Source organism: Leucobacter celer subsp. astrifaciens (genome assembly GCF_001273835.1).
GTDB lineage: Bacteria > Actinomycetota > Actinomycetes > Actinomycetales > Microbacteriaceae > Leucobacter > Leucobacter celer.
The window spans coordinates 1-55962 of record NZ_JHEI01000132.1; the positions used below are offsets into that span (position 1 = coordinate 1).

Below are 55962 nucleotides of genomic sequence, written 5' to 3' on the forward strand. Positions count from 1 at the left end.
GGGGGGGGGGGGGGGGGGGGGGGGGGGGGGGGGGGGGGGGGGGGGGGGGGGGGGGGGGGGGCAGCTCTGGCGCTGCCGCACCGGCGCCCGACTACTCCGCGAGGGCCGCGGCGATCGCCTGCTCCGCCGTGCGGTGCTCGAACTCGAAGCCCGATCGCTCCAGCACCGCTGGCCTCACGTGCGCGTCGGCGAGCAGCAGGGAATCGGCTGCGTCGCGGCCGAGGCCGAGGCGCAGCGCCGGGGTGGGAGCGGGCAGCAGGTACGGCCGGCGCATCATCCGCGCGAGCTCGCGGCCGATCTCGGTGGCCGAGGCGAGGGTCGGACCCGCGAGATTGACGGGCCCCTCGACGTCCGAATCGATGAGGTGCCGGATCGCGCGGACCTCGTCGTCGAGCGAGATCCACGGCCAGATCTGCGTGCCGCGTCCCAGCGGCCCGCTCAGGCCGAGCCGGGTGAGCGCGAGCAGCGGCTTCAGCACGCCGCGGCGGTGCAGCAGGGGAGCGGTGCGGAGGTGCACGATCCGCGATCCCGACCCCGCTGCGGCGGCCTCCCGCTCCCACTCCTCGCAGAGGCCGGCGAGGAAGGTGCGACCGGGGCTGCTCGACTCGTCGAGGTCCTCGCCCGGGCGGTCTCCGTAGTAGCCGACGGCCGAGGCGCAGAGGAAAGCGGGTGCCCCCGTGCCGAGCTCGCGCAGGGCGGCGGCGATGGTGCGCGTCGGGTTCAGCCGCGATTCGCGAAGCTCCTCGCGGTACGCCCGGGTCCAGGGAAGCCGGCCGATGCTCGCGCCGTTGAGGCAGACGACGGCGTCGGCTCCCGCCAGCGCTCCGGGATCGAGCGGTCGGCCATCGGCGAGCCACTCCACCTCGTTCGCAGTGCGGGCCGGGCGCCGCACCAGGTGGGTGACCTCGATGCCGTCGGACTGCAGGGACCAGGTGAGGGCCCCGCCGATCAGCCCGGACCCGCCCGCGATCACCACTCGCCTGTCGCTCATCATGCCTCCTTCGTCGATCCGCCGCTCTGCGACGCCCGTTCCCACGGTTCGATGTCCCCCGGCACCACCCGGAAGAGCGGGTGCGGGATCGGCGCGGCCTGCTCCCAGCGGGCGGCGTGCTCCGCGCTCCGCTCGTGGAGCTTGCGCCCGAGATGCTGCCACTCGAAGTCGAGCTGCCCCTGCGTCACCGGGATCTGCGCGATCGAGTCGCCGGATGCGGGTGCCGGGCGCAGGATCCGCGAGGCGTCGAAGCGGTAGCCGCGATCCCGAGCCTCGCCGGCGACCCCGCTCAGGTACGTACCCACCGCCGCGAGGGGATCGGCCTGCGCGCGGAAGCGCTCGAGCTGCGGGTGGTTGCGGTACCCCTTGGTGCGGCCCGCGAGCACGGCCTGGGCGAGCAGCGTCTCGCGCCAGCAGGCGAGCAGGCCCATGCGGTCCAGGTGCGACGGGTGCAGCGACCAGATCCTCATCGGCTCGTCTCCGTCTGCGGCTCGGTCTGCGTTCCAGGCTCGGCCGCCGCGTGACGGCCGTGCGTGACGGGAGCCGGAACGTCGGCCGGCGCGGGGCTCGTGCCGGCGTCTCCGGCGCCGGAGCCCGCGTCCTCGCGCCACAGCCGCGACGGCCACCAGATCGCCCGGCCGATGTCGGTCGCGAGCGCCGGCACGAGCAGCGAGCGCACGACGAAGGTGTCGAGCAGCACGCCGAACGCCACGATGAAGGCGATCTGCACGAGGAAGAGGATCGGGATGACCGAGAGCGCGGCGAAGGTCGCGGCGAGCACCAGCCCGGCCGAGGTGATCACGCCGCCCGTGATGGCGAGCCCGCGCTGGATCCCCTCCCGCGTGCCGTGCAGTTTCGTCTCCTCGCGCACGCGGGTCATGAGGAAGATGTTGTAGTCGATGCCGAGCGCGACGAGGAACACGAAGCCGTACAGCGGCACCGCGGGGTCGGCGCCCGGGAACTGGAAGACGCCGTTGAACACGAGTGCCGCGACGCCGAGTGCTGTGCCGAAGGAGAGCACGGTGGTGGCCACGAGCAGAATCGGCGCGAGGATCGAGCGCAGGAGCAGCATCAGGATCACGAGGATCACGGCGAGCACGAGCGGGATGATGAGCGTGCGGTCGTGGATCGACGCCTGATTCGTGTCGACGGCGGTGGCCGTGACACCGCCGATGAGCGCTCCCGTGCCCGCATCCCCCGTGCCCGTATCCCCCGTGCCGCCCAGCTCGGCTCGGAGACTCACGATCGTCTCGGCCGCGGCATCGGAGTCGGCGGCGTCCGAGAGGGTGGCCTGCAGCAGCACCCTGCCGTCGCTGACGGTCGGCTCGGGCGCGGGGGTGCCCGGCGGCCCGAACGCCTGGATCCCGTCCTCGGTCACGGGGGCGGTGCCGCTCGGCGATTCGGCGCTCGTCACCGAGACGCTCTCCACGCCCGCGTGGTCGAGCAGCGCGTCGACGGTTGACTGGAGCCGATCCTCGGCGACGAGCACGTAGGCGGGGCTGCCGGACCCGCCGGGGAAGTGCTCGCCGAGGACGGCCTGGCCCTCGCGCGCCTCCGACGCGCCGAGCACCAGGTCCGACTGCGGTACGCCCTGCGCCTGCAACTGGGGCACCGCTGCCGCGCCGAGCGCGAGCGCCAGAGCGGTGACGATCCAGACCGGGCGTGCGCGGCGGCGCACGAAGCGGGCGATCCGCGGCCAGATCCCGCGACTCGGCATGCCCTGCTCTGCGCGAACCGCCTCCGGCTCATAGGCCGGCCGTCTCGGCCAGTAGGCGGCGCGGCCGAACAGGAACAGCAGCGCTGGGAGCAGCGTCAGGGCCGACAGCATCGCGAAGACGATGCCGATCGACGCGACCGGGCCGAGCGTGCTGTTCGACTTGAGATCGCTGAGCAGCAGGCAGAGCAGGCCGGCGATCACCGTGCCGCCCGATGCGAGGATCGGCTCGAAGGAGCCCTTGACCGCCGCGAGGACGGCGGCGCCCCGGTCGCGGGACACCCGCAGCTCCTCCCTGAAGCGGGCGACGAGCAGCAGCGAGTAGTCGGTGGCCGCGCCGATCACGAGGATGAAGAGGATGCCCTGGGTCTGCCCGCTGAGCAGCAGCACACCGGAGTTCGCGAGGTGCCAGACCACGAGCAGTGCGGTGCAGAGCGCGAAGAGGCTGGTGCTGAGGACCACCAGCGGCAGCAGGAAGGAACGGTAGACGATCACCAGGATCACGAGCACCGCGAGCAGCGCCACGAGCAGCAGGATGCCGTCGATCCCGGCGAAGCCCGCCACGAGATCGGCCGTGAAACCGGCGGGCCCGGTCACGTGCACCGAGACGCCATCGGGCGACTCCGCGCGGAGCGTGTCGCCGAGGACCTCGACCGTGTCGGAGAGATCGGCATCCGCGTCGATGGGCACGAACACCTGGGCCGCGAGCCCGTCCTCGGAGGGGATGACGGGGGAGACCGCCTCGCCCACGCCCTCGAGCGCCGCGGCCTGCTCGACGGCCTGATCGAGCGCGGCCAGCCGATCGTCGCCGAGGGCCTCCGGCGCCGAGAAGACGACGACGGCGGGAATGCTGTCATCGCTGAGGAACCCGCCGAGCTCCTCGCGCACCTCGGTCGCCTCGGCCGACTCCGGCAGATACGACGTCTGGTCGTTGGAGGAGACCTCGTCCACCTTGCCGAAGAGCGGCCCGCCCATGCCGGCCGCGACGAGCCAGATGAGGATGAGCGCCGCAGGCAGCAGCGCGCGCAGCCAGCGGCGGCCCGCGGTGCGCGTCGGAGAGAGCTCGTCCGAACGGTTCCCGACATCGCCGCCCATCGGCACCTCCTGTCTGTCGCGCTCAGCCTATCCTGGCGGTGCCCGCCGGTTGAGCGGAGCGACGAAGGAGCGGAGTCGAAACCCCGCCGGCTCTCCGGGAACCCTGCGCAGGAGCGCCGACCTCCCGGCGCCGGGCCCGCCAAGCTGAACGCCCGCTGAGGAGCACCGCGTAGCCTCGGGGCATGGCTTCCCACGCAACCGATACCGGCCTCCAGCTCGGCGACGCGTTCGCTCGTGCGCTGCCCGAACTCGCGGTGCCGTGGCGGGCGATGCGCCCCGCGGATCCGGCGATCCTCATGCTGAACGAACCGTTGGCGCGCGAGCTCGGCTTCGACCCCTCGCAGCTGCGCAGCGAATCAGGCGTGCGATTCCTGTTGGGCAACGAGCTGCCGGAGGGCGCCGCGCCGGTGGCGCAGGCCTACGCGGGGCACCAGTTCGGCGCGTACGTGCCGCGGCTGGGCGACGGGCGGGCGCTGCTGCTCGGCGAGGTCGTCGACGCCCGCGGGCGTCAGCGCGACCTCCACCTGAAGGGTTCGGGCCGCACTCCCTTCGCCCGCGGAGCCGACGGCTTCGCGGCCGTCGGGCCGATGCTGCGCGAGTATCTGATGGGCGAAGCCATGCACGCGCTCGGCATCCCGACCACCCGCGCGCTCGCCGTCGTGGCGACCGGGCAGCGCGTGGTGCGCGACGACGTGCTCGACGCACTGCCGGGCGCCGTGCTCGTGCGCGCGGCGAGCAGCCACCTGCGCGTCGGCAGCTTCCAGTACGCCCGATCCCTCGGAGATGTCGACGCGCTGCGCCGCCTCGCCGACTTCGCCATCGCCCGCCACTACCCCGAACTGGCGCAGAGCGAGTCGCCGTACCTGGGGCTGCTCGAGGCGGTGATCGAGGCGCAGGCCCGCCTCAGCGCCTCGTGGATGTGCGTGGGCTTCGTGCACGGCGTCATGAACACCGACAACACGACGATCTCGGGCGAGACCATCGACTACGGACCGTGCGCGTTCATCGACGCCTACGATCCCGCGACCGTGTTCAACTCGATCGACCATCGCGGGCGCTACGCCTACGGCAACCAGCCCGGCATCGCCCTGTGGAACCTGACCCGCTTCGCGGAGGCGCTGCTGCCGCTGCTGGGTCGGGACGGGCTCGGAGACGACGCCTCCGGGCCTGCCGGGGCCGGCGACCCCGAGACGGCGAAGCAGCTCGCGCTCGGGGCGCTCGACGGATTCGCCGCGCACTACAGCGGGGCCTGGGCGAGCGGGATGCGGGCGAAGCTCGGGGTCGCGGCGGCTTCGGGATCGGACCGCCCCGTCGGCGACGAGATCCTCGCCCGGCTGAGCTCCGGTCTGCTGCAGGAGCTGCAGGATCAGGGGGTCGACTACACGACCGCGTTCCGGGCGCTGGGCGCGGCCGCCAGGGGGGATGACGCGCCCTACCGGGCCCTGACGGGCGGCGATCCCGGGGCGTGGTTCGCGGAGTGGCTGGCTCTCGCGCCGGACGCCGAGGCGATGGACGCCGCGAATCCCGTGTACATCCCGCGCAACCACCTCGTGGACGAGGCGCTCGACGCCGCGACCGCAGGCGACCTCGCGCCGTTCGCACGCATCCTCGACGCGGTGTCGCGGCCGTTCGAGGCGCGTGCGGGCCTCGAACGCTACGAGCGGCCCGCGCCGCCCGGATCCAGTCGCCACGTCACCTACTGCGGCACCTGACCGCTCACCCGCACCCGTGCAGACGGATGCGGGCCCGGCCCGGGACTTCGGCGCGCCGCGCGCGTAGGGTGGGAGCATGGCACGGATCATCATCTTCGGAGGACACGGCAAGATCGCACTGCTCGCGGAGCCGCTGCTGGCGGAACGGGGCGACGAGGTTACGGCGGTGATCCGCAATCCGGATCACGCCGAGGACGTGCGCGCAGCGGGCGCCCGTCCGCTGGTGGCGGATATCGAGCGGCTCGACGCGGAGGGGATCGCCGATCTCATCCGCGGCCACGACGCGGTGGTGTGGTCGGCGGGCGCCGGAGGGGGCGATCCCGAGCGCACGATGGCCGTCGACCGCGATGCGGCCATCCGCTCCATGGAGGCCTCGGCACTCGCCGGGGTGCGCCGGTACGTGATGGTGTCCTACTTCGGCTCGTCGCCCGAGCACGGGGTGGATCCGCAGCAGCCGTTCTTCCACTACGCCGAGGCGAAGGCCGCTGCCGACGAGTATCTGCGGGCGACGGATCTCGACTGGACCGTGCTCGGTCCGAGCACACTCACGCTCGACCCGCCGAGCGGCCGGATCGACACGAAGACCGCGGAAGCCGGCCGGGTGTCCCGCGCCGACGTCGCCGGCGTCATCGCGGCGGCGCTCGCCGACGACGGCACGATCCGGCGCACGATCCGATTCAACGACGGCGATCAGCCGATCGCAGAGGCGCTGGCCTCATGAGCCGGTCCGCGATCGTCACGGGGGCCGCGCGAGGGCTCGGCCGCGCCATCGCCCTCGAACTCGCGAACCGCGGCGAGCGGGTCGCGCTCTTCGACCTGGACGAGCTGGGCGCTGCGGAGACCGCGCGCAAGGCGCGCGAGCGCGGGGGCGCGGCGGAGTCCTTCGCCGTCGACGTGAGCGACGAGTCGAGCGTGCGCGCGGGTATCGCCGGTGCCGCCGAGCGACTCGGTCCGCCGCTGATCCTCGTCAACAATGCGGGAGTGCTGCGCGACGACCTGCTGTTCAAGATGACCGTGCAGAGCTGGGACACCATCATGGACGTGCACCTCAAGGGTGCGTTCCTGATGAGCCGCGAGACCCAGGCGCACATGGTCGAGCACGGCTGGGGCAGGATCGTGAACATCTCGAGCACGTCGGCGCTCGGCAACGCCGGCCAGGCCAACTACGCGACTGCGAAGGCGGGGATCCAGGGCTTCACGAAGACGCTCGCGCTCGAACTCGGCAGGTTCGGGATCACCGCCAACGCCGTCGCCCCGGGGTTCACCGTGACCGATATGACGCGATCGGTGGCCGAGCGGCTGGGGATCGGATTCGACGAGCTGGTGGAGTGCGAGGCCGCAGCCACCGCCGTGCGCCGGGTCGGAACCCCCGAGGACATCGCGAACGCCGTGGCGTTCTTCGCCTCCGAGGCGAGTGGGTTCGTGTCGGGGCAGGTGCTCTACGTGGCGGGAGGCCCGCGCGGCTGACGGGGTCTCTGATCTGCGTCTGAGGCGACTGCCGCCGCAGGCGCCCCCGCCTCAGGCTCCCGCTTCAGGCGACCGGCACTGCGAGACGCGCCTCCCAGCCTCCGTCGCCGGCGGGCCCGGCGCTGAACGTGCCGCCGAGCAGGTGCGCCCGCTCCTCGAGCCCCAGCAGCCCGAGTCCTGACCCCGGCAGGGGCTGGCGGGGTTCTGTCGCGCTCCCGGTGCGCACCGCGAGGTGCACCGCCTCGTCCGACTGATGCGCGTCGATGCGCACGGCGGCGCCGGGGGCGTGCTTGCGCGCGTTGGTGAGGCACTCCTGGACCGTGCGGTAGACGGCGCGCTGCACCCCTGACGGCAGCCCGTCGTGCAGGTCGATCGAGACCTCGGCGTCGATTCCGCTCGCTGCGACGAGGCCTGGAATGTCCGAGACCGTGGGCTGCGGGTGCACCTCGCGGGTCGTCCCGCCGGACGCCCGCAGCAGCGCGACCATCGTGCGCAGCTCTTCGAGGGTCAGCACGCTGAGGCCGCGGATCGTGCGGGCCGACCCCCGCACTCCGGCGTCCGCGGCGCTCACCTGCAGGGCTCCGGCCTGCACCGCGATGAGGCTCACGTTGTGGGAGACCACATCGTGCATCTCACGGGCCAGCACCGTGCGCTCGCGCGCCAGCGTCTCGCGCGCGGCCATCTCGCGCTGCGCCTCCTGGGCACTGCGCAGCTCCTCGTAGCGTTCGCGCAGCTCCGCGCCGGTTCGCGCCAGCAGCCCGAGCGCGACCGGGCCGCCGGCGAAGAGCGCTGCCGAGACGCCCGCGGTGAACAGGTCCCGAGGCGACTCGAACGGGGCTGCTACCACGAGCTGCATCGCGAAGACGAGCCCGGCGCAGACGCCGATGAGCCAGGAGCGGCGTACGCGCTCGGCGACGCTGAAGAGGGCGATCACCATCGCGATGACCGCGCACCCGACGTGCAGCGCGGGCAGCACGAGCAGCAGGCTCACGACCGGAAGGCGGCGGCGCACCAGCAGGCCGGCTGCGGCGACGAGGGCCAACCCGGTGGTGAGCGGGGAGGCCGAGATCAGCGTGAGCAGCGCGTCCGCCAGCGCCACCGCGACGATCGTCGCCTCGACGGCCCAGGCCGGGGCGATCCGCAGCAGGGCGGCCGGGTGGGGGCGCGGAGCCGCCCTCCGCATCGGGGCGGGAGGCACCGCGACCGCCGCGCTCATCCCGTCCCCTCCAGCAGCCCGCCGCGCTCCGCGACGAGCGCGGCTTGCACTCGGCCCGGCACTCCGAGTTTCGCGAGCAGCGCCGACACGTGGTCCTTCACGGTCCCCGTCCCCAGATGGATCTCGGCGCCGATCTCCGCATTGGAACGACCGCGCGCCAAGCGCAGCAGCACGTCCCGCTCGCGGTCCGAGAGCGTGTCGATCAGCGCCGCGGCCTCGGGGTCGTATCTGGGGGCCAGGCTCGCGCCCACGACCGCTCGCGCCGCAGCCGGAGCGAGCACCACCCCTCCCGAGGCCAGCGTGCGCACGTACTGCGGCAGGGCCTCGGGATCGGTGTCCTTCAGCAGGAAACCAGCGGCCCCGATCGACATCGCCTCGGCGATGAGGTCGTCGCTTCCGAAGGTCGTGAGCATCGCCACCCGGGGCGCCTGCGCCCCGCGAGGCAGGGAGCGGAGCACGGTCAGCCCGTCGACCTCGGGCATGCGGATGTCGAGCAGCACCACATCGGGCGAGGTGCGGTCGATCAGGGCGAGCGCGTCGCGTCCGTCTGCGGCGCCGACCACGCGGATGTCGGCGGCGGCTTCGAGGATCAGCGTGAACCCCTGGCGGATGAGCGCCTCGTCGTCGATGATCGCGACGCGGACGGGTCGCTCGGCAGTCGGCGGGTGCATGCGACCAGCGTAGATCCGTCGGCTGGGCGTCGGCGGCGCGAGACCCGGTCTCCCGCCATCGGACGGGGTGACTCCAGCCGGTCGGCGGGTGCCGCGCAGCCGAGGTCCGCGGCCAGGATGGAGAGCGTCGTCGGGGCAGGGAGGCGTTCGTGCCGCCGCTGCCCCGACGATGCCGGTCCGGATCAGGTCCGGTCCCTTCTCGATCTCCCGGAGTTCAGATGACCCCTCCCAGCACTCCCGCCACCACCGCGACCACCCGCGCCATCCGCACCGACGCCGGGCTTGCGGTCCTGCGCATCGGACTCGCGGTCCTGCTGCTCGCCCACGGTGCGCAGAAGCTCTTCGAGTACGGCATTCCCGGAGTGTCCGGAGCCTTCACCGAAGCGGGGGTGCCGCTCGCGGGGGCCGCTGCCACCGCGGCGGCGCTGATCGAGACGGTGGGCGGACTCGCGATCCTGCTCGGGATCGGGTCGCGCATCGCCGCAGTGCTGGTGGCCGTCGAGATGCTGGTCGCGATCTTCACGATGCACCTCGGCGCGGGCTACTTCGCGGATGGCGGCGGTGCCGAGCTGCCGTTGCTCGTGGCCTCCACGGCGCTCGGCATCGCGCTCGCCGGCCCGGGGCGCTACTCCCTGGCCGGGCTGCTGCTCACCCGCCGTTCCCAGCTGCTCGCCTGAGCGGGAGGGGCCGTCGTCAGGTCGTCTGGCCCGGGTGCTTCCCCTCGGCGATCTCCTCGATGAGCTTGGCGTTGAACGCCGGCAGATCATCCGGGGTTCGGCTCGTCACGAGGCCCTGATCCACGACGACCTCTTCGTCGACCCACGTCGCGCCCGCGTTGCGCAGGTCCGTGCGCAGACTGGGGTAGGAGGTCACCGTGCGGCCGCGCAGCACGTCCGCATCGGCGAGGATCCAGCCGCCATGGCAGATCGCGGCCACCGGCTTGTGCTGCTCGAAGAAGCCACGGGTGAACGCCACCGCGTGCTGGTCGAGGCGGATGTGGTCGCCGTTGACGACGCCGCCCGGCAGCAGCAGCGCGTCGTAGTCATCGGCCCGCGCCGCGGAGCTGGCGCGGGAGACGTGCGCCTCGTGCCCGTTCTTGCCCCGGATGGTGCCGGTGTTCGTGGAGACGATCTCGATCTCGGCGCCGTGCTCCCGCAGGGCCGTGAGCGGCTCGGTCAGCTCCGAATCCTCGAAGCCGTTCGTCGCGAGGATCGCCACGCGCTTGCCTGTCAGATGGGTCATCTTGATCTCCTGACTGTCTCTTGTCTGGTCGGTCGTTCCGAACGCTTCCAGACAATCGGTTCGGAGCGCACCGCATCACCCCGTTGCGCGAAACGGATCGAGCCGGTACGGAGTGGCGCGCGACCCGAGCCCCGACGCGCTTTTCTCATAGGGTGGAGGCATGGGGGGAATTCCGAACACGGGTACCGGACGAGGGTTCCGCAGGGCGGTGCTGGCGGAGGCGCCCGGGGCGAGGCGCCGGGAACGGCAGATGCTCATCGCCTCGCTGCTGCTCCTGCTGCTGGTCGTGCCGCTCCTGGGAGCGATCACCGCGTTCGCCTTCTGGGTCTGGCTCACGGGGTACACCCCGGCGGGCAGGGATCCGGAGCCTCCGATCGTGGCCTTTCTCATGGCGGCTGGCGCGAGCACGGTCACCCTGCTGGTCATCGCGGCCCCGGTGTCCGGGTGGATCGCGGTGGCCCGCGAGTGGCGCGCGCGTCGCCGGATCGCGGCGTTCGCCGAGCGCAGCGGATGGCACTACATCGCGGAACCCCCGCTGAGCAACTTCGGCGCGCTGCTCTTCAGCGTGGGCAACCGCGCGCGCGTCGAGAACAGCCTGCACCGGCACGGCGAGCGGTACCTCGAGGTCGCGAACTACAGCTACTCGACGTCTCAGCTCGAGAATCCGCGCACGGAGGTCGGCTTCGTGCGCATCGAACTGCCGCGTCGCCTGCCGCACATGTACCTGCAGTCGCGCACCTGGACGGGGAAGCCGAACGCGATCCGCATCCCGTTCGGCACCCATCAGCGCCTCTCGCTCGAGGGCGACTTCGACCGCTGGTTCCACCTCTACTGCCCTCGCGAGTACGAGCGCGACGCCCTCTACGTCTTCACGCCCGACCTCATGGCCGTGCTCATCGACCACGCAGCCGGGTTCGACGTCGAGGTGATCGACGACTGGCTCTACGTCTACGGACGCACGGGTTTCGATCTGAGCGACGCCGCGGTCACCGAGTTCGCGCTGCGTCTCGACGACGCGCTCGGCCGCGGCACCGCGCGGCAGACCCGGCGATATCGCGATGACCGCTCGGCCGACCCCGCATACGTGGGGGAGGGCGGATCGCGACTGCGCTGGAGCCGGGCGCGCATCATCGGCGCCACGGCGGTCGCGAGCCTCGTCGGCTGGGGGGCCGTGGCGGCGGTGCTCCTCCTCACCGGAGGCCTCTCGCTCACGGCGTAGCCGGCGCGTGCGCCTCGATGTCGGCGGCAGCCGATACGGTGGAGCGCGGTGAATCGAGGGAGGCGAGAGGGCTGAAGAAGAGATCGTGGCTCGTGACGGGTGCACTGCTGCTCGCGGTGCTCGTGTGGGTGCTGGGCGCAGCCGAGCAGGACGCGCTCGCGGGCGGCACCGACCGGGCAGCGGACGGCGGCTCGTCCCTCGAGGAGGCCGCGGGCGGCGATCCCGGCACCGGCACCGGCACCGATGCCGGTGCCGGTGCTGAGCCCGGAGCCGCTGATGTTCCCGGATCCGCCGTCGAGCCCGGACCCGCCGACGAGCGGGCGCCCGATCCCGACCCCGACCTTGCGCCGGGGAGCGAGCGGCAGACGGTCGTCGAGCTGCTCGACACCATTCCCGTGAAGGGCCGTGCGCCGAAGACCGGCTACGACCGCAAGACGCAGTTCGGCAACGGCTGGAAGGACCCGGATCGCAACGGCTGCGACGCCAGGAACGACGTCCTGCTGCGGGACCTCGACGACGCGGTGCTCGAGGGCCCCTGCAAGGTGCTCTCGGGGGTGCTGCTGGATCCGTACACCGGCACCCGCATCGACTTCGTGCGCGGGCAGGCCACCTCGCAGGCCGTGCAGATCGACCACGTCGTGGCGCTTTCGGACGCCTGGCAGAAGGGCGCGCAGGCGCTCACCGGAGACCGGCGCCTGGAGTTCGCCAACGATCCGCTCAACCTGCTCGCGGTCGACGGCCCCACGAACAACCGCAAGGGCGATTCGGACGCGGCGAGCTGGCTACCGCCCCAGCGGGGCTTCCGCTGCGAGTACGTGGCGCGCCAGGTGTCGGTGAAGGCGGCCTACGAGCTGTGGGTGACGGCGGCGGAGCGGGACGCGATGCGGCGCGTGCTCGCGAGCTGCCCGGCGCAGCCCGCCTACTCGCCCGGGGAGCCGCCGACCGGTCCTTCGCCGCCCGGCCACTCCACGGCGGCGACGAACTCGGGGTGACGTCGCAGCCAGGCCGCGACGAAGGGGCAGTGCGGCACGATGGTGTGCCCGAGCTCCCGCGTATGCTCCAGCGCCCGTGACACGAGGGTATTGCCGAGGCCGCGGCCGCTGAAGGCCGGATCGATCTCGGTGTGCGTGAAGTCGTAGGTCGATCCGCCGTCGCGCTCCCGGTACTTCGCAAAGCCCGCGAGCACACCGTCCACCTCGATGACGAAGCGGTGGGCCTCGGCGTCCTCCCGAACGGTCACTGTCTCCTGGTCGTTCATCGGTGCCTCCTCCGAGTCGGATGCGGTGCTCGCTGCGAGGCCGGGGCGCCGCAGCGGCGATGGGAGCCCTACTCTCTCACTGCTTCCGGGGAAGCAGCCGTGCGACGGGCAGAGCGGGGGCCGAGAGCGGCGGCTCCGGCTCGTCCTGCGGCAGGCCGAAGCGATCGGGATCCGGCGCCGGCCGCCCCGTTCCCGAGTCGACTGCGGCGGATCGGGCTTCGGCGGATCGCGCCTCGGTCGATCGTGCCGCGGCAGTCGTGGACCCCGTCGGGCCGCCGGGCACGCCGAGTTCCGCCGGCTCCGCCACGCCGGCGGCCGCGAGCTGGGCCTGCCAGTCGACTCGGGCCTGCACGATCTCGTCGTGGTCGCGCCCGATGAAGTTCCACCACATCACGATGCGCTCGCCCAGGGGCTCGCCGCCGAGCAGCAGCAGGCGCGCGCCGTCCGCCCCCGCGGTGAGGCGGAGGCTCGCGACGCCGGCGGGGAGGAACGCCAGCTGATCCTTCTCAACGGCGGGGGATCCGCGATCCTCCCCGCCCGGCACCTCGAGCGCGACGGAGCCGCTGTCGACGAGCACGCCGTGCTCGAAGACCGCGTCGACCGCGAGCTCGATCGACGCGCCCGGATCGAGCCCGATCTCCGCGCCGAGCAGGGGCGTGTGCGTGCGCACCGGCGAGGCGTCGCCCAGCAGCCTGCCCAGGAACACCTGGGCGCGCCAGCCGGCGCCGGCCAGCACCGGGGGCGCGTAGTGCTCGAAGCCCTTGGCGACGCCGCGACGCCGCTCGGGCAGCGCGACCCAGAGCTGCGCGCCGTGCAGGGTCGTGGTGCCGGGCGTCGAGCGCTCCGAGTGGCTGATGCCGCGGCCCGCCGTCATGAGGTTCAGCTCGCCCGGGCGCACGATCGCGTGGAAGTCCGCGCTGTCGCGATGCTCGATCTCACCCGAGAACAGCCAGCTCACGGTCTGCAGGCCGATGTGCGGGTGCGCCGCGACGTCCATGCCGCCGGTGGCGGCCACGTCGTCGGGACCGTAGTGGTCGAGGAAGCACCAGGCGCCGATGAGCGAGCGGGAGCGCTGCGGCAGGGTGCGGCGCACGTTCATGGCGCGCAGCCCGCCGAGCGGCACATCGCGCGGCTCGAGGATCTCGAACGCGCGGTCGGGCTCGGACTCCGGGGAGACGCAGACGGTCTCCTCCGGGCTGCGTTCCGGGTTGCTCATCGTTCCCCTCCTCGCGCGCGGGCGCCCGGTCCGTTCCGACCCGGGCGTGCCCTCCAGTCTTGCACGTCTCGAGCTGCAACGGCGGGGCGGGATCGGCCGGGCTGTTCCGGCCGGGCGGTGCTGAGCGGGCGGTGCGGGCCGAGCGCAACCGGAAACGCGGAGTCCCGGATGGCTGCTTCGCGTGCGAGGAAGCAGCCATCCGGGACTCCGCGTGCTCTCGGGTACGCGACGAGCGGGTCCCGGGTACGGAAGGGCCGCCGGCTACGCCGGACGGTTGACCGGCGAGTCGGGTGCGCCCGTCTCGAGCAGCGTGATGGCGTTCTGCGCCTGGATGCGCACGTACTCGATCTCCGTGCGTGCGGAGAAGTAGGCGATGTGGGGCGTGAGCACCACATCGTCGCGGCCCAGGAGCGGGTGGCCGGGACTCGGGGGCTCCTGGTCGAGCACGTCGAGCGCCGCGCCGGAGAGCTGCCCCGCGTCGAGCGCCGCGACGAGGGCGTCGTTGTCGATGAGCCCGCCGCGCGAGACGTTCACCAGCACCGATCCGCGGGGCATCCCCGAGAGGAACTCGGCGTCGACCATGTGCGCGGTCTCCGGGGTGAGGGGCAGATGCAGCGAGAGCACGTTCGCCGTGCGGCGCACCTCCTCGAGGCCCGTGCGGGTGACGCCGAGCGCTTCGAGGTCGGCGCGCACCTCCGGGGTGTCGGGCAGCAGCGGATCGTAGCCCACGACCGAGCCGAAGAGGGGACCGGCGAGCCGCGCCAGCTCGCGCCCGATCTTGCCGAGGCCGACGATGCCGAGCGTCGTCTCGCTCAGGCGGGGCGGCGCGGACGGCGACCGGTCGTTCCAGTCGGCGGGGGTGGCGGACGCCGTGTAGAAGGGCAGCTGGCGCACGCTGCTGAGCAGGATCGCGAGCGCGTGCGTCGCCACCTCCTCGGTGGCCGCACCGGGCACGTTGCTCACCCAGACGCCCCGCTCGCTCGCGGCGTCGACGTCGACGTAGTCGAAGCCCATCGACATGAGCGACACGATCCGCAGCTGCGGCAGCGCCTCGATGACCTCGCGGGTCACGGACGCGTAGCCGGGCAGCAGCGCGACGGCGCCCCGGGCGCCGGCGATGATCTCGTCGGCGTCGCGCGTGCCGAGCACCCGCACCTCGAAGCCGTTCTCCTCCAGCAGGCTGATGCCGATCGCCGGATCGGTGTCGTCGATATCGGTGTAGACCGCGATCGGCCGTGCACTGTCGATTGCCATGCCGTTAGTTTCCTTCCGAGAGGTCGAAGTCCGCCTGATCGATGTGGATCAGCTGCAGGCCGCCCTCGCCGACGGCCGCGTCGACCGCGGCGGCGAGCTCGCGGGGAGTGCCTGCCCGACGGCCGGTGCCGCCGAACGCCGCAGTGACGGCCGCCCAGTCGGGCTGAGTGAGATCGACGCCGACCGGGGCGATCCCGGCGTCGACCTCGTTCTGCTTGATCTCGCCGTATCCGCCGTTGTCGACCACGATGACGGTGACGTCCTCGCGCTGCTCGACCACCGTGATGAACTCGTTCATCGAGAACATGAGTGCGCCGTCGCCGATCACCACGAACGACGGGCGATCCGGGCGGGCGATGCGCGACCCGAGCGCCGCGGGCAGACCGTAGCCGAGCGTCGCGTAGGTGGTCATGTACGGGGTCGAGTTCGGCTCGGACACGCGCAGCACGTTCAGCAGACCCCAGTAGGCGATCTGCGAGGAGTCGGTCGAGACGATCGCGTTCTCGGGCAGCACCGCCGCGATGGCCTCCGCGAGCGCGGTGTTCTCGGGGGAGAGCTCCGCGCACTCGGCGCGCGCGGCGGCGAGCGTCGCGATGACCCCCGGAGCGGCGTCGAGGGGCGAGCCCTCGCCGAGCTCGTCGAGGATCGCGCTCAGAGCTGTCCTCGCGTCGCTCACGAGTCCGATCCGCGCCGGCTGGTTCTTGTCGATCTGGGATTCCAGCAGGTCGACGCGGATCACCGCACCCCGCGCCTCCAGCCGCTCCGCCCAGAGCTCGGCCTCGCCGAGCTTCGAACCCACGACGAGCAGCACGTCGGCGTCGCGGGCGCGGTTCCGGGCGGCGGCGAGGCGCAGGTTCGCGCCGAGCGCGAGCGGGTGGTGCTCGTCGAGCACGCCCTTCGCATTGCCGGTCGTCACGACCGGGGCACCGAGCCGCTCGGCGAGGGCGCGCAGCTCCGCGGCCGCGCCGCGGGATCCGCCGCCCGCGAGGATCACGGGATCCTGTGCGGCGGCGAGCAGCGCGGCCGCCTCGGCGACGGCGGCGGGATCGGGATCCGCGACCGGAGCGAAGGCACGCGCCGCGAGGGCCTCGCCCGCGATCTCGGTGGTCTCCTCGAGCAGGTCGAGGGGCACCTCGATGTAGACGGGGCGGGGCCGCGTCGTCGCGAAGAGCTCGAACGCGTCGTGCACCGCCGCGACGGCCTCCTCGGCCGTCTGCACGCGGCGCCCCCACTCGACGATGGCTGAGGCGGCGCCCAGCTGATCCTTCGTCTCGTGCAGCGTGCCGATGTCGGCGAACTCCGCGCCTCGGGCGGGTCCGGGGGAGAGGATGATCATCGGCCGCGACTCGCAGTACGCGGTGCCCGCCGCCGAGAGCGCGTTCAGCAGGCCGGGGCCGCTCGTCGTGATGACCACGCCGGGCTTGCCGGTCTGCAGGGACCAGCCGTCGGCCGCGTATCCGGCACCCTGCTCGTGGCGCGAGGTGACGGGGCGGATGTTCAGCGCGGCCAGCGGACGGTAGAACTCGAGGTTGTGGGTGCCGGGGATCCCGAACACCGTGTCGATGCCGTAGTTGTGCAGGGCCTCGATGATCACCCAGCCGGTCGTGCGCTTGTAGACGGTTTCCATGATTCCTCGCGTCTCGGTTCTGCGGTGCGGCACCGCGTGGTCGGGTCCGGTCCTCCGCGAGCCGCGAGCGTTGCGGCTCGCGGAGGACCGGGGTGCTACTTGTCCGGGTTGTCGATCGTGGTGGTGTCGAGTCGAGGCGTGAACGAACCGGTCACCGGGGCGGCGTCCGAGTGCTGCGGCGCGAAGCGCACGCCGATCCACGCCACGAGGGACAGCAGGCCGAAGAACCCGACGACCGACCAGAAGTTGCCGCCCGTGACGAGCAGGAGCGACGCGGCGATCGCGGGTGACAGGCCGCCCCAGACGGCCGCGCCGATGCCGTAGGAGAGCGACATCGAGGTGTAGCGCGACTGCGGGCGGAACATCTGCGCCATGAGCGTCGACAGCGGTGCCCAGGCCCCGCTCAGCGTCACGCGGATCAGGATCACGAACAGCCAGATCATCGCCACGTTCTTCGCCTGGATCGAGAGCACCAGCGGGATGATCGCGAGGAAGGACGGGATGATGCCGAGGTACATGACCTTCTTCGGGCCGATCTTGTCGCCGAGGGCCGCGATCGGCAGCGTCACGATCATCTCGACGAGCGAGGCGATCGTCATGGCGCCCAGGATGATGGTGGGATCGAGACCGATCTCGGGGCTGTCCGCGTAGTTCGTGACGAACGTCGTCGCGATGACGTAGCCGCCGGAGGACATCGCGATGATGCAGAAGCCCAGCAGGATCGGCAGCCAGTTGTTCCTGAGCGCGAACAGCAGCGGAGAGGACTGCTCGTGGCCCTCCACCTTCTGCTCGAAGACCGGGGTCTCCTCGACGCGGTAGCGCACCCAGAATCCGACGCCGATCAGCACGATGCTGAAGAGGAACGGCACGCGCCAGCCCCAGCTCAGCAGCGCCTCTTCGCCCATCGCGGAGAGTGCCCAGAACGCGCCGGTGGCCATCATAGCGCCGAGCGGGTTGCCGACCTGGGTGAAGCCGCCGTAGAAGGTCTTCCACTTCTGCGGCGCGCTCTCGACGGCCATGAGGCTCGCCCCGCCCCACTCGCCGCCGACGGCGAGGCCCTGCGCCATGCGGCACAGGATCAGCAGGATCGGGCCCCAGATGCCGATGGTCGCGTAGCCCGGCAGCACGCCGACGAGGGTCGTCGCGACGCCCATCAGCACCAGTGTGATGGTGAGCGCGGGCTTGCGGCCGAGCTTGTCGCCGACGTGCCCGAAGATGATGCCGCCGATCGGCCGCATGAAGAAGGCCACGGCGTAGGTGCCGAAGGAGGCGAGCGTGGCCAGTGCGGGCTCGGCCTCGGGGAAGAAGACGTGCGGGAAGATGATCGCCGCGGCGGTGGCGTAGACGTAGAAGTCGTACCACTCGATCGAGGTGCCGACGAGGGCGGCCATGCCGCCCTTCAGCGCCCTTCTGTGCGTGTTCGGCGCTGCGGCCGTTGATGAGGACATGTGAGCTCCTTTGCTGGGTGCCTGTTGGGTTCGTTGGGTCTTGCGGGGGTTCTGCTCGACGGGCTCGGGGAGCGGTGGTCCGACGCGCGAACGGGCGGGTCGGTTCCCCGGGCCCCGTCGAGGGGCGGGTGCGGGGTCAGCGCGCGTAGACGCGCTCGCCCCCCACCCAGGTCGACGTGACGCGGATCGCGGAGATGCTCGCCGTCTCGGTCTCGTACGGGTCCCGATCGAGCACCGCGAAGTCGGCGCGCTTGCCGGTCTCGATGCTGCCGAGCTCGTCCTCGCGCCCGAGCGCGCGGGCCGCCGAGATGGTGTGAGCGCGCAGGGCGGTGTCGAGCGATACCGCGAGGTCATCGGACCCGAGCTGCGTACCGCGCCGGGTGATGCGCGAGACGGCGGCTTGCACGGCCTCCATCGGACGCGGGTCGGCGACGGGCGCGTCGGAGGAGATCGTCACCGGGACGCCGGCGCGCTCGAACTCGCCCAGCGGGTTGAAGCGCTCGCCCGGGGTGCCGACGGCCTGCTCCACGCCCTCGCCCCAGTTGTAGTGGTGCTGGGGCTGGTTGACCGGGTAGATCCCGGCCTTCGCCATGCGAGCGATCTGCTCGGGGGTGGGCAGGCCGCAGTGCTCGATGCGGTGCCGGGCGTCGGCGTCGGGACGATCGGCGAGCGCGGCCTCGATCGCGCCGATCACCATCTCCAGCGCGGTGGGCGACTGCGAGTGCGTGGCGGTCTGCAGGCCGACGCGGTGGGCCTTGCGGATGAGCTCGGCGTAGTCGCCCGGCTCGTGGTAGAGCTGGCCGGTGCGGCACGGGTCGCCGACGTAGCCGTCGGGGAAGTAGGCGGTCCATCCGCCGAGGGTGCCGTCGGAGTAGAACTTGATGCCCGCGAAGCTCAGGTGCTCGTTGCCGAACTGGCCGTGCAGGCCCATCTCGATGGCCTCGTCGAGCAGGTGCGAGAGCAGGTACATGCTCACGCGCACCTTCAGGTCGCCCGATTCCGCCAGGCGGAGGTACATGTCGAACTCGCGACGGCTCACCTGAGCATCGCCGATCGTGGTCACCCCGCCCGCGAGGAAGTTCTCCTGCGCCGCGGCGAGCTGCTTCTTGTGCTCCTCCGGCTCGTCGGCGAGGTGGAAGTTGGGGCCGTGGTGGCCGATCTTCACGCCCTCGAGCCCCGTGAGCACATTGCAGGCCGCGTCCGAGAGCTCGCCGGTCAGTTCGCCGTGCTCGTCGCGGAAGAACTCGCCGCCCTGGGGGTTCGGGGTGTCCCTCGTGACCCCGTGCAGCTCGAAGGTGTGGGAGTTGACCACACCGCCGTGGCCGGAGGCGTTCATGAGGTAGACCTCGCGATCGGTCGCGACCTGGTCGAGCTCGAATCGGGTGGGGTGCCGGCGCTCTGCGAGGTTGCGCTGCTCGTAGCCGTAGCCGCGGACGGGGCGCCCCGCGGGGAGGGTCTTCGCGGCCTCGCGCAGCAGTTCCACGATCTCGGGGATCGAGCCGGCCTTGTCGGGCCCGCAGTCGACCCAGCTCATCATCTGTCCGAGCATGAGCGGGTGCGCGTGGGCGTCGATGAAACCGGGCACCACGGTGGTGTCGCCGAGGTCGACGAGTTCGGGGGCGAGCGCGCTCACCTCGACCGCCGCGGCGCGGCACGCGTCGATCGTTCCCACGTGCCGGATCCGGTCCCCGATCACGAGGAATGCCTCGGGGGCGCTCCCCGAGTTGTCGAGGGTGTGGATCCGCGCGGCGGTGACGATCTTCGGCGCGGTGAGGGCGGGGGCCTGGGTGAACGCGAGCTTGCGCACGGTGAACTCCTTCGTCTCGAATCGATACGAGAGTACGCTCCCTTCGCGCTTCGCGAGAAGCAGAAAAAGTGTGGAATCGGGTGCTGCAGATGTTATGTCGACGCAGCGTGGCATTTCTTCGTGCAAAAGCGTGAGAATCTGAGTAATCGCAGAGTTTTTGTCGATATGACGGCCGGTCGATCTGGCATGATTCTGAGCATGGACGAATTCGATGAGGACCTCATCCGCGCTCTGCAGCTCGACGGCCGGGCGCAGTTCTCGGCGCTCGCCGCCGATCTCGGGGTGCACCGCACGCTCGTCGCCCAACGTGTTCATGACCTGCTCGCGTCCGGCGAGATCAGGATCCTCGCCGCGGTGCATCCCCGAGCGGTGGGGCTTCCGATCCAGGCGAATCTGCAGCTGCGCATCAGCGGTCCGACGTCACCGGTGTTCGAGCGGCTGAGCGAGTTCACCAACGTGGTCTTCCTGTCGGAGATCAGCGGCCAGTCCCAGGCCGTGGTCGAGGTGTGGGCGGCTGATCGAGAGGACGTCGGCCGCTCCGTGCGGGCGATCCAGGCGATCGAGGGGGTGGTCGATATGCAGTTCTCGCTCTACGATCGGGTGCTGCGCCGACTGCGGCTCGGCGAGGATCCGGAGCTCAGCGATCTGCTCTTCGACGACTTCGACATCGCGCTCATGGCCGAGCTGCAGCTCGACGGTCGCCTCACCTTCGGCGAACTCGCGCGGCGCACCGGTCGGTCCGCATCCGCCTGCCGCGCGCGTGTCATGAGACTGCTCGACTCGGGTGTGATGCGCATCGGAGCGGTGCGCAGCCGCCGCAGCACGACGAGCTCCGTGCTCTCGGGTGTCGGGATCATCCTCAGGGGAGACGCGGAGGGCGCTGCCGCGGCCGAGGAGCTGCTGCTCGGCATCCCCACCATCGAGTTCGCGGCGCGCACGCTCGGGCGCTACGGGCTGATCGCGACGATCGCGGCGCGCTCGCTGGCCGACTACACGGAGATCGTCAGGATGATCCGCGCGCACCCGGGCGTGCACCTCGTCGAGACCTGGATGCACGCCTTCGTCTGGCTGGAGCGCTACGAGTGGAGCCTCGACCGCCTGGAGCGCAGCCGGAACGCGTGATCGCGGGGCTTCGCGTTGTCAGGGGTGCAGAGTAGCGTCGCAGGCATGGGACGCATCATCTTCGACACCGCCACCACCATCAACGGCTTCCTGGCCGACGAGCACCACTCCCTCGACTGGCTGTTCGCGGTCGAGAACGGCGACGCCCCCGCAGACGGACTGTACCCGGCCGACGCCGCGGTGCTGGTCGAGGGCTCCTCGACCTACGAGTGGGTGCTGCGCTACGAGAAGCTCCTCGAGCGGCCCGAGCGATGGCGCGAGCTGTACGGCGAGAAGCCCACGTTCGTCTTCACCTCGCGTCGCCTGCCGGTGCCCGAGGGCGCCGATGTGCGATTCGTCTCGGGCGACGTCGCGCAGGCGCTGCCCGGCATTCGCGCGGCGGCCGACGGCGGCGATATCTGGGTGGTCGGCGGCGGTGACCTCGCCGGGCAGTTCTACGATGCGGGTGCGCTCGACCGGATCGAGCTCTCCGTCGCGCCGGCGGCGCTGACCGCCGGTGCCCCGCTGTTCCCGCGCCGGGTCGGGCCGGAGCGGCTGCGACTGGTCTCCGCCGGAGCGGTCGGTCAGTTCGCGCGTCTCGTCTACGACGTGCTTCCGGAGGGAGGCGTGCCCCGCGGGCAGTGAACGCCCGAGATCCCGATTCCTGTCAGGGCCGGGCCCGGCCCGCGACGGACATCGGGATCTCACGCCCGGCGGACGGAGCTGGGAGCGCACGTGCGGGCTATCCGCCGATGTCCTCGGCGACGGCGCGGCCCGCGGCCCGGCCCGAGAACAGGCAGCCGCCCAGGAAGGTTCCCTCGAGCGCGTTGTAGCCGTGCACCCCGCCACCGCCGAAGCCCGCGGCCTCACCCGCGGCGTACAGGCCCGGGATCGGCTCGCCGCCCGCGTCGAGCGCCCGCGAGCCGAGATCCGTCTGGATGCCGCCGAGGGTCTTGCGGGTGAGCAGGTGCAGCTGCACCGCGATGAGCGGTCCCGCGGCGGGGTCGAGCAGCCGGTGCGGCGCGGTGGTGCGGGTGAGTCGGTCGCCGAGATAGCGCCGCGAGTTGCGGATGCTCATCACCTGGGCGTCCTTCGAGAACGGATTGCGGATCTCGGCGTCGCGATCCCGGATCACCCGTTCGACGGCGTCCGCGGTCAGCAGCGGTTCGGGGGTCAGCGCGTTCATCTTCGCCACGAGCTCCCGCACCCCGTCGGCGACGACGAAGTCGGCGCCGCGATCGACGAAGGCCTGCACGGGCCCCGGCGCCCCGCGCCCCAGCCGGGTCCTGAGCAGCAGCTTGCGGTCGCGGCCGGTGACGTCGGGGTTCTGCTCGGAACCGGAGAGCGCGAACTCCTTCGCGGCGATGCGGCTCGTCACGATGAACCACGAGTGGTCGTGCTCCGCGAGCCCCTCGCCCGTGCGCAGCATCCGCAGCGTCGAGAGCGTGTCGTGCCCGGGCAGGCCGGGCGGCGGCAGCCGGCGGCCGAGCGCGTCGAGCCACAGCGGTGAGGGGCCCGGCAGGATCCGGATCGCGTGCCCCGGCCACACCGGGTTCCAGTTGCGCACGCCCTCCGTGTAGTGCCACATGCGATCGCGGTTGACGAGCCGCGCGCCCGCGGCCTCCGCGATCCCGAGCATGCGACCGTCGACGTAGGCGGGCACCCCGGTCACCATCCGCCGCGGCGGCGTGCCGAGGCGTTCGGGCCAGAACCGGCGCACCAGATCATGGTCGCCGCCGATGCCGCCGCTCGCCACGATCACCGCTCCCGCGCGCAGCTCGAAGTCGCCGACGGTCTCCCGTGAGGAGACGGCGCCCCGCGCGTTCGTGTCATCTCCGAGGATGCTGCCGCGCACCCCCACGACACGCCCGTCCTCCACCACGATCCCGTCGCAGCGGTGCCGGTGCAGGATCCGCGTGCGTCCGTCGGCGGCGGCGTCCTGCGCGGCGGCGATGAAGGGGTCGACGACTCCGGTGCCCGTGCCCCACGGCACGTGGAATCTCGGCACCGAGTTGCCGTGCCCGCCGGCGGTCAGGTCGCCGCGCTCGGCCCAGCCGACCACCGGGGTGAGCTCGATGCCGGCCTCGCGGATCCAGGCCCGCTTCTCCCCGGCCGCGAACTCGACGTAGGCCCGGCCCCAGCGCTCCGCCCAGCCGTCGTCGGGGTGCTCGCCGTCGAGACGATCCCACCGCGCGCTGCCGCGCCAGTCCTGCCACGCGAGTTCGAAGGAGTCGCGCACGCGCAGACGGCGCTGCTCGGGCGAGTCGACGAGGAAGAGCCCGCCGAACGACCACCAGGCCTGACCGCCCAGATCCTGCGGCCCCTCCTGGTCGATGATCACGGTGCGCAGCCCTGCGCGGTGGGTTTCGCGTGCGGCGACGAGCCCCGAGAGCCCGGCACCCACGATGATGACGTCGGCGTCCATGCTCCCCATTGTGCACGGTTCCGTGCCGCCGCAGAAGAAGTCGGCGGCGGTGAGAAGTCGGGCGGCTGGGGTTGCGGTTGCAGCTGGGGTTAGGGGCTGGGGGCTGCAGCTGTGGTTGCGGCTGCGGATCATATGGGATCTGCCGAAGATATGGGGTTCCAGCGACGAGGCGGTTCTATCTTCTGCAGATTGCAGATCTTCTGCCGGCTCAGACGCCGGTTCGGGCACCGGCTCAGGCGGCGGCTCAGGCGCCGGTGCCCGTGGCGTGCCCGTCGGCGCGCTCCTGGCCCGTGAGCGCGTGGATCGCGGCCATGATGCGCTCCGTGGCCTCGCGCCGCGCCCGGCCCCCGGGCAGCTCGGCGAGGTCGTCGAGCGGGATCGGGGCTCCGAAGCGCAGCTCGACGCGATCCGGGCGGCCGGTCGCCGGGTTGCGCAGCCTGCGGTTCGTGCCGATGAGGCCCACCGGTACCACCGCTGCGCCGGTCTCGAAGGCCATCCAGGCCGCGCCGCCCCGTCCGCGGTAGAGGCGGCCGTCGCGCGACCGGCTGCCCTCGGGGAACACCGCGAACACGTTGCCCGCCGCGAGCACCTCCCGGCCCGCGTCGAGCGCGGCCTGCGCGGCGGACGACACCTCGCGGTGCACGGGGATCGCGCCGATCTGCCGGAAGAACCAGCCGCCCAGGCGTGAGCGGAAGAGCGACGCCTTCGCGAGGAACTGCACCTTGCGCGGCGAGAAGGAGGGGATCAGGATCGTGTCGAGTCCGGAGAGATGGTTGCTCACGAGCAGCACGGGCCCGGTGGCCGGCACGTGCTCGCGGCCCGTGATCCGGGGCCTGAAGCGCAGCCGCAGCAGCGGCCGCAGCACCGCGCGCCCGATCGTGAAGACGGGACCGGGGTGCACAGGGGAGGCCGCTGCGGAACTCACGGCTTCGAGCCTACTCGCCGGAACCGGCCTCCCCGTGGTTTCCGCCGGGCGAGCGAGCGGAGCGAGTCGAAGCCGGCTGCCGGGGCTCCCGGATGCTCCGGGTTTCGACTCGTCGCTGCGCTCCTCGCTCAACCGGCGGGTGGTAGTGCTGCGAGATGGATCCTGCGACTCGCTCCTCGCTCAACCGGCGGAAACGACCGTGCGATGCGGGGAATCGTCGCTTTTGGTGAACGACTCAAAATAGTATTTTGAATAAATCAAAATAAGGGATATGGTTGGAGTATGGAAGCCGGAATCGACACCACGCTGCGCGCAGCCGGACTGCGGGCGACCGCGGGCCGGGTGGCCGTGCTCGAAGCGCTGGCCTCCATGCCCCACTCGGACGCCGAGCAGGTGTTCCGCGTGGTCGCTCGCGAGCTGCCGACGACCTCGATCCAGTCGGTGCACAACATCCTCGCGGATCTGACGGCGGCGGGTCTCATCCGCCGGATCGAGCCGGCCGGATCCGCGGCGCTCTATGAGCGGCGCATCGGAGACAACCACCATCACGTCGTGTGCTCCCGCTGCGGGGCGCTCGCCGACGTCGACTGCGTTGTCGGGCATGCGCCGTGCCTCGACCCGTCCTCCACGACGGGATTCACCATTCAGACCGCCGAGGTCACCTTCTGGGGGCTCTGCCCCGACTGCCAGAAGGCCCCGGCCGCATAGTCGACGCCGCTCTCGCCCCGTGCGGGGCGCTGCTTCGCCATGCCTGAAAACACCGAAGGAGACCCATGTCCACCTCTTCAACCACCACCCAGACGGGAACCCCGGTCGCGAGCGACGCCCACTCCCTCAGCGCGGGACCCGACGGAACCATCGCGATCCACGATCGATACCTGGTCGAGAAGCTCGCCCAGTTCAACCGCGAGCGCATCCCCGAGCGCGTCGTCCACGCCAAGGGCGGGGGAGCCTTCGGCGAGTTCGTGGTCACGGGCGACGTCTCCGCGTACACTCGGGCGGCGGTCTTCCAGCCCGGTGCGGTGACCGAGACGCTGCAGCGCTTCTCCTCGGTCGCGGGCGAGATGGGATCGCCCGACACCTGGCGCGACGTGCGGGGCTTCTCCGTGAAGTTTTACACCAGCGAGGGCAACTACGACATCGTCGGCAACAACACCCCCGTCTTCTTCATCCGCGACGGCATCAAGTTCCCCGACTTCATCCACTCGCAGAAGCGCCTGCCCGGCTCGGGGCTGCGCGACGCCGACATGCAGTGGGACTTCTGGACCCTCTCGCCCGAGTCGGCGCACCAGGTCACCTACCTCATGGGCGACCGCGGGCTGCCCCGCTCCTGGCGCCACATGCCGGGCTTCGGCTCCCACACCTACCAGTGGATCAACGCCGCGGGCGAGCGCTTCTGGGTGAAGTACCACTTCGAGGCGCTGCAGGGCAACGAGGAGATGAGCGGGGCGCAGGCGGAGGACATCGCCGGCGCCGACGCCGACCACTACCGCCGGGACCTCTACGAGGCGATCGAGCGCGGCGACTTCCCGGCGTGGCGGGTGTCCGTGCAGGTCATGCCGTACGAGGACGCCAAGACGTACCGCTTCAACCCCTTCGACCTGACCAAGGTCTGGCCGCACGCCGACTACCCGCTGATCGAGGTGGGTGTGCACACGCTGAACCGCAACCCCGAGAACTTCTTCGCGCAGATCGAGCAGGCGGCGTTCTCGCCGGCCAACACGGTACCGGGCATCGACATCAGCCCCGACAAGATGCTGCAGGCGCGCGTGTTCTCGTACCCCGACGCGCAGCGCTACCGCGTCGGCACCAACTACAACGAGCTGCCCGTCAACGCCCCGGTCGCACCGGTGCACAACTACTCGCAGGACGGCGCGGCTCGGTACGGCTTCAAGCCCGCGGACGCACCCGTGTACGCGCCGAACTCGAAGGGCGGCCCCGTCGCCGACCCGCAGCTGGCGGGAGCCGGATCCTGGGAGTCCGACGGCGAGCTGATCCGCTCCGCGGCCACGCTGCACGCCGAGGACGACGACTTCGGGCAGGCCGGGACCCTCTACCGCGAGGTGTTCGATGCCGCGGCGAAGGAGCGGTTCCTCACGACGATCACCGGTGCGGTCGGAGCCGTGCAGAGCGACGAGATCCGGGAGCGGGCGATCCAGTACTGGACCAGCGTCGACGCGGAACTCGGCCGGGCGCTGCGCGCCAACCTCACGAGCGCGCAGTAGCTCGAGCGCCGTTTCGCCGAATGCCGCGGCGCCCATGAGCGCCCGATGATCCGGCACCAGACAGGGATCTGCGGGCGGCGCCGGTCATCTCGACGCCGCCCGCAGATCGCACATCACCAGCAGACAGGAAGCTTCCATGAACAGGGAACAGCAGCAACAACAGGACGGTCACGCGCCCGGCGCGATGCAGCGGGCGATGGGGAGGGACGCGCACGACGAGATCCTCCGAGAAGCGCTCGAGCGGGTCGACGGCGCCCCCGCTCCGACGGTGGGGGTCATGCAGGCCAGCATGGGGCGTGAGTCCCGGGTGCGCGCCGCTCACACGGTGATCCGCTCCTACCTCGACGAGCACGGCCTCGCCGACACGCGCTCGTGGGCCCAGCGCCTCGCGGAGAGGGCGCCGGAGCACTCCGCGCGCTGATCGCTCTCCTGCCGCTGATTGAGCGAGCGGAGCGAGTCGAAATCATCATCACTGGGTTTCGACTCGCTCCGCTCGCTCAACCGGCGGCGCGCTCGCTCAGCGGATCCTGCCTCCCGCTCAGCGGGCGGTGGTGCGCTCGTACTGCCGCGCCTGCCCGCGCAGGCCGGCGAAGCGGAAGGGCGCGCTCGTGACGCGCGGCGTCTCGACGTCCTCGGCGCTGGGGTAGGCGCGCGCGTGCAGCTCGCGGTACTCCGGCACCTCGAGCGGCACGCGGGCGTCGAGCGCGGCCGCCACCCGATCGGCGCCGCTCCGCGTCCGGTAGCCGGGCTGCACGATCCCGGTGAGGAACTCGCTCACGCTGCCCGAGCCGTAGCTGAACATCCCGACGCGCCGACCCGCGAGCTCGGCGTCGTGGTCGAGCAGCGCGGCGAGCGCCGCGTAGAGCGAGGCCGTGTAGCTGTTGCCGAGGCGGCGATTGTAGATCGACCCCGTGAAGAGGCCCATGTCCCTGGCCTCGCCCGCCGCGGCCTGCTCGGCCTGCGTCAGTGCCGCGCTCAGTTCGGCGCCGGTGTGCTCGGCAAGGCGCTGCTGCCCCTTCTTCGCCATCTTGGTGAAGGGCTGGTGATAGAGGATCCGGTCGACCTCGTCGATGCCGGGGCCGCCGCGGGACTCCAGATCGTCCCACGAACCCGTGAGCGCGTCGAGGTACGCCGAGACCGACAGCGCGCCGTCGACCACGGCGGTCGACGAGTCGTTGGGGCGCCAGAAGTCGTCGACGTCGTCGGTGTAGAGCCCGGCCGCCCGCTCGATCTCGACGAGCGCGGGATCGGCGCTCACGAGCATCGCCACGGCGCCCGCGCCCTGCGTGGGCTCGCCGGGGGAGTCGAGCTCGTAGCGCGCCACATCGCTCGCGATGACGAGCACCCGCTCGTCGGGGAAGCGGCTGACGATGCCGACCGCGGCCTGGAGGGCGGCGGTGCCGCCGTAGCAGGCCTGCTTGAACTCGGTGACGCGCACCTGCTTGGGGAGCCCGAGCAGGCGGTGCACCGAGACGCCCGCGGCCTTGGACTGGTCGACGCCCGACTCGGTGGCGAACAGGATCGTGCGGATGCCCTCGATGCCGTTGCGCTCGAGGATGGGCAGCGCCGCGGAGGCCCCCATTGTGATGATGTCCTCGTCGGGTGCGGGGAAGCTCATCTGATCCTGACCGAGACCGAGGTGGTACTTGGCCGGGTCGGTGCCGTTGGATTCGGCGAGCCGGGTCAGGTCGACCACGTGGTGCGCGGTCGCGAGTTCGAGATCGTGAATACCGATCGACGTCATGCGCTCGGCTTCTCCTTCCGCTCCATGAGCAGGTGCGCTGCCATGAGCTCACCGGGGTTGGTCTGGGCAGCGAGGAGCGAGAGCTCCCCGCAGAGTACGGTGGCGGCCATGAGGGCGGCCAGGCGGCGGGCGTTCGCACCCGGTTCGCGCTCCTCGCGGCAGCCGAGCCGTTCGAGGTTGGTGTTCACGTGGGCGAGGTGCTTGCCGTTGCCCACGGTGCCGACGATGAGGTGCGGCAGCGTGCACGAGAAGTACAGCCCGCCCTCGCGGTCCTCGGCGTAGGTGATGCCCTGCGATCCCTCGACGATGTTCGCGGCGTCCTGGCCGGTGGCGAGGTAGAAGGCGAGCAGCATGTTGGCGTAGTGCGCGTTGGCCGAGCGGATCGCGCCGGCGATCGTGCTGCCGACGAGGTTCTTGCGCACCGAGAGGTCCGCGATCCGGCGGGCGGTGGTGCGCAGGCGGCGCTCGACGACCTCGTGGGGGAGCAGGATCTCCGCGACCACGTTGCGGCCGCGGCCGAGGATCCCGTTGACCGCGGTCGCCTTCTTGTCGGAGCAGAAGTTGCCCGAGATCGAACCGTAGTCGAGCCCGAGACCCCACGACAGGATGCGCTGCATGAGGGCGTCTGAGGCGTTCGTGACCATGTTGTGCCCCGACGCGTCGCCCGTGAGGAACGCGAAGCGCACGAAGAGCAGGTTGCCCACGACCTCGGGGTGCGCCTCGAGCAGCTGCGCGTGGCGGCTGCCGGCCGAGACGACCTCCTGCAGCTCGGGCAGACGCTGCTGGATGGTGCGGGCGGCGGCGTCGGCCCCGACGGCGCCCTCGGCGACGAAGAGCACGGAGCGGGTCATGCGCTCGCCGATGACGACGGTGCGGATGCCGCCGGGGATCTCGCGGGAGATGCTGGCGCCGCGGCCCACCGAGGGCCACAGCGGAGTCTCGTAGGTGGCGAGGGGCACGGCGATCTCGCTGTACGGCGCGTCGGTCGTGATGTCGTCGCCGCTGACGCGCAGCGGGCCGACCCAGCGGGTCGGGATCTCGGTGACGATGGTGTCGGAATCGTTCACGGCGTCTCTCTTCTGGATGGGGGCTGCGGATGCTCGGGAGGGCGGCGGTTCTCGGGCCGCGCGGGGGCCTGCGGCGTCAGGGGCCGGATCGCGCGGCGAGCGCCGCGGTGTCGATGCCGCGCAGCCGGCAGAACTCGGCCAGCCGGCCTCGCACGAGCAGGTCGGAGGAGGCGAGTTCCGCGGGCGCGGCCGCGCCCAGGAGCGCGAGGATCGCGGTGGTCTGGGCGATCCAGCGCTCGATCAGCGGCACGAGGGCCTCGGCGCCGCCGTCGAGCACGGCCTCGAGGAAGCTCCCGGCGACGCCCACGGCGCCGGCCCCGGCGGCGAGCGCCTTCACCACGTCGAAGGGGTTGCGCACCCCGCCCGAGGCGAGCAGCGCCGGCCCGTGCTCAGGGGCGTCGAGCAGGCACGCCAGGGCCGACTGGCCGAAGCCCGAGAGCATGGAGAAATCCTCGCCGCTGCGCCTGGCATCGGCGTCGTGCCGAGCGTTCTCGATGCGCAGGAAATCGGTGCCGCCGGTTCCGCTGACGTCGGCGACCCGTGCGCCGAGCTCGCCGAGCCGCTGCAGGGTGCGGCGGCTGAGGCCGAAACCCACCTCCTTGACGATGACCGGCACCGGCGAGGAAGCGATGATGCGCTCGACCGAGTGCTCCCAGCTCGAGAAATCGCGCGTGCCCTCGGGCATCGCGGTCTCCTGCACGGCGTTGAGGTGCAGCTGCAGCGCGTCCGCGTGCAGCAGCTCGACGGCGCGCGCCGCGTCGTCGGCGCTGCGCCCGACGCCCAGATTCGCCATCACGAACCCCGAGGGGTTCTCCTCGCGGATCACCGCGAAACCACGGGCCGCCTCGGGGTGGTCGAGGGCCACCGACACCGAGCCGCACGCCATCGGCATGCCGGTCTCGCGGGCGGCGATCGCGAGTTCGCGGTTGATGCGGGTGGTCCACTCCGTGCCGCCGGTCATGCCGTTCGCGTAGAAGGGGGTGGCCCAGCGCCACCCGTCGACCTGCACCGAGAGGTCGACGCGGTCCGCGTCCACCCCGGCGAGGGCGTGGTGCACGAACTCGAGGTCGTCGAAGTCGTTGCGAGACGGGGCATCGTCGCGCTGCTCGCGGGCGATGCGCACGTGGTCGTCCTTGCGCGATGCGCGTTCAGAGCTCATCGCTGTTTCCTCCAACGCTGTTTCGCCCGTCGGAGTCTTCCTCCGCGGGGTGCACCGAGAGGGGCAGTCTCAGAATGCCGTGCGCTTCCCACTCACGCAGGATACCGCTCGTGTCGAGGTCTCCGGGAGCGAGCAGGATCCCGCAGTCGCCCCCGCCGGCGCCCGACGGCTTCGCCGCGGCGCCGTGCCGCTCGGCGATCTCGCAGAGGGTGCGCAGCTGCTCGGTCTCGATCCGGATGCCCGATGAGGCGCCGAGCCCCTGCAGCAGCCCGCGGGCGCGGCGCACCGCGTCGAGAGCCGACGCCGGATCGGACTGGGTGAGGCCGCGCACCAGCTCGTCCACGCAGGCTCGGCTGTTCTCGACGAAGGAGGCGCCGTCTCGACCCTCGCCGCCGTTCCCGTTCTCGGCGGCGTCGACGCGCGCCGGGCGTCCCACCTCCGCGACGAGCCGCTCGGTGGAGGCGGGCGATCCCGTCCAGCCCACCAGCAGCCGCAGTCCATCGGGCTGCCGCAGGCGGGTCACCCCGAAGCCGTGCCACGCCTCTTCGGAGCGCAGCGTCGCGGCGACCCCGTGCCGAGCCCGGTGGGCGCGCAGCGCATCGCGATCGGGCGAGGTGTAGCGGATCCAGCCGCCGAAGGTGCTCGCGGCCAGGTCTCCGCCCGAGGCCCGCGGGGCCACCTCGACGGTGGCCAGCAGTGCGAGCCTGCAGCGATCCGCGAGAGCGAGGTTCAGCCCGTAGAACTCGTCGAGCGCGGCGATGACGGCCACCGTGACGGCCGCCGACGACCCGAGCCCGAACTTGCGGCCGCTCTCGTCGTCGAGCTCGCTGCCGATGTCGAGATCGAAGTACCGCGGCGGCAGCTGTCGTTCCGCCCGCAGCTCCTCGACGGTGGCGATCGCCGAGAAGACGTAGTCGATCGGCTCGTGCTCCAGCACGATGCGCCCGCTGTCGCGATCCCGCACCCACACCAGCGGGGAGCTCTCGTAGGCGTTCGACCGCACGCGGCCGGCGCCGCTCGCCTCGGTCAGCCTCACGGAGAGGTAGCGGTCGACGGCCACGAGCACGGCCGGTTCGCCCGGTTCGACCACCGCGTACTCGCCGGCGATGTAGAGCTTGCCGGGGGCGCGGGTCTCGATCATGCGGTGGCTCCGGTTGCGAGCTCGGGATCGGCGGCGATCAGCTCGGCGCCCGCTCCGGCGCCGACCACCCTCACGCGGCCGAACTCCTGCAGCGCGTCGGCGACCGCGTCGGCGTCGGCCGGTCGTGCGATCACGCAGACGTTGGGCCCGGCGTCGGCCGTCGCATACGCCTCGACGCCGCGATCCCGCAGCGCCACCACCGCGTCGAACACGGCGATGCTCGTCGGCGACAGGTAGCGCACGGGCGGATCGGCCGACTGGATGACCGCGTGCATGCGCAGGGCGTGCGACTCGGTGATGCGCCCGATGCGCGTGAAATCGCCGTCGCGGCAGGCCTCGAGCATGGCCTCGAGGCTCTGCTCGGTGCTCGAGACCCAGCCCGCGTAGAACGGGGAGGTGAGCGCGGTGAGGCGCATCGCCTCGCGGCTCGAGATCGCTTTCTGGCGCTCGTCGACGGTCACGATCACCATCCGCATCTCGGGAGCCGGGACCGGCTCCGCGAAGGAGGTCTCGTCGCCGGTGCCTGCGTGCCAGACCGAGACGCCGGGGATGATGGAGCGCGCGGCCGATCCCGAACCGCGGCGCGCGAGCCTGCTGAGGGAGGCGGGATCGAGCGGGAGCCCGTACGCCGCCGATGCCGCCGTCGCCAGCGCCGCGAATCCCGACGCCGACGACGCGAGGCCGGCCCCCGTGGGCGCCTCGTTGCGGGAACGCACGATCGCGTGCGCGGTCGACCCCGCGCGCTCGCGTACGAGGTCGAGGAAGCGGGCCACCCGACGCAGCCGGTCGCCGTCCTGCGGCTCGCCGTTCAGCTCGAAGCGGTCCTCGGCGGCGGTCGGGTCGAGCGTCACCGTCGTGGTGGTGGCGTAGGCGTCGAGCGTCAGCGAGAGGCTGCCGGCGGCGGGGAGCATGAGCGCCTCGTCGCGCTTGCCCCAGTACTTGACGAGTGCGATGTTCGGGAAGGCCCGGGCCGTCGCGGCGCGTTCGGCGGCGGATCCCGTCGCGGCGCTCGCGGCGCTCATGCGGCTGCCACCGTGGTGGTCCAGGTGCGGGAGGCGCCCGCGGCGCGCAGCGCGAGCGCGATGTGCTCGGCCTGATCCTCGGACTCGGCGAGCGCGAGCACGCAGCCGCCCAGGCCGCCGCCCGTGAGCTTGGCGCCGTGGGCGCCGGCGGCGTGCGCGGCGTCGACCAGCGCATCGAGCTTCACGGTGCTCACTCCGATGCGCCCGAGCAGCTCGTGGGCCTCGAGCATGCGCGAGCCCAGCGCCGCACGATCGCCCAGCTCGAGATCGAGCACGGAGCCCTCGGCGATATCGGAGAGCTGTGCGATGGCCTGCTCCATGCGCAACGGGTCGGCGGCGCGGCGCTCGCGCACGCCGGCCACCGCCTCCGCCGTGGAGCCGGGCGCGCCGGAGTCGGCGAGCACGAAGGTGAGCGGAGCGCCCACGCCGGTGGCGCGCACGCGGCCCCCGTGGAAGCGGATCGGCCCGGCCGCCGCAACGGCGCGCGCGTCGATGCCGCTCGGATTGCCGTGCGCCACGCGCTCGGCGCGCTGCACGATCTCGTGGAACTCGTCGGCGCCCAGCTCGACCCCGGCGAGGTCGGCCGCGGCGCGTGCGATCGCGGCCGCCACCGCCGCGCTCGAGCCGAGGCCGCGACCGTGGGGGATCGCGCTGCGTACGCGCAGCTGCACCTGTTCGCCCGAGACGCCGACGCTCGCGAGGGCCGCCCGCACCGCCGTGATGACGGGGCGCAGCACGTCGGGGGCCGAGGAGGCCGTTCCGGCGAAGAGCTCGCTCTCGATGCGCAGCTCGGAACCCGGGGTCGACCTGATGGAGGTCTCGACCTCGAGCTGGTGCAGGGGTACCGCGATCGCCGGTGCCCCGTAGACGACGGCGTGCTCGCCGAAGAGGATGGCCTTCGCGTGCGCGGTGCCGACGCCGACGCGGTGATCGCTCGCTGATTCGGCCCCGGACAGCCGGGGGCGCATCGGGAGGGAGGAGTTCATGCGGGTCCGTTTCGATCAGTTCCGCCGCCGCGCAGAGCGGCGGACACGCAAGAAGAGGGACGGACCTCGCCGTCCCTCTTCCGCCAGTTCAAAGCTCTAGTTTACGCCAGGGCCTCTGAACGTCGCCACATATTCGCTCTACACCATGCCGCTCAGAGCGGACAAGCCCGTTCCCGCGGCGATCCCGGCCTCGTTAGGGTGGATCAGGAGCACCGGTGCGGGCCGGCCCGAGGGAGGACGTCGACATGATCGAGTTCGAGCACGTGTCGAAGGAGTACCCGGGAAGCGCGAGGGCCGTGGCGGACTTCTCCTGCGTCGTCCCCTCCCACCGCACCGTGGTGCTGGTGGGCTCGTCGGGATCGGGAAAGACCACGCTGCTGCGGATGGTGAACCGCATGGTCGATCCGACCTCGGGGCGCGTGCTCATCGACGGCCGCGATGTGCGCGAGCGCAACCCGGTCGAGCTGCGCCGTTCGATCGGCTACGTCATGCAGCACGGGGGCCTCCTGCCGCACCGCACCGTGATCGACAACGTGGCCGCCGTGCCGATCCTCACCGGCACGTCCAGACGCGCGGCGCGCGCGGCGGCGGCGGGCCTGCTCGAGCGCGTCGGGCTCGATCCGGCCCTCGGCCGCCGCTACCCCGGCCAGCTCTCGGGCGGCCAGCAGCAGCGCGTGGGCGTGGCCAGGGCGCTCGCAGCGGACCCGAACATCCTGCTCATGGACGAGCCCTTCGGCGCGGTCGACCCCATCGTCCGGCGGGAGCTGCAGCGGGAGCTGCTGGAGCTGCAGTCCGATCTCGGGAAGACGATCGTGTTCGTCACCCACGACGTCGAGGAGGCGTTCCTGCTGGGCGACGAGGTCGTCGTGCTCGAGACCGGGGGCCGGATCGCTCAGCAGGGCGCCCCCGCCGAGATACTCGCGCACCCGGCGAGCGACTTCGTGCGCGACTTCGTCGGGGCGGATCGCGCCGAGCGCCGCCTGCGCGCCGTCGAGGTCGACGGGCGCCGCATCGCGCTCGACGGTGAGGGCCGGGCGGTGGGGGTGCTGGAGCCGTGAACTGGCTGATCGCCAACTGGGAGACGGTGGCGGGTCTCGCGCTCGAGCACCTGCTCCTGAGCGTGCCGGCGATCCTCGTCAGCGTGCTCGTCGCCGTGCCGCTGGGGCGTCTCGCGTTCCGCAGGCCCCGGATCGGCGGACCGCTGCTCTCCGCGGCCACGCTCGCCTACGCGATCCCGGCTCTGCCGCTGCTGATCATCATCCCCGCGATCCTCGGCACCCCGCTGCGGTCCTGGCAGACGATGGTCGCGGCGCTCACGGTCTACGGGGTGGCGCTGCTCGTGCGCACCGCCTGCGACGCCTTCTCCTCCGTGGACCGCCGCGTGCGCGATGCCGCCGTCGCGACCGGTTATTCGCCGTGGGGCGTCTTCTGGCGGGTCGACCTGCCGCTCGCGGTGCCCGTGCTCGTCTCCGGTGTGCGGGTCGTGGCGGTCTCGACCATCAGCCTCGTCACGCTCGGCGCGCTCATCGGGGTGCCGAGCCTCGGCACGCTGCTGACCGACGGATTCCAGCGGGGGATCGCCGCCGAGGTCTGGACCGGGGTGCTCGCGACCGCGGTGCTGGCTCTGCTGCTTGACGCGACGGTGCTCGGGATCGGGCGCGCGCTCGCGCCCTGGAGCCGGCCGGCGGCGAGGCCCGGGCGGCTGCGCGCTCGCGGCGGAGCCCGGCTGCCGAAGGGGGCCGCGTCGTGAACCTCTTCGGAGAGGCGCTGGCCTGGCTCGCCGACGCGGCGAACTGGTCGGGGCCCGGCGGCATCCCCACCCGCACGCTGCAGCACCTCGGCGTGACGGCACTCGCGCTGGCCCTCGCGGCTGCCGTCGCCCTCCCCGCCGGAGTGCTCATCGGGCACACCCGTCGCGGGGCGGGTCTCGTCGGAGGCCTCACGGGAGCCGCCAGGGCGCTGCCGACGCTCGGCCTGCTGACACTGTTCGGGCTCGCCCTCGGCATCGGCCTCGCGGCCCCGCTGCTCGCGCTCGTGGTGCTCGCGATCCCGTCGCTCCTCGCGGGCGCGTACGCCGGGGTTCAGGCTGTCGACGCCGCCGTGCCCGATGCTGCGAAGGCCGTCGGCTTCACCCCGGCACAGGTGGTGCTGCGCGTCGAGCTCCCGCTCTCCCTCCCCGTCATGCTCGGCGGGGTGCGCGCGGCGACGCTCCAGGTCGTCTCGACGGCGACGCTGGCCGCCTATACGGCCGACATCGGGCTCGGCCGGTACCTCTTCGCGGGCCTCAAATCGCGCGACTACGCCCAGATGCTCGGGGGAGCACTGCTCGTGGTCGCGGTGACCCTGCTGCTCGAACTGCTGCTCGCGGCGTGCCAGCGCGCCGCCGCCGCGCGCTTCGCCGGCCCGGGAAACCGGCCGGCCCGTCGCATCCGACCACTCACCACCGACCGAGAGGAACTCTGATCATGCCCCGTCGCACCACTCCCGCCGTATCCGCCTCCCGTCTGCGCGCGGGTGCGCTCGCCGCAGGCGCGCTCGCCCTCTGCGCCGGGCTGCTCGCGAGCTGCGCGAGCAGCGATCCGCTCGCGGCTCCGGAGGCCCCGGCCGGGGGATCCGGCGACACGATCGTCGTCGGCTCGCAGGACTACTATTCGAACGAGATCATCGCCGAGATCTACGCCCAGGCCCTCGAGGCAGGCGGCTACGAGGTCGACCGCCAGTTCCGCATCGGGCAGCGCGAGGTCTACCTGCCGGAGATCGAGGCGGGATCGATCGACCTGTTCCCGGAGTACACCGGCAACCTGCTCCAGTTCTGGGACCCCGAGACGGAGGCGCGGCTCGCCGACGACGTCTACGCGGAACTGGAGGGGGCGACCCCCGACGGACTCCGCGTGCTCGCGCAGTCGCCCGCCTCCGACCAGGACTCGTACATGGTGACGCGCGACTTCGCCGAGACCTGGGATCTCGAGAGCATCGAGGATCTCGCCGACGTGACCGAGCCGCTGACCCTCGGTTCGAACTCCGAGGCCGAGAGCCGGCCGTACGGGCCGGAGGGGCTCACCGGGGTCTACGGCATCGAGGGGGTCGCGTTCACGCCCATCGAGGACGGCGGCGGACCCCTCACGGTGAAGGCGCTGCGCGACGGCGCGATCCAGCTCGCCATCATCTACACGGCCGACCCCACGGTGGCGGAGAACGATCTCGTGCCCCTCGAGGACACGAGGGGCATCTTTCTGGCCTCCCACGTCGTGCCGCTCGCGAGCGACCGCGTCGACGCGGGGGCGGCGGAGATCATCGACGGCGTCAGCGCCGCGATGAGCCCCGAGGATCTCGTCGCCCTCAACGCCCGCAGCGTGGGCGAGGAGCTGGCCGCCGACCGGATCGCGAGCGACTGGCTCGCCGAGGAGGGCCTGGTCTGAGAGGATGAGCCCCATGCGCACCATCACCGCCGACCTCGCGATCATCGGCTCGGGATCGGGCAACTCGCTCGTCACCCCGTTCTGGGACGAGCGCCGGGTGGTGATCGCCGAGCGGGGCGTCTTCGGCGGTACGTGCCTCAACGCGGGCTGCATCCCGACGAAGATGTATGTGCGCCCGGCGGCGCTCGCACGCTCGACCGAGGAGGCGGCGAGACTCGGCGTCACCCAGCGCACCGAGGCCGTCGACTGGCCGGGGATCCGGGATCGCATCTTCTCGCGCATCGACGCGATCTCGGCCGCGGGGGAGCACTACCGGGCCGAGGAGCTCGACAACGTCTCGCTCGTCTCGCAGGAGGTGCGGCTGAGCGGCCTTCGCTCGTTCATCGCCGATGACGGCACCCGCGTCGAGGCCGGGCAGCTGGTCATCGCGGCGGGATCGCGCCCCGTGATCCCGGACATCCCCGGCATCGAGCTGCCGCAGGTGCACACCTCCGACACGGTGATGCGCCTCGACGAACAGCCCCGCCGGGTGCTGATCATCGGCGGCGGCTACATCGCGTGCGAGTTCGCCGGCATCTTCTCGGGGCTCGGCTCCGAGGTGGTGCAGGTGGTGCGCGGCAACGGCCTGCTGCGCGGGCTCGACGCCGAGATCTCGGAGCGCTTCACGGCCGAGGCCGCCAGACGCTGGGAGGTGCGGCTCGGGTGCGTGGTGCGTGGGATCGAGGCTGCCGGGTCGGGCGTCCTCGCCGAGCTCGCGCACGCCGGCGCCGAGCCCGGAGCCGTCGAGGCCGAGCGGATCGCCGCGGACGTCGTGCTCGTCGCCGTGGGCCGGATCCCGAACTCCGACCTGGTGGGCGCCGCCGAGGCGGGCCTCGACCTGCACCCCGACGGGCGCATCGCGGTCGACGCCTTCCAGCGCGTGCTCTCGGGAGGCGAACCCGTGCCCGGGCTGTACGCGCTGGGCGACATCTCCTCGCCGTATCAGCTGAAGCACGTCGCGAACCACGAGGCGCGCGTCGTGGCGCACAACCTCGAGCATCCCGACGACCTGCGCCGCTCCAGGCAGGACACGGTGCCGGCCGCGGTGTTCAGCGATCCCGAGCTCGCCCGGGTGGGCCTCACGGAGGGCGAGGCCATCGCCTGGATCGGCGCCGAGCACGTCACCGCCAAGACGCAGCGCTACGGCGACACCGCCTACGGCTGGGCGATGGAGGACGCGACGGGGGTGTTCAAGGTGGTGGCGGATCGCCGCGACGGGCGGATCCTCGGCGCCCACGCGATGGGGTATCAGGCGTCGAACCTCATCCAGACGGTGGTGATGGCGATGAGCTTCGGGATCGACGCGCACACGGCGGCGCGAGGGCAGTACTGGATCCACCCGGCGCTCATGGAGGTCGTGGAGAACGCGCTGCTCGGCCTCGACGTGCCCGAGGGGCCGGCGCTGTAGGCGCACCGGCCCGGCGCGGTTCTGCGCGCCTCTCCGGACCGCCGAGACCGAGCCCATTGCACGAAACCGAGCCTTGCAGCGGGGATACTGCACGCGGTTTCGAACAATCGGCTCGTGCTCGGCGGGATCATCCGTGCGAGCTCCAGCAGGCGGAGTACCCTGGCCGCATGGGAACGCGAGCCGAGACGATGGAGTTCCTCACCGACCAGCTGACGGCGCTGCCGAACATCCGCACGCGCCGCATGTTCGGCGAGTACTGCCTCTACTGCGACGACAAGCCGGTCGCCTTCGTGTGCGACGACGAGCTCTTCGTCAAGCCCACCGAGGCCGGCCGGACGTACATCGGCGATCCCGAGGAGGCGCCGGCGTACCCCGGGTCGAAGCTCTACTTCCGCATCGGCGGCGACCGGTGGGAGGACCGCGACTGGTTGACCGGCCTCATCTCCGAGACCGCGGCGGCGCTCCCCGCGCCGAAGCCGAAGAAGCCGCGCCGGTCGGCCGGCTGAGCGAGCGCAGCGGCTGCGGGGCCGGGCCCCCGTTCCCGCTGGTTGAGCGAGCGCAGCGAGTCGAAACCCGCGGTGGGACGGCGAGGTGGATCCTGCGACTCCGGCTCGTTCCTCGCCTGCGCGCAGGATGACGGATGGGCCCCGGGCGGATCAGTCGCGGCCGAGCAGAGCGGGGAACACAACATCCGTGTTGAGCGGAGCCATGTCGGCGCGCGGCACCGCGGGATCGACCCATTCCAGGTGCTCGATCTCGGCGCGTGCGCTGGCCGATGCGGCCGCCGGCACGAAGGGGTGCTCGAACACCGAGGCCTCCACTGTGTGCCCCGGTTCGTTGGCGGCCGCCGCGCGGAACACGCCCAGAACGTCGAGCCGTTCGCGGTCGAGCGCGATCCCGAGCTCCTCCTCGAACTCCCGCACGGCGGTGTCGCGAGGATCCTCGCCCCGCTCGTGCTTGCCGCCGGGCAGCATGAGCGACGCCGTGCCGCGCTTGCGCACGTTGAGCACGCGACCCCGATCGTCGCGCATGACGACCGCGCTGACGCGGATGACGGGCTGGGGATCCGAGGTACTGCTCACCCGACGAGCCTACTCCGCGTAGCCGGGAGCAGCGGGGAGGCCGAAGAACTCCTCGAGCGTCGTCACGCCGGTCGTCCGCATCTCCTGCGCGAGCTCGGTGCCGACGTAGCGGAAGTGCCAGGGTTCGGGCATGAAGCCCGTGATCTCCTGCTTGCCCTCGGGGTAGCGCAGCACGAAGCCGTGCTCGGCCGCGTGCTCGGCGAGCCAGACGCCGGCCGGGGTCTCCCCGAAGCACGAGGCCAGGTAGCAGGCGCCGTGGTCGTCGAAGTCGACGGCCAACCCCGTCTGGTGCTCGGAGTGCCCGGGCCGCGCCGAGTAGGTGTCGGCGGCCTCCTGACCGTCTCGCGCCACATAGCCGTCGTAGAGCCCGACCTGGGTGGCGTAGTCGCGGTGGGCGCTGATGATGCGCACGTTCAGGCCGTCCGCAGCGGCTGCGGCGATGAGGCTCTCGACGGCTCGCGCGGCGGGCTCGCGCAGCGGCTGCGCGTACTGGTTCTCGACGCCCTCGGGCATCGAGAGGTCGTCCGGCGTGAAGTCGAGGGGTGCGAGCGGGCGCAGTTTGTTGCTGACGACCCAGATCGAGGCGGGATCGTCGATGGAGTGGGCCTCCCGGTCGAACGCGGGCTCCTCGGGTGCTTCCGGCTGCTCCGGGGCGGCGGTGGTCTCAGGTGGGGTCGTCGCCGTCGGCGGGGCGGTCTCTTCGGCGGGAGCGGGCTCGGGCGCGCACCCCGCGAGCAGCGGCAGGGAGGCGCAGAGCAGCAGGGCCGCGGCAGCGGCGCGGGTGCGGGAGCGGATCATGCTCATCAGCCTAATCCTCGCCGACGGGACGGCTGCGCGGATCGGTCACCGCTCAACCGATTCTTCGGCCCTCACCGTTGCTTCGGATCGATCTTGCCGGTTTCATCCGAGACACCGGTGAGAGCCGAATCACGGGATGGGTGGAGGGCGGGGAGGGTGAACGTCGGCGGTCAGATCTAAGGTGGAGTACATGACCGACGAAACCGGCCGATGGCTCTCCCGCAGGACCAGGCTCACCATCACGATCGTGGTCGCCGCACTCGTGCTTGCGGGCGCCGGCGTCGCGACCGCGATGCTGCTGGGCGGCGGAGACGCGGATCCCGCGCCGACCGCGACGCAGAGCCCGGCGCCCCCGGCGGACGACGGCGACGAGGAGGAGCCGGTAGCCGACGAGCCCGAGGAGCCGCAGCCGCTGCGGGTCATCGCGATGGGCGACATGCTGCCGCACGACTCGGTCAACGCGAACGCCGAGCGCGACGGCGGCTACGACTACGCCCCCTTCTTCGACGGCATCCGCGCCCAGCTCGACGCGGCCGACGTGACCTTCTGCAACCAGGAGGTGCCGAGCGCCGGGGTCGAGTTCGGCATCAGCGGCTACCCCACCTTCAACGCCCCGGTGGAGTTCGCCCGCGACCTGCGGGGGGCTGCGGGATGCGACCTCGTCAACCTCGCCACGAACCACACCGCCGACAAGGGCGCAGCCGGGGTAGCGGCCACTCGCGCCGCCTGGGACGGGCTGGCCCCCGCCGTCGTCGACGGGGCCAACCGCAGCGCCGAGGAGCAGCGCGCGGTGACCGTGCTCGAGCAGGACGGGGTGCGGATCGCGCTCGTCTCGTTCGCCGAGTACTCGAACGCGCCGATCGACGGCGTCACGCTCAACATGATGGGCGACGACGCCCTGGTGAACGATCTCATGGCGCAGGCACGGGATCAGGCCGACGTGGTGATCGTCTCGGCGCACTGGGGCACCGAGGACTCGCACGACGTCAACGGTCAGCAGCAGGCCTTCGCGCAGCGGGTCGCCGACCTCGGCGCCGACGTGATCATCGGCACGGGGCCGCACGTGCTGCAGCCCGTCGCCTGGCTCGACCGGGCAGACGGCGGCCGAACGCTGGTGTGGTACTCGATCGGCAACATGCTCAGCACGCAGCTGGCGCTCGCCCAGCGCACGGGGGTCATCGCCGGCTTCGCACTCGTGCGCGGTGAGGCGGGTGAGGTGCGCGTGGAGAACCCCACGGCGATCCTCACTTACATGCACTACGACTGGAGCGCCGAGGAGGAGGCCGCGGGAGACCTGCTGGCGCGGCACAGCCTCTCCATCACCCCGCTCGCCGACTCGGCCGAGCTGCTGCAGCGCACGCGCTTCGGCGTGACACCCGAGCAGCAGATCGAGGCGTCGGCCGCGATCCTCGGCCCCGAAGTGACGATCGTGGAGCGGTAGTTCAGTCCGTCTCGGCTCCGACATCGGTGGAGAGCGCCGCATAGTCCCCGGTGCTGAGCCGGTCGGCGATCACGGGGAACTCCGTGCGCACCTCGGCGACGCGGCCCGGATCGAGGTCCACCACGAGCACCTCCTCGCCGTCGCCGCACTCCGCCACCACGCGGCCCGACGGGTCCACGACCCGGCTGAACCCGCCCAGCTGCACGGGTGCGTCGGCCTCGCCCTGGCTGCCGCAGGCGTTGCAGGCCAGCACCCACAGCTGGTGCTCGACGGCGCGCGCCTGGGTGAGCAGGCACCAGTGCTCGCGCCGCGCGGCGGGCCACGCCGCGGGCACGATGACGGCCTCGGCTCCGCGCGCGCTCAGCTCCTGCCACAGGCCGGGGAAGCGCAGGTCGTAGCAGGTGGTGCCCGCGGTGAGGCCGAGCGGTCCGGGCACGACGCTGAGCGAGGAGCCCGGAGTGAGCAGTTCCGATTCGAGCGACTGGTAGCCGAAGACGTGGATCTTGCGGTAGGTCTGCGCGATCCTGCCCGTCTCGTCGATCAGTACGGCCGTGTTGTGCAGTGCGCCGTCGCTCCCGCGCTCGATGATGCTGCCCAGGTGGATCGACGCCCCGAGATCCCGCGCCACGCGGCGCCCCATGGCGACCGTGGGTCCGTCGAGGGTCTCGGCCAGCTCGTCGTAGTGGTCGAAGGAGAAGTAGCCCGCGCTCCACAGCTCGGGGAGCACGAAGAGGTCGACGCCCGGATACCGGCGCAGCAGTTGATCGACCCGCTCGATGCGGGCCTCGCGCGATTCGTCCGCGGGGCTCGCGATCTGCACGAGTGCGACGCGGCGAGTGGTGGGATCGATGCTCGCGTTCATGCTGCCAGCCTACCCACCGGGTGCGGCCGCGTCTTGGGCCGGGGCTGCGAGTCAGCGATAGAAACGCGGAGTCTCGGATGGCTGCTTCGCGGCGCGCGAAACAGCCATCCGAGACTCGCCGTCCGGCGCGCCCCGCGGTGAATGACGGGTGGTCGCGGGCCGACCGGCTCGGCGGGTGCAAGAATGGCTGCATGAGCATCGACACGGCCGAACTGCCGGATCCCGATGGGCCAGAGGATCGCCCCGCTCCCGCCGGGAATCCCGGCTGGCTGAGCGACGACGAGCTGCGCTTCGTGCGCGGCCGCCTGCCGGTCGTGTACGTCGAGGCGGTGCCGGTGCGCCTGGACGGCCTGGGGCAGGTCACCGAGGTCGGGCTGCTGCTGCGCAGCACCCCGGAGGGCGTGATGACGCGTGCGCTCGTCTCGGGGCGCGTGCGCTACGGGGAGACCCTGCGCGAAGCGCTGTTCCGGCACCTCGAGAACGATCTCGGACCCATGGCGTTCCCGCAGATGCCGGCCGTGCTGGTGCCGGCGCAGATCGCCGAGTACTTTCCGATGCCCGGGATCTCGCCCTACGTCGACGAGCGGCAGCACGCCGTCTCGCTCGTCTACGTCGTCCCCGTCACGGGTACCTGCAATCCCCGTCAGGACGCGCTCGAGGTGAGCTGGATGTCGCCCGAGGAGGCGCTCGCGCCCGACACCCTCGACGAGCTGCCGGGCGGTCGCGGGGCCCTGCTGCGGCAGGCGCTGTCGACGCTCGGCTGCTGAGCGCGGGGCGCCGCGCACGGCTTTCGCCGTGCGATCCGTGGGCCGCCTGCTAGGATCCGGCGCGTCTGCGCCACTCGATGACGTGGGCATCTGAGAAGCCGCGCGCGCACCGTCCGCACGACGTGATGCGGGTCGGGCGGCGGAAGCGGTAGTGCTCGTGTCCCGCGGGGCACGAGCCGATCCAGGGCGCGCGTTCGTGGGCGATATCCCCGTCGTGGGTGCGACCCCCGACGTAGCCGATCTCGGTGGCGATCCGCTTCCAGCGCGGCCCGTGCCCGGCTGATGCGCCGGCCAGGGCGTGGGCGACCTCGTGCAGCAGCACCTGGTGGATCTCGTCGTCGTCGAACTTCTCGGCCAGGTAGCGGGACACGGTGATGCGGCGCTCGGTGTAGTTGCAGAGCCCGGCGCGGCGCTTGGCGTGGTCGAAACCGAAGCTCCACTCGGCCGGATCGAGGTGCAGCCGGATGAGGGCCTCCGCCCAGACGCGCACGCGCGCGAGCTCAGCCACGCTCGAACAGTTCGCGCGCGGGGGCGGGCGAGTCCACGGCACTCGCATCGGTGACGGGCTTCGCGCCGCGCAGCAGCTCCTCGAACTCGCGCCCCGCGAGCATGCGCGCCGGGTGCGGCCCGCCCGCGAGCAGACGCGGCAGCCAGTCGAGGGAGCCGTGTCGATCGGCCGATGCCACGAACACCACGTTGCCGAATCGGCGCCCCTTGAGCACCTGGGGCTCCGCGATCGCGGCCACCTCCGGGAACAGGCTCGCGAGCGTGGCCGCCTGCCCGCGGACGAACGGCAGCCCCTGGCCGTCGGCGGCGTTGACGACGACCACGCCGTCGGGGGCGAGCAGCGGTCGCACCAGTTCGTAGAACTCCACGCTCGACACGTGCGCCGGGGTGCGGGCCCCCGCGAAGATGTCGACGACCACGAGGTCCATCGCGCCGCGCATGCCCTCGGGAAGCCGCGCCAGCACTTCGCGCGCGTCGCCGCGCCGCACCCGGATGCTCGCGCGCTTCGGCAGGGGAGCCGCTTCGCGCACGAGATCGACCAGTCCGCCCTCGAGCTCGACGACCTGCTGCCGGCTGCCCGGGCGGGTGGTCTCGATGTAGCGCGGCAGGGTGAACGCGCCGCCGCCGAGGTGGAGCGCCGAGATCGGCTGCCAGGGCTGCCGGAACAGGTCGATGACGTGCCCGATGCGCCGGATGTACTCGAAGAACAGTTCGGAGGGGTCGCGCAGGTTGACGTGGGACTGCGGTGTGCCGTCGACGACGAGCTGCACCGCTCCCGGGACCCAGCGATCCTCCTCGATCTCGGCGGTGAGGCCCGAGCTCAGGGTGATCGGGTCGGGCAGGATCACGCCGGCGACTCCGCCCCGGGGACGAGCCGGAGCTCCTCGATCTTGCGCAGCATGTCGGCGTTGGACGGCTCGACCTGGTGGCTGCGATCCGGGTACAGGATCACCGGGATGTTGGTGCGGCCGCTGATGTCGTGCGCCACGTCGGCCGCAGCGGGATCCTGGACGAGGTCGATGTAGGTGTAGGGCGCTCCCGCGCGATCGAAGACGAGCTTGGCCCGGCGGCAGTCGCCGCACCAGTCGGCGCCGAAGATGATCGTTCCGGTTGCCGCGTCCGCCGTCGCTGGCGCGGTGTTCGTTCCCTCGGATTCCATGGCATCCGACTCTACGCCATCGGACGGCGCACGGGAGGCGCGATCCGGATCGGCCGGGCAGGCGCGATCGGCCGGGGGCGCGGGATCGGCTGCGCAGTCGACGGCCTCCGGGTCCGATGCAGGCAGCGGTTCCGGATCCGCCGCGCACGAGCCGGGCGGTCCCGAGGATTCGTCGGGTGCGACGTCCCATGCGCCGCCGCGACGCTCGGGATCGAGGCTGCCGAGTACGGCGTAGGCGAGATCGGCGAGGCCGGACACGCCGTCTCCGGGGAGCGTCGCGAGGCCGTCGAGGATCAGCTCGCGCACGGCCGCCGCGTAGAGATCGTGCGAGAGCTCGTGGGTCTCGGCGCCGCGCGCGGTGAGCACGGCGTTCGTGGCGCGCCCGTCCTTCTCGCAGGGCGCGCGCTCGATCAGGCCGCGGCGCTCGAGCGACGAGGCGACGCGCGAGATGCGGGGGAGCGAGGCGTTGGTCTTGGCCGCGAGCGCGCTCAGCCGCAGGCGGTGCCCGTCGCTCTCGGCGAGCCTCTCGAGCAGGGTGTACTCGAAGGCGGTGATCCCGATGGGCCCGAGCCGCTTGTCGAGGGCCGCCGGCAGCAGCTCGAGGAGAGCGTGCAATCGCGCAACGGCGACACGTTCAGGGCGGGAGAGATGGGCGGTCATACCGCCATTCTAGCAATTTAGTTGCATTCGCAAGTAAAGTGTGTCTATTATTTAGTTGTACCTACAAGCAACAGCCGTCGGCGATGGATCTCCGTCATTCCGAGCACTGCGACTCGCAAGCTCGCTCAGCACAGGCTCCGCCGCAGAACCTATGACATGGACGCTGCGACTCGTGAACCCGCGCAGGATGACTCTGGGGGACCTGTCGTCGGAGGTGCTCGCACCCTCCGGGTGGGGCGAATCAGATGAGGAGACCAGGAACATGACCGCATACACGATCTTCGGCACCGGCAACATGGCGGGGGCTATCGGGGGTGTGCTCGCCGCGGGCGGTGCATCCGTCGAGCACATCTCGCATGAGCAGGGAGCCGGCGCGACCGTGACCGGGGACGTGGTCGTGCTCGCGGTCCCGTATCCCGCGGTCGCCGAGATCCTCGGCGCGTACGCCGATCAGCTCGAGGGCAGGGTCGTGGTGGACATCACGAATCCGCTGAACTTCGAGACCTTCGACGAGCTCGTCGTGCCCGCCGGCGGCTCCGCCGCGGCCGAGATCCAGCGCGCGCTCCCCGGTGCGCGCGTGCTCAAGGCCTTCAACACCAACTTCGCGGCGACCCTCGCCTCCGGCCGAGTCGGCGAGAGCGCGACGACCGTGCTCCTCGCGGGCGATGACGCCGAGGCCAAGGCGGCGCTGATCGCCGGGGTCGCGGCGGGCGGACTCCGCGCGATCGATGCGGGATCGCTCAAGCGCGCGCACGAGCTCGAGGCCGTCGGCTTCCTGCAGCTCACCCTGGCGGCGAGTGAGAAGATCTCCTGGACCGGCGGTTTCGCGGTCAACGACTGAGCGCGCCGGATCGCTCGCACCCCCCCCATACAATCACCCTGAAAGGCACGGACATGTCCTCAGATACCGCACCGGTCTCCGACCGCACGCTCTCCGCCGGCCTCGTCATGGACGCGGTCAGCCTCCGCGTCGGGGATCTCGGAACGATGAGCTCCTACTACGAGAACGCGCTCGCGCTCGTGCCGATCGAGGAGCGTCCGATCGGCCGTGAGGTGCATCGAGTGCTCGGTCGGGGAACCACCCCGATGGTCCGGCTCGTCCACACGCCGGACCTGCCCGAGGTCAATCCGCGCGACGCCGGGCTGTTCCACACGGCGTTCCTCTTCGACGACGCCGCGAGTCTGGCGGCGACGGTCTACCGCGCCGCGCAGGACCCGCGCAGCAGATTCAGCGGTTCGAGCGATCACCTCGTCAGCGAGGCGTTCTACTTCACCGACCCCGAGGGCAACGGGATCGAGCTCTACGTCGACCGCCCCCGCGAGGCCTGGAGCTACGAGAACGGTGAGCTGCAGATGGACACGCGGTATCTCGATCCCAACGCCTATCTCGCCGCGCACCTCGACGAGGCCGTGCTGGCGAACGCGGAGCGGCAGTCAGCGAGTGTCGGCCACGTCCACCTGCAGGTGGGGGACGTCGCCCACGCTCGCGACTTCTACGTCGGGGCGCTCGGTTTCGAGGCGACGGTGGCCGGGTACCCGGGGGCGCTCTTCGCCTCGGCGGGCGGATATCACCACCACGTCGCGATGAACACCTGGAACAGCCGGGGCGCCGGTCCGCGGGCCGCGCGCCTCGGGCTCGGCGACGTGGCGATCGCGCTGCCCGCCCGTGAGGACCTCGACGCGCTCGCCGCGCGGCTGCGCGGCCGCGGAATCGCGTTCGCCGATACGGGTCGCTCGATCGTCGTCGACGATCCCTGGGGGACTCAGGTCACGCTGTCGCTGCCCGCCGAGACGGCGGAGGAGCTGCTCGCGGGCGAGCGCTGAGGTCGCGCCGCAGGGGCGGGGCGCAATCGAGCCCGATCACGGGTCGGTGCGCCCCTCCGGCGCGGTGCCTCGCCGCTCCGAGAGCAGGCGCTCCATGAGCCGGATCTCGCTCTCCTGGGAAGTGATGACGCTGCGGGCGAGATCGTCCACCGACCGGGTCGAGCTGCGATCCAGCACGGCCTCGGCCATGTCCACGCCGCCGGCGTGGTGCGCGATCATCAGCTCGAGGAAACGGCGCTCGGCCTCCACTCCGGAGGCCGAGCGCAGTTCATCGAGCTGCTCCCGGGTCGCCATGCCGGGCATGGTGCTCGGGATCTCGGCCGGAGCGGCGGCGGGCTCCCCGCTCCCGTGCTCGTGCCCGTTCGCCTGCGCCGCTGCAGGGCGGTGCATCCAGGTCATCGGGGGCTCGGGCGATGCCTGCGGGAGGCCCCAGACCGCGAGCCAGCCGAACATCTGTCCGCTCTGCCGGGCTTGCGCGGTGGCGATGTCGTAGGCGAGCAGCCGGATCTCCTCGTCATCCGTGCGATCCCGCACGATCATCGACATCTCCACCGCCTGGTCGTGGTGCATCTGCATGTCGCGGGCGAAGCCGGCCTCCGCGCTGCGGGTGCCCGGAGCCGCGTCGACGGGTGCGGTGACCCGGCCGACGATGAGCGACACCGCGACGAGCAGCAGCGCGATGGTGGTCGCGACGAGGGCGGTCAGGCCCGGGTGCCGTCGGCTATGCGACACGCCCGGATCCTTCGAGTGCGCCCGCGCAGGACGCACCCGGCTCGGGTGCGGAGGGGGACTTCCAGTACTTGTCGATGAACCGGCCGAGCCGCTCGTCGTCCGCGCCGTCCAACGCGATCTGAGCGCCCCACGCCGAGGCGACGATCGGCGACGGCAGGCCCGGATAGGGCGAGAGGATCGTGTAGGTGTTCGGAATGGCGTTGCGGAGCGCGTCGACCTCCGCCTCGGTGGTGGACTCGGGGTCGTAGGTCACCCAGACGGCCCCGTGCTCGAGCGAGTGGACCGCGTTCTCGTCGGGCTGCGGCTCCTCGTAGACGCCGCAGTTCAGCCAGAACTGGGAGTGGTCGCCACCCGCGGGCGGATTCATGCCGTACTGGGCCTCGTAGTCGACGGGGTTGGGATCGATGTGGTTCGCGGTGATGCCCGGGAACTCCTGCAGTCCCGGGATCGTGATGTCCTGCGGCCGTTCGGAGCGCGCGCCGGTGACGACGAAGGTCGTGATCAGGCCGAGCACGGCGGCTCCGCCGACGATCGCGCTCGCGATCCCGATCCGCCGATTCCGTCTGTGCGCGGCCTGCTCGCGCTGGTACGCGGCGACCTTCTCGGCGCGCTGCGCCTTTCGCTGCTCCTTGAGCGACTGCTTCCGGCCAGGTGTCTTCGTCATGGATTCTCCCGCTCGATCCCGAATAACTTGTTGCAACAATCATTCGGGGCGAGGCTGGGAAAGCGCTCGACCGGAGGCGTGTCAGCCGTCAGTCATCGGCCCGCTGCCGAGTCGATGCGGGATCGGCGCCGCGCTGCGCCGCGTCGGCGGTGAGGCGCGGCTCGATCGCAGCCGTGATGCCGGCCAGCGCGTCGATCTGATCCGGGGAGAGCGCGTCGATGACGAGGCTGCGCACCAGTTCGATGTGTCCCGGGATGGCATGGATGAGCTTCTGGCGGCCCTTCGTGACCAGCCGTACGTCCGTCGCCCTCCGATCGGTGGGGCGGGGCGTCCGCTCGATGAATCCGCGCTGCTCGAGCCGCGAGCACACGTGCGAGAGTCGGGGGAGGGTGGAGTCGGTGCTCCGCGCCAGCTCCGTCATGCCCATGACGGGTTCTGACGCCGTGTACAGGGTCGACAGCACGGAGAACTCGAAGTGCGTCACGCCGGAGTCGCGCAGCAACTGGGCGTTGAGGGCGTTGGGCAGGAGCTGGAGCACGGTGATGAGGCCGAGCCAGGCCTTCGCCTCGCGCTCGTCCATCCTGGGAACGGTGGTCTGCATCCCCCCATTCCATCACCATCGGCGGTGCTGCGGGGGCGGTGGGCGCGGACTCGACGCGATCGTCTTCGTGGAGTTCGGCCGCTGCGGCCATGGGTGTCAGCGGGGCGACACGTCCGGCCGGCGTGCCGGGCCGAACCAGATCCGGCGCACGATGATGGCGACGCAGAGCCCCAGCAGCGCTCCGGCGAGCGTGTCGCTCAACCAGTGCACGTGCAGCGCCGTGCGGCTCCACATCATGAGCAGGACCCAGCAGGCCGCCGCGATGGCAGCCCATCTCGTGGCCGCGCGGGGGAGCGTGCGGAAGCCCGCGACGACCAGCACGAGCGACACGGCCAGGGCGGCCGCGCCCATCGAGTGGCCGGAGGGATACGAGCCGCCGTGAGCGGCGTAGAGCTGGTCCCAGGGGCGCGGCCGCAGCACGAGCGCCTTGATGATCTCGGAGGCGAACACGCCGAGCAGCATCGTCGTCGCCACGGCGACGGCGTCGCGCGGCCGGCGCACCGCGAGCAGCAGGGCGGCGGCGATCGCGGTGCACGCCGCGGCGCCGATGCCGCCTCCCGCCTCCGCCAGGAATGCGGCGACGGCGTAGCCCGCGGAGCCGCGAGCCGTCCCGGCGATCCCGTGCCACCACTCGTCGATGCCGAGCGGCCCGTACGATACCAGGCGCAGGTACGCGCCGAGGGCGAGCACTGCGACGAGCCCGAGCGCGGCCCACGGCACTGCCCTGCGCAGGCGCGTCGGGGACCCGGTCGCCGGTGGTGACTTCGACATGGCTCCTACGCTAGCGGCGGCCGCTGGATATGAGCAGACCGGGTCGCCCGGTCGCCCGGTTCGCGAATAACGGGAGCAGGGAATAGGCTGGGAGCGGTTGACGATCCTGATGCGGGCTGGACAGCTGATAACGATGGTGTTACAGTTGATAGTTGCACTACGGACACCAGTATGCCTTCATATAGCGGTAGGCCCCGGGAGCTGGCGCGAAAGCGCAGATGAGCCTCGCTCGCGTGATCCGATGCAATTCTCGCAAGACCAGGTCAACCGGCCCGACGGGGCCCACGGAGGTAGTTTCCTTGGCTGCTGCGCGCAACGCATCGTCAACCACCCAACCGAAGAACGGTCGCAACCACTCGCGACTCTCCTTCGCCAAGATTTCCGACACGCTGTCGGTGCCCAATCTGCTGGCACTGCAGCTCGAGAGCTTCGACTGGCTCGTCGGCAATGACGCGTGGAAGGAACGCGTCATAGAGGCTCAGGCCGAGGGGCGCGACGACATCGCGCTGAAGAGCGGCCTCGAGGAGATCTTCGACGAGATCTCGCCGATCGAGGACAACGCCGGCACCATGCAGCTGTCGTTCGAGAACCCGATCCTCGACGAGCAGAAGTTCACCATCGAGGAGTGCAAGGAGCGCGGCAAGACCTACGCCGCCCCGCTCTACGTCGAGGCGGCGTTCTACAACACCGAGACCCAGGTGCTGAAGAGCCAGACGGTCTACATGGGCGATTTCCCCATCATGACCGACAAGGGCACCTTCATCATCAACGGCACCGAGCGCGTCATCGTGTCGCAGCTCGTGCGCAGCCCCGGCGTGTACTTCGAGCGCGCTCAGGAGAAGACGAGCGATAAGGACGTCTTCACCGCGCGCGTGATCCCGAGCCGCGGCGCATGGCTCGAGTTCGAGGTCGACAAGCGCGACCAGGTCGGCGTGCGCATCGACCGCAAGCGCAAGCAGTCGGTCACGGTGTTCCTGAAGGCGCTCGGCATGACGAGCGAGGAGATCCTCGAGGAGTTCGCCGGCTACGAGTCGATCGCGCTCACCCTCGAGAAGGACGCCATCCTCACGCAGGAGGAGGCCCTCAAGGACATCTACCGCAAGCAGCGTCCGGGCGAGCAGGTGGCCATCGAGGCCGCGCGCGCTCTGCTCGACAACAGCTACTTCAACCCCAAGCGCTACGACCTCGCGAAGGTCGGCCGGTACAAGATCAACCGCAAGCTCGGTCTCGACGCCGCCATCACCGACTCGGTGCTGTCGCTCGAGGACATCGTCGCGACCATCAAGTACCTCGTCGGCCTGCACGCGGGCACCGAGACGCTTCCCGGCGTGCGCGACGGCAAGGAGATCGAGCTCCGCCTCGACACCGACGACATCGATCACTTCGGCAACCGCCGCATCCGCGCGGTGGGCGAGCTCATCCAGAACCAGGTGCGCACCGGCCTCAGCCGCATGGAGCGCGTGGTGCGCGAGCGCATGACCACGCAGGACATCGAGGCGATCACCCCGAACACCCTGATCAACACCCGTCCCGTGCTGGCGGCGATCAAGGAGTTCTTCGGCACCTCGCAGCTGTCGCAGTTCATGGATCAGAACAACCCGCTCGCGGGCCTGACCAACAAGCGCCGCCTCTCGGCGCTGGGCCCCGGCGGCCTCTCGCGCGACCGCGCGGGCGTCGAGGTGCGCGACGTGCACCCCTCGCACTACGGCCGCATGTGCCCGATCGAGACCCCTGAAGGCCCGAACATCGGCCTGATCGGCGCCCTCGCGACCTTCGCGCGCATCAACGCCTTCGGCTTCATCGAGACCCCGTACCGCCGCATCGTCGACGGCAAGGTCACCGATCAGGTCGATTACCTGACCGCGCACGAGGAGGACGAGTACCTCATCGCGCAGGCCGGCGCACCGCTCACCGCTGACGGCCACTTCGCCGAGAAGCAGGTGCTCGCGCGCCCCCGCGGCTCCGAGGTGGTGCTGGTCGATTCCGAGCGCGTGCAGTACATGGACGTCTCGCCCCGCCAGATGGTCTCGGTGGCGACCTCGCTCATCCCGTTCCTCGAGCACGACGATGCGAACCGCGCGCTCATGGGCGCCAACATGCAGCGCCAGGCCGTGCCGCTCGTCATGAGCGAGTCGCCGGTCGTCGGCACCGGCATGGAGGGCTACGCGGCCGTCGACGCCGGCGATGTGGTCACCGCCCTGAAGTCGGGTGTGATCTCCGACGTCTCGGCCGACTTCGTCACCGTGCAGCACGACGAGGGCGGGTCGAAGACCTACTTCATGCGCAAGTTCGACCGCTCGAACCAGGGCACGAACTACAACCACCGCGTCATCGTGAAGGCCGGCGAGCGCATCGAGGCCGGCGAGGTCATCGCCGACGGCCCCGCCACCGAGAACGGTGAGCTCGCGCTCGGCAAGAACCTGCTGGTCGCGTTCATGTCGTGGGAGGGTCACAACTTCGAGGACGCGATCATCCTCAGCCAGAACCTGGTGAAGGACGACACCCTCTCCTCGATCCACATCGAGGAGTACGACATCGATGCCCGCGACACCAAGCTCGGCAAGGAGGAGATCACCCGCGATCTCCCCAACGCCAGCATGGAGGCGCTGAAGGACCTCGACGAGCGCGGCATCATCCGCATCGGTGCAGAGGTCAAGCAAGGCGACATCCTCGTCGGCAAGGTCACGCCGAAGGGCGAGACCGAGCTCTCGGCCGAGGAGCGCCTGCTCCGCGCGATCTTCAACGAGAAGAGCCGCGAGGTGCGCGATACCTCGCTGAAGGTGCCGCACGGCGTCTCAGGCACGGTCACCGCGGTCAAGGTGTTCGACGCCGAGAACGACAACGACGACGAGCTGGGCTCGGGCGTCAACCAGCGTGTGGTCGTCTACATCGCCCAGAAGCGCAAGATCACCGAGGGCGACAAGCTCGCCGGCCGCCACGGCAACAAGGGCGTCATCTCGAAGATCCTGCCCGTCGAGGACATGCCGTTCCTCGCCGACGGCACGCCGGTCGACGTGATCCTCAACCCGCTCGGCATCCCCGGTCGCATGAACTTCGGCCAGGTGCTCGAGGTTCACCTCGGCTGGATCGCCAAGCAGGGCTGGAAGATCGACGGCAGCCCCGAGTGGGCCGCCAACCTGAAGGCCGAGGCGCTCGAGGCCGCCCCGAACACCAAGGTCGCGACCCCGGTGTTCGACGGCGCGACCGAGGCGGAGATCGCCGGTCTGCTCGATTCCACGCTGGTCACGCGCGACGGCGACCGGCTCATCGACTCCAGCGGCAAGACCCGCCTCTTCGATGGTCGCTCGGGCGAGCCGTACCCGTACCCGATCTCGGTCGGCTACATGTACATCCTCAAGCTGCACCACCTGGTCGACGACAAGATCCACGCGCGCTCGACCGGCCCGTACTCGATGATCACCCAGCAGCCGCTCGGCGGTAAGGCCCAGTTCGGCGGCCAGCGCTTCGGTGAGATGGAGGTGTGGGCGCTCGAGGCCTACGGCGCCGCATACGCGCTGCAGGAGCTGCTGACCGTCAAGTCCGACGACATCCTCGGCCGCGTCAAGGTGTACGAGGCGATCGTCCGCGGCGAGAACATCCCGGAGCCGGGCGTGCCGGAGTCGTTCCGCGTGCTCATGAAGGAGATGCAGTCGCTCTGCCTGAACGTCGAGGTGCTGGGAGCCGACGGATCCGTCGTCAACCTGCGCGACAACGACGACGAGGCGCACCGCACCGCGGAAGAGCTCGGCATCAACCTGTCCACGCGCTTCGAGACCTCGTCCGTCGACGAGATCTGAGCCCGCGCGATCTCATCCTCGGATGAGATCCGAATCGATCGGCGGCCCCGCCTGAGGGCGGGGCCGCCGATCCCACAGCACAGATTTTCAGATTCTCAAGGAGAACATTTTGCTCGAGGGTACGAGTTTCAACGAGCTGCAGATCCGTCTGGCGACCGCCGACGACATCCGCAGCTGGTCGTTCGGCGAGGTCAAGAAGCCGGAGACCATCAACTACCGCACGCTGAAGCCCGAGAAGGACGGGCTCTTCGGCGAGCAGATCTTCGGCCCCAGCCGCGACTGGGAGTGCGCGTGCGGCAAGTACAAGCGCGTGCGTTACAAGGGCATCGTCTGCGAGCGATGCGGCGTCGAGGTCACCAAGTCCAGCGTGCGCCGCGAGCGCATGGGCCACATCGAGCTGGCAGCGCCCGTCACGCACATCTGGTACTTCAAGGGAGTGCCGTCGCGCCTGGGCTACCTGCTCGACATGGCGCCGAAGGATCTCGAGAAGGTCATCTACTTCGCGGCCTACATGATCATCGACATCGATGATGAGGGCCGTCACGAGGACCTGGCCGAGCTCGAGGCCGAGCTGCGTCTCGAGCTGAAGGCGCTCGAGGACCAGCGCGACATCTCGATCGCGCAGCGTCAGCAGCAGGCCGAGTCGGATCTCGCCGCGCTCGAGTCCGAGGGGGCGAAAGCCGATCAGCGCCGCCGCGCCGAGGCCTCGGCCGAGAAGGAGATGGCGGCGATCCGCAAGGGCTTCGACGATGACATCGCTCGTCTGCAGCGCGTGTGGGAGGACTTCCGCAACCTCAAGGTGGGCGACCTCAAGCCCGAGGACGCGGTGTTCGCCGACCTCATGGATCGCTACGGCGACTACTTCGAGGCGTACATGGGTGCCGAGGCGATCAAGAAGCGCCTCGAGAACTTCGATCTGGCTGCCGAGAGCGAAACCCTGCACCTGCAGATCGCCGAGGGCAAGGGCCAGAAGAAGATCCGCGCCATCAAGCGCCTGAAGGTCGTCAGCTCGTTCCTCGCCACCGGTGCGAGCCCGGCCGCGATGGTGCTCGACGTGGTGCCGGTGATCCCGCCGGAGCTGCGCCCGATGGTGCAGCTCGACGGCGGCCGCTTCGCGACCTCAGATCTCAACGACCTCTACCGTCGTGTGATCAACCGCAACAACCGTCTGCGCCGGCTGCTCGATCTCGGCGCGCCCGAGATCATCGTGAACAACGAGAAGCGCATGCTGCAGGAGGCCGTCGACGCGCTGTTCGACAACGGCCGCCGTGGTCGCCCGGTCACGGGCACCGGCAACCGCGCCCTGAAGTCGCTCAGCGACATGCTCAAGGGCAAGCAGGGCCGCTTCCGTCAGAACCTGCTGGGCAAGCGCGTCGACTACTCCGGCCGTTCGGTCATCGTGGTCGGCCCGCAGCTCAAGCTGCACCAGTGCGGCCTGCCCAAGCAGATGGCGCTCGAGCTGTTCAAGCCGTTCGTGATCAAGCGCCTCATGGATCTGTCGCACGCGCAGAACGTGAAGGCCGCGAAGCGCATGGTGGAGCGCGCGCGCTCCGAGGTGTGGGACGTGCTCGAGGAGATCATCCGCGAGCGCCCCGTGCTGCTGAACCGCGCGCCGACCCTGCACCGTCTCGGCATCCAGGCGTTCGAGCCGCAGCTCGTCGAGGGCAAGGCGATCCAGCTGCACCCGCTCGTCTGCGCC

The 55962-nt window shown here is 71.3% G+C and carries 53 protein-coding genes (1 of these 53 only partly in view); 23 read left to right on the plus strand and 30 right to left on the minus strand.

What is annotated here, in order from left to right; translation table 11 throughout:
* Positions 1 to 91: 91 nt before the first annotated feature.
* From AMS65_RS00875 to AMS65_RS00885, 3 genes are read right to left on the minus strand one after another with little or no spacing between them, the layout of a single operon-like run.
* Complete coding sequence (locus AMS65_RS00875) at positions 92 to 991, minus strand: TIGR01777 family oxidoreductase (RefSeq protein ID WP_053382303.1); 900 nt, start codon at positions 989 to 991, stop codon at positions 92 to 94.
* The gene (locus AMS65_RS00880; protein ID WP_053382304.1) at positions 991 to 1461 is read right to left on the minus strand and encodes a pyrimidine dimer DNA glycosylase/endonuclease V; all 471 of its coding nucleotides are present in this window, start codon (positions 1459 to 1461) and stop codon (positions 991 to 993) included. The genes AMS65_RS00875 and AMS65_RS00880 overlap by 1 nt, the downstream gene beginning before the upstream one ends.
* Entirely contained in the window at positions 1458 to 3800 is a 2343-nt protein-coding gene (locus AMS65_RS00885; protein ID WP_083451390.1) for an MMPL family transporter, read from the minus strand. The genes AMS65_RS00880 and AMS65_RS00885 overlap by 4 nt, the downstream gene beginning before the upstream one ends.
* A gap of 182 nt (positions 3801 to 3982) precedes the next feature.
* Between AMS65_RS00885 and AMS65_RS00890 the strand changes: the two genes are divergently transcribed.
* The 3 genes from AMS65_RS00890 (at position 3983) to AMS65_RS00900 (ending at position 6979) form a co-directional block, all read left to right on the plus strand.
* On the plus strand, positions 3983 to 5512 hold the full coding sequence (locus AMS65_RS00890; protein WP_053382305.1) for a protein adenylyltransferase SelO: 1530 nt from the start codon (positions 3983 to 3985) through the stop codon (positions 5510 to 5512).
* A 76-nt stretch (positions 5513 to 5588) separates the two neighbouring features.
* Positions 5589 to 6233: an SDR family oxidoreductase gene (locus AMS65_RS00895; RefSeq protein ID WP_053382306.1), complete on the plus strand. Its 645-nt coding sequence runs from the start codon at positions 5589 to 5591 to the stop codon at positions 6231 to 6233.
* The gene (locus AMS65_RS00900; protein WP_053382307.1) at positions 6230 to 6979 is read left to right on the plus strand and encodes an SDR family oxidoreductase; all 750 of its coding nucleotides are present in this window, start codon (positions 6230 to 6232) and stop codon (positions 6977 to 6979) included. The genes AMS65_RS00895 and AMS65_RS00900 overlap by 4 nt, the downstream gene beginning before the upstream one ends.
* A 64-nt stretch (positions 6980 to 7043) precedes the next feature.
* Here the strand turns inward: AMS65_RS00900 and AMS65_RS00905 are convergent, their stop codons facing one another.
* Together AMS65_RS00905 and AMS65_RS00910 are read right to left on the minus strand one after the other, a co-directional pair.
* Positions 7044 to 8195 carry a sensor histidine kinase gene (locus AMS65_RS00905; RefSeq protein ID WP_083451391.1) on the minus strand — a complete coding sequence of 384 codons (1152 nt, stop codon included), beginning with the start codon at positions 8193 to 8195 and terminating at the stop codon, positions 7044 to 7046.
* Positions 8192 to 8866: a response regulator gene (locus tag AMS65_RS00910; RefSeq protein ID WP_053382308.1), complete on the minus strand. Its 675-nt coding sequence runs from the start codon at positions 8864 to 8866 to the stop codon at positions 8192 to 8194. The genes AMS65_RS00905 and AMS65_RS00910 overlap by 4 nt, the downstream gene beginning before the upstream one ends.
* A 218-nt stretch (positions 8867 to 9084) precedes the next feature.
* Here AMS65_RS00910 and AMS65_RS00915 point away from each other — a divergent pair, with 218 nt between their 5' ends.
* Positions 9085 to 9543, plus strand: a complete 459-nt coding sequence (locus AMS65_RS00915; protein ID WP_053382309.1) for a DoxX family protein — start codon at positions 9085 to 9087, stop codon at positions 9541 to 9543.
* 16 nt (positions 9544 to 9559) lie between these two features.
* On the opposite strand, the gene AMS65_RS00920 is transcribed toward AMS65_RS00915, so the two are convergent.
* Positions 9560 to 10108, minus strand: coding sequence for a type 1 glutamine amidotransferase domain-containing protein (locus AMS65_RS00920; RefSeq protein ID WP_053382310.1), 549 nt, complete (start codon positions 10106 to 10108; stop codon positions 9560 to 9562).
* 160 nt (positions 10109 to 10268) lie between these two features.
* Here AMS65_RS00920 and AMS65_RS00925 point away from each other — a divergent pair, with 160 nt between their 5' ends.
* Positions 10269 to 11327 carry a hypothetical protein gene (locus AMS65_RS00925; protein WP_157502007.1) on the plus strand — a complete coding sequence of 353 codons (1059 nt, stop codon included), beginning with the start codon at positions 10269 to 10271 and terminating at the stop codon, positions 11325 to 11327.
* 92 nt (positions 11328 to 11419) lie between these two features.
* The gene (locus tag AMS65_RS00930) at positions 11420 to 12319 is read left to right on the plus strand and encodes an HNH endonuclease family protein (protein WP_241489289.1); all 900 of its coding nucleotides are present in this window, start codon (positions 11420 to 11422) and stop codon (positions 12317 to 12319) included.
* On the opposite strand, the gene AMS65_RS00935 is transcribed toward AMS65_RS00930, so the two are convergent.
* The 6 genes from AMS65_RS00935 to AMS65_RS00960 form a co-directional block, all read right to left on the minus strand.
* A complete protein-coding gene (locus AMS65_RS00935; protein WP_053382312.1) occupies positions 12247 to 12585 on the minus strand; it encodes a GNAT family N-acetyltransferase in 339 nt (112 codons plus the stop codon). The two genes, AMS65_RS00930 and AMS65_RS00935, sit on opposite strands and share 73 nt — an antisense overlap.
* Before the next feature lie 76 nt (positions 12586 to 12661).
* Positions 12662 to 13801 (minus strand): pirin family protein, encoded by a 1140-nt coding sequence (locus tag AMS65_RS00940; protein ID WP_053382313.1) that lies wholly within the window; start codon positions 13799 to 13801, stop codon positions 12662 to 12664.
* Positions 13802 to 14062: 261 nt separating this feature from the next.
* Entirely contained in the window at positions 14063 to 15055 is a 993-nt protein-coding gene (locus AMS65_RS00945) for a C-terminal binding protein (protein ID WP_053382314.1), read from the minus strand.
* Positions 15056 to 15059: 4 nt separating this feature from the next.
* Positions 15060 to 16682: a thiamine pyrophosphate-binding protein gene (locus AMS65_RS00950; protein WP_053382315.1), complete on the minus strand. Its 1623-nt coding sequence runs from the start codon at positions 16680 to 16682 to the stop codon at positions 15060 to 15062.
* A gap of 95 nt (positions 16683 to 16777) precedes the next feature.
* On the minus strand, positions 16778 to 18130 hold the full coding sequence (locus AMS65_RS00955) for an MFS transporter (protein ID WP_053382316.1): 1353 nt from the start codon (positions 18128 to 18130) through the stop codon (positions 16778 to 16780).
* 136 nt (positions 18131 to 18266) lie between these two features.
* Positions 18267 to 19937 (minus strand): amidohydrolase, encoded by a 1671-nt coding sequence (locus AMS65_RS00960; protein ID WP_053382317.1) that lies wholly within the window; start codon positions 19935 to 19937, stop codon positions 18267 to 18269.
* A gap of 198 nt (positions 19938 to 20135) precedes the next feature.
* On the opposite strand from AMS65_RS00960, the gene AMS65_RS00965 reads away from it, so the two are divergent.
* On the plus strand, positions 20136 to 21059 hold the full coding sequence (locus AMS65_RS00965; RefSeq protein ID WP_053382571.1) for an Lrp/AsnC family transcriptional regulator: 924 nt from the start codon (positions 20136 to 20138) through the stop codon (positions 21057 to 21059).
* A 45-nt stretch (positions 21060 to 21104) separates the two neighbouring features.
* Complete coding sequence (locus tag AMS65_RS00970) at positions 21105 to 21683, plus strand: dihydrofolate reductase family protein (protein ID WP_053382318.1); 579 nt, start codon at positions 21105 to 21107, stop codon at positions 21681 to 21683.
* 97 nt (positions 21684 to 21780) lie between these two features.
* Here the strand turns inward: AMS65_RS00970 and AMS65_RS00975 are convergent, their stop codons facing one another.
* Entirely contained in the window at positions 21781 to 23463 is a 1683-nt protein-coding gene (locus AMS65_RS00975; RefSeq protein ID WP_053382319.1) for an FAD-binding dehydrogenase, read from the minus strand.
* Between the two features lie 244 nt (positions 23464 to 23707).
* Complete coding sequence (locus AMS65_RS00980) at positions 23708 to 24388, minus strand: lysophospholipid acyltransferase family protein (RefSeq protein WP_053382320.1); 681 nt, start codon at positions 24386 to 24388, stop codon at positions 23708 to 23710.
* 282 nt (positions 24389 to 24670) lie between these two features.
* On the opposite strand from AMS65_RS00980, the gene AMS65_RS00985 reads away from it, so the two are divergent.
* The 3 genes from AMS65_RS00985 (at position 24671) to AMS65_RS00995 (ending at position 27034) form a co-directional block, all read left to right on the plus strand.
* Positions 24671 to 25096 (plus strand): Fur family transcriptional regulator, encoded by a 426-nt coding sequence (locus AMS65_RS00985; RefSeq protein WP_053382321.1) that lies wholly within the window; start codon positions 24671 to 24673, stop codon positions 25094 to 25096.
* Between the two features lie 65 nt (positions 25097 to 25161).
* On the plus strand, positions 25162 to 26613 hold the full coding sequence (locus AMS65_RS00990; protein ID WP_053382322.1) for a catalase: 1452 nt from the start codon (positions 25162 to 25164) through the stop codon (positions 26611 to 26613).
* A gap of 136 nt (positions 26614 to 26749) precedes the next feature.
* On the plus strand, positions 26750 to 27034 hold the full coding sequence (locus AMS65_RS00995; RefSeq protein WP_053382323.1) for a hypothetical protein: 285 nt from the start codon (positions 26750 to 26752) through the stop codon (positions 27032 to 27034).
* Positions 27035 to 27151: 117 nt separating this feature from the next.
* On the opposite strand, the gene AMS65_RS01000 is transcribed toward AMS65_RS00995, so the two are convergent.
* From AMS65_RS01000 to mvk, 6 genes are all read right to left on the minus strand, one after another.
* Entirely contained in the window at positions 27152 to 28357 is a 1206-nt protein-coding gene (locus AMS65_RS01000) for a hydroxymethylglutaryl-CoA synthase (RefSeq protein ID WP_053382324.1), read from the minus strand.
* Positions 28354 to 29424 (minus strand): hydroxymethylglutaryl-CoA reductase, encoded by a 1071-nt coding sequence (locus AMS65_RS01005; protein ID WP_053382325.1) that lies wholly within the window; start codon positions 29422 to 29424, stop codon positions 28354 to 28356. Before AMS65_RS01005 ends, AMS65_RS01000 begins: the two co-directional genes overlap by 4 nt.
* A 76-nt stretch (positions 29425 to 29500) precedes the next feature.
* The gene (gene fni / locus AMS65_RS01010; RefSeq protein WP_053382326.1) at positions 29501 to 30583 is read right to left on the minus strand and encodes a type 2 isopentenyl-diphosphate Delta-isomerase; all 1083 of its coding nucleotides are present in this window, start codon (positions 30581 to 30583) and stop codon (positions 29501 to 29503) included.
* On the minus strand, positions 30573 to 31724 hold the full coding sequence (locus AMS65_RS01015; protein WP_053382327.1) for a phosphomevalonate kinase: 1152 nt from the start codon (positions 31722 to 31724) through the stop codon (positions 30573 to 30575). The genes fni and AMS65_RS01015 overlap by 11 nt, the downstream gene beginning before the upstream one ends.
* Positions 31721 to 32746: a diphosphomevalonate decarboxylase gene (gene mvaD, locus AMS65_RS01020; RefSeq protein ID WP_053382328.1), complete on the minus strand. Its 1026-nt coding sequence runs from the start codon at positions 32744 to 32746 to the stop codon at positions 31721 to 31723. The genes AMS65_RS01015 and mvaD overlap by 4 nt, the downstream gene beginning before the upstream one ends.
* The gene (gene mvk, locus AMS65_RS01025; RefSeq protein ID WP_083451394.1) at positions 32743 to 33732 is read right to left on the minus strand and encodes a mevalonate kinase; all 990 of its coding nucleotides are present in this window, start codon (positions 33730 to 33732) and stop codon (positions 32743 to 32745) included. The genes mvaD and mvk overlap by 4 nt, the downstream gene beginning before the upstream one ends.
* Positions 33733 to 33977: 245 nt before the next feature.
* Here mvk and AMS65_RS01030 point away from each other — a divergent pair, with 245 nt between their 5' ends.
* From AMS65_RS01030 to AMS65_RS01055, 6 genes are all read left to right on the plus strand, one after another.
* The gene (locus AMS65_RS01030) at positions 33978 to 34790 is read left to right on the plus strand and encodes an ABC transporter ATP-binding protein (protein ID WP_053382573.1); all 813 of its coding nucleotides are present in this window, start codon (positions 33978 to 33980) and stop codon (positions 34788 to 34790) included.
* The gene (locus AMS65_RS01035) at positions 34787 to 35482 is read left to right on the plus strand and encodes an ABC transporter permease (protein ID WP_053382329.1); all 696 of its coding nucleotides are present in this window, start codon (positions 34787 to 34789) and stop codon (positions 35480 to 35482) included. The genes AMS65_RS01030 and AMS65_RS01035 overlap by 4 nt, the downstream gene beginning before the upstream one ends.
* Positions 35479 to 36195, plus strand: a complete 717-nt coding sequence (locus AMS65_RS01040; RefSeq protein ID WP_053382330.1) for an ABC transporter permease — start codon at positions 35479 to 35481, stop codon at positions 36193 to 36195. Before AMS65_RS01035 ends, AMS65_RS01040 begins: the two co-directional genes overlap by 4 nt.
* A 2-nt stretch (positions 36196 to 36197) precedes the next feature.
* Entirely contained in the window at positions 36198 to 37151 is a 954-nt protein-coding gene (locus tag AMS65_RS01045) for an ABC transporter substrate-binding protein (protein ID WP_053382331.1), read from the plus strand.
* 13 nt (positions 37152 to 37164) lie between these two features.
* Positions 37165 to 38598: a mycothione reductase gene (locus AMS65_RS01050; RefSeq protein WP_053382332.1), complete on the plus strand. Its 1434-nt coding sequence runs from the start codon at positions 37165 to 37167 to the stop codon at positions 38596 to 38598.
* 167 nt (positions 38599 to 38765) lie between these two features.
* Positions 38766 to 39104, plus strand: a complete 339-nt coding sequence (locus AMS65_RS01055; protein ID WP_053382333.1) for a TfoX/Sxy family protein — start codon at positions 38766 to 38768, stop codon at positions 39102 to 39104.
* A gap of 150 nt (positions 39105 to 39254) precedes the next feature.
* On the opposite strand, the gene AMS65_RS01060 is transcribed toward AMS65_RS01055, so the two are convergent.
* Both AMS65_RS01060 and AMS65_RS01065 read right to left on the minus strand, forming a co-directional pair.
* On the minus strand, positions 39255 to 39680 hold the full coding sequence (locus AMS65_RS01060; RefSeq protein WP_241489290.1) for an NUDIX hydrolase: 426 nt from the start codon (positions 39678 to 39680) through the stop codon (positions 39255 to 39257).
* A gap of 9 nt (positions 39681 to 39689) precedes the next feature.
* Positions 39690 to 40484: a M15 family metallopeptidase gene (locus tag AMS65_RS01065; RefSeq protein ID WP_241489291.1), complete on the minus strand. Its 795-nt coding sequence runs from the start codon at positions 40482 to 40484 to the stop codon at positions 39690 to 39692.
* A gap of 184 nt (positions 40485 to 40668) precedes the next feature.
* Here AMS65_RS01065 and AMS65_RS01070 point away from each other — a divergent pair, with 184 nt between their 5' ends.
* Positions 40669 to 41919, plus strand: coding sequence for a CapA family protein (locus AMS65_RS01070; RefSeq protein WP_053382334.1), 1251 nt, complete (start codon positions 40669 to 40671; stop codon positions 41917 to 41919).
* A 1-nt stretch (position 41920) separates the two neighbouring features.
* On the opposite strand, the gene AMS65_RS01075 is transcribed toward AMS65_RS01070, so the two are convergent.
* Entirely contained in the window at positions 41921 to 42781 is an 861-nt protein-coding gene (locus AMS65_RS01075; protein WP_053382335.1) for a carbon-nitrogen family hydrolase, read from the minus strand.
* A gap of 191 nt (positions 42782 to 42972) precedes the next feature.
* Between AMS65_RS01075 and AMS65_RS01080 the strand changes: the two genes are divergently transcribed.
* Positions 42973 to 43548, plus strand: coding sequence for an NUDIX hydrolase family protein (locus AMS65_RS01080; RefSeq protein WP_053382336.1), 576 nt, complete (start codon positions 42973 to 42975; stop codon positions 43546 to 43548).
* A gap of 49 nt (positions 43549 to 43597) precedes the next feature.
* Here AMS65_RS01080 and AMS65_RS01085 read toward each other — a convergent pair whose 3' ends face one another.
* Genes AMS65_RS01085 through AMS65_RS20500 form a run of 3 tightly spaced genes read right to left on the minus strand, consistent with a single transcriptional unit; the run spans position 43598 to position 45874 of the window.
* The gene (locus tag AMS65_RS01085) at positions 43598 to 44056 is read right to left on the minus strand and encodes a SprT-like domain-containing protein (RefSeq protein ID WP_053382337.1); all 459 of its coding nucleotides are present in this window, start codon (positions 44054 to 44056) and stop codon (positions 43598 to 43600) included.
* Positions 44049 to 44903: a spermidine synthase gene (locus AMS65_RS01090; protein ID WP_394324712.1), complete on the minus strand. Its 855-nt coding sequence runs from the start codon at positions 44901 to 44903 to the stop codon at positions 44049 to 44051. The genes AMS65_RS01085 and AMS65_RS01090 overlap by 8 nt, the downstream gene beginning before the upstream one ends.
* Positions 44900 to 45874, minus strand: coding sequence for a glutaredoxin domain-containing protein (locus AMS65_RS20500; RefSeq protein ID WP_306455215.1), 975 nt, complete (start codon positions 45872 to 45874; stop codon positions 44900 to 44902). Before AMS65_RS20500 ends, AMS65_RS01090 begins: the two co-directional genes overlap by 4 nt.
* Before the next feature lie 262 nt (positions 45875 to 46136).
* On the opposite strand from AMS65_RS20500, the gene AMS65_RS01105 reads away from it, so the two are divergent.
* Together AMS65_RS01105 and AMS65_RS01110 are read left to right on the plus strand one after the other, a co-directional pair.
* Entirely contained in the window at positions 46137 to 46715 is a 579-nt protein-coding gene (locus tag AMS65_RS01105) for an NADPH-dependent F420 reductase (protein WP_053382338.1), read from the plus strand.
* A 53-nt stretch (positions 46716 to 46768) separates the two neighbouring features.
* On the plus strand, positions 46769 to 47698 hold the full coding sequence (locus AMS65_RS01110; protein WP_053382339.1) for a VOC family protein: 930 nt from the start codon (positions 46769 to 46771) through the stop codon (positions 47696 to 47698).
* Between the two features lie 36 nt (positions 47699 to 47734).
* Here AMS65_RS01110 and AMS65_RS01115 read toward each other — a convergent pair whose 3' ends face one another.
* From AMS65_RS01115 to AMS65_RS01130, 4 genes are all read right to left on the minus strand, one after another.
* Positions 47735 to 48430 carry a DUF305 domain-containing protein gene (locus AMS65_RS01115; RefSeq protein WP_053382340.1) on the minus strand — a complete coding sequence of 232 codons (696 nt, stop codon included), beginning with the start codon at positions 48428 to 48430 and terminating at the stop codon, positions 47735 to 47737.
* On the minus strand, positions 48420 to 49094 hold the full coding sequence (locus AMS65_RS01120) for a DUF3105 domain-containing protein (RefSeq protein ID WP_053382341.1): 675 nt from the start codon (positions 49092 to 49094) through the stop codon (positions 48420 to 48422). Before AMS65_RS01120 ends, AMS65_RS01115 begins: the two co-directional genes overlap by 11 nt.
* An 88-nt stretch (positions 49095 to 49182) precedes the next feature.
* Positions 49183 to 49695: a MarR family winged helix-turn-helix transcriptional regulator gene (locus tag AMS65_RS01125; protein WP_075200779.1), complete on the minus strand. Its 513-nt coding sequence runs from the start codon at positions 49693 to 49695 to the stop codon at positions 49183 to 49185.
* 96 nt (positions 49696 to 49791) lie between these two features.
* Complete coding sequence (locus AMS65_RS01130) at positions 49792 to 50466, minus strand: phosphatase PAP2 family protein (RefSeq protein WP_053382343.1); 675 nt, start codon at positions 50464 to 50466, stop codon at positions 49792 to 49794.
* 299 nt (positions 50467 to 50765) lie between these two features.
* Here AMS65_RS01130 and rpoB point away from each other — a divergent pair, with 299 nt between their 5' ends.
* Positions 50766 to 54263: a DNA-directed RNA polymerase subunit beta gene (gene rpoB / locus AMS65_RS01135; RefSeq protein ID WP_053382344.1), complete on the plus strand. Its 3498-nt coding sequence runs from the start codon at positions 50766 to 50768 to the stop codon at positions 54261 to 54263.
* 109 nt (positions 54264 to 54372) lie between these two features.
* Positions 54373 to 55962, plus strand: partial view of a DNA-directed RNA polymerase subunit beta' gene (locus AMS65_RS01140; protein ID WP_053382345.1) — the 5' portion only. The gene runs 2304 nt beyond the window's last position; the window shows 1590 of its 3894 coding nt (coding positions 1-1590); the start codon lies at positions 54373 to 54375; its stop codon lies off the right edge, out of view.

Bases quoted from the DNA above. Each gene is read 5' to 3' on its own strand.
- AMS65_RS01065 (WP_241489291.1), bottom strand. From the start codon at position 40,484: ATGAGCATGATCCGCTCCCGCACCCGCGCCGCTGCCGCGGCCCTGCTG.
- AMS65_RS00940 (WP_053382313.1), bottom strand. From the start codon at position 13,801: ATGAGCAACCCGGAACGCAGCCCGGAGGAGACCGTCTGCGTCTCCCCG.
- mvk (WP_083451394.1), bottom strand. From the start codon at position 33,732: ATGAACTCCTCCCTCCCGATGCGCCCCCGGCTGTCCGGGGCCGAATCA.
- AMS65_RS01105 (WP_053382338.1), top strand. From the start codon at position 46,137: ATGACCGCATACACGATCTTCGGCACCGGCAACATGGCGGGGGCTATC.
- AMS65_RS00885 (WP_083451390.1), bottom strand. From the start codon at position 3,800: ATGGGCGGCGATGTCGGGAACCGTTCGGACGAGCTCTCTCCGACGCGC.
- AMS65_RS00920 (WP_053382310.1), bottom strand. From the start codon at position 10,108: ATGACCCATCTGACAGGCAAGCGCGTGGCGATCCTCGCGACGAACGGC.
- AMS65_RS00965 (WP_053382571.1), top strand. From the start codon at position 20,136: ATGGACGAATTCGATGAGGACCTCATCCGCGCTCTGCAGCTCGACGGC.
- AMS65_RS01125 (WP_075200779.1), bottom strand. From the start codon at position 49,695: ATGCAGACCACCGTTCCCAGGATGGACGAGCGCGAGGCGAAGGCCTGG.
- AMS65_RS00945 (WP_053382314.1), bottom strand. From the start codon at position 15,055: ATGGCAATCGACAGTGCACGGCCGATCGCGGTCTACACCGATATCGAC.
- AMS65_RS01070 (WP_053382334.1), top strand. From the start codon at position 40,669: ATGACCGACGAAACCGGCCGATGGCTCTCCCGCAGGACCAGGCTCACC.
- AMS65_RS01045 (WP_053382331.1), top strand. From the start codon at position 36,198: ATGCCCCGTCGCACCACTCCCGCCGTATCCGCCTCCCGTCTGCGCGCG.
- AMS65_RS00935 (WP_053382312.1), bottom strand. From the start codon at position 12,585: ATGAACGACCAGGAGACAGTGACCGTTCGGGAGGACGCCGAGGCCCAC.
- AMS65_RS00905 (WP_083451391.1), bottom strand. From the start codon at position 8,195: ATGAGCGCGGCGGTCGCGGTGCCTCCCGCCCCGATGCGGAGGGCGGCT.
- AMS65_RS00915 (WP_053382309.1), top strand. From the start codon at position 9,085: ATGACCCCTCCCAGCACTCCCGCCACCACCGCGACCACCCGCGCCATC.
- AMS65_RS01120 (WP_053382341.1), bottom strand. From the start codon at position 49,094: ATGACGAAGACACCTGGCCGGAAGCAGTCGCTCAAGGAGCAGCGAAAG.
- AMS65_RS00955 (WP_053382316.1), bottom strand. From the start codon at position 18,130: ATGTCCTCATCAACGGCCGCAGCGCCGAACACGCACAGAAGGGCGCTG.
- fni (WP_053382326.1), bottom strand. From the start codon at position 30,583: ATGAGCTCTGAACGCGCATCGCGCAAGGACGACCACGTGCGCATCGCC.
- AMS65_RS00910 (WP_053382308.1), bottom strand. From the start codon at position 8,866: ATGCACCCGCCGACTGCCGAGCGACCCGTCCGCGTCGCGATCATCGAC.
- AMS65_RS01130 (WP_053382343.1), bottom strand. From the start codon at position 50,466: ATGTCGAAGTCACCACCGGCGACCGGGTCCCCGACGCGCCTGCGCAGG.
- AMS65_RS01075 (WP_053382335.1), bottom strand. From the start codon at position 42,781: ATGAACGCGAGCATCGATCCCACCACTCGCCGCGTCGCACTCGTGCAG.
- AMS65_RS00995 (WP_053382323.1), top strand. From the start codon at position 26,750: ATGAACAGGGAACAGCAGCAACAACAGGACGGTCACGCGCCCGGCGCG.
- AMS65_RS00895 (WP_053382306.1), top strand. From the start codon at position 5,589: ATGGCACGGATCATCATCTTCGGAGGACACGGCAAGATCGCACTGCTC.
- mvaD (WP_053382328.1), bottom strand. From the start codon at position 32,746: ATGAGCGCCGCGAGCGCCGCGACGGGATCCGCCGCCGAACGCGCCGCG.
- AMS65_RS01030 (WP_053382573.1), top strand. From the start codon at position 33,978: ATGATCGAGTTCGAGCACGTGTCGAAGGAGTACCCGGGAAGCGCGAGG.
- AMS65_RS01050 (WP_053382332.1), top strand. From the start codon at position 37,165: ATGCGCACCATCACCGCCGACCTCGCGATCATCGGCTCGGGATCGGGC.
- AMS65_RS01000 (WP_053382324.1), bottom strand. From the start codon at position 28,357: ATGACGTCGATCGGTATTCACGATCTCGAACTCGCGACCGCGCACCAC.
- AMS65_RS00890 (WP_053382305.1), top strand. From the start codon at position 3,983: ATGGCTTCCCACGCAACCGATACCGGCCTCCAGCTCGGCGACGCGTTC.
- AMS65_RS00950 (WP_053382315.1), bottom strand. From the start codon at position 16,682: ATGGAAACCGTCTACAAGCGCACGACCGGCTGGGTGATCATCGAGGCC.
- AMS65_RS00990 (WP_053382322.1), top strand. From the start codon at position 25,162: ATGTCCACCTCTTCAACCACCACCCAGACGGGAACCCCGGTCGCGAGC.
- AMS65_RS01080 (WP_053382336.1), top strand. From the start codon at position 42,973: ATGAGCATCGACACGGCCGAACTGCCGGATCCCGATGGGCCAGAGGAT.
- AMS65_RS00970 (WP_053382318.1), top strand. From the start codon at position 21,105: ATGGGACGCATCATCTTCGACACCGCCACCACCATCAACGGCTTCCTG.
- AMS65_RS00875 (WP_053382303.1), bottom strand. From the start codon at position 991: ATGAGCGACAGGCGAGTGGTGATCGCGGGCGGGTCCGGGCTGATCGGC.
- AMS65_RS00925 (WP_157502007.1), top strand. From the start codon at position 10,269: ATGGGGGGAATTCCGAACACGGGTACCGGACGAGGGTTCCGCAGGGCG.
- AMS65_RS01015 (WP_053382327.1), bottom strand. From the start codon at position 31,724: ATGATCGAGACCCGCGCCCCCGGCAAGCTCTACATCGCCGGCGAGTAC.
- AMS65_RS00900 (WP_053382307.1), top strand. From the start codon at position 6,230: ATGAGCCGGTCCGCGATCGTCACGGGGGCCGCGCGAGGGCTCGGCCGC.
- AMS65_RS01110 (WP_053382339.1), top strand. From the start codon at position 46,769: ATGTCCTCAGATACCGCACCGGTCTCCGACCGCACGCTCTCCGCCGGC.
- AMS65_RS01055 (WP_053382333.1), top strand. From the start codon at position 38,766: ATGGGAACGCGAGCCGAGACGATGGAGTTCCTCACCGACCAGCTGACG.
- AMS65_RS20500 (WP_306455215.1), bottom strand. From the start codon at position 45,874: ATGACCGCCCATCTCTCCCGCCCTGAACGTGTCGCCGTTGCGCGATTG.
- AMS65_RS00975 (WP_053382319.1), bottom strand. From the start codon at position 23,463: ATGGACGCCGACGTCATCATCGTGGGTGCCGGGCTCTCGGGGCTCGTC.
- AMS65_RS00985 (WP_053382321.1), top strand. From the start codon at position 24,671: ATGGAAGCCGGAATCGACACCACGCTGCGCGCAGCCGGACTGCGGGCG.
- AMS65_RS00880 (WP_053382304.1), bottom strand. From the start codon at position 1,461: ATGAGGATCTGGTCGCTGCACCCGTCGCACCTGGACCGCATGGGCCTG.